A 57671-nucleotide genomic window follows, 5' to 3' on the forward strand; every position below is an offset into this window, starting at 1 on the left:
TAAGTGTCCTGAAGGGTTGTTCGAGACTAGAACGTTGATAGGCAGGGTGTGTAAGCGTTGTGAGGCGTTGAGCTAACCTGTACTAATTGCCCGTGAGGCTTAACCATACAACACCCAAGGGGTTTTGATGGACTCAATAAAGAACATTGAATGTAGTGTAGAACGAAACAGCTTTCCGAATTAAAGAATTTTCTCGATGACAATAGCATTGTGGACCCACCTGATTCCTTGCCGAACTCAGAAGTGAAACGCAATAGCGCCGATGGTAGTGTGGGGCTTCCCCATGTGAGAGTAGGACATCATCGGGATTTGATTTTTTTTTCACTTTTTTAAAAAGTGAAGACAAAAGCAGGAACCACGTTGAAAGACGTGTTTACCGCTGCGGAGCGGTAGTTCAGTTGGTTAGAATACCGGCCTGTCACGCCGGGGGTCGCGGGTTCGAGTCCCGTCCGCTCCGCCACTTATATTAGCCCGATGCGAAAGCGTCGGGCTTTTTAGTTTCTGGTAGTTCATCCCTTGCAGGGATGTCGAGTCCCGGTCGTGCGCGACCCCGGCCACTCCGCCACTTATCAAGAAGCCTCGTCGAAAGACGGGGCTTTTTTGCGTCTGGAACCTGCAGAGTCGACTGTGAGTTTTGGGGTATTGGTTCGCGGGCGCTTCGCTCCGTGGTACGCGGGACGAGGAAGGGCAGTACTCTCATCCTGAGAAAGGTATTTGCTGTAATCACGCTTAAGTTTCTGTGCAAAAAAGAGTTGCAGGTGTACAGAATGATCTGAAACCCTTCTTACAGAACCACAGAACCACAGAACCACAGAACCACAGAACCACAGAACCACAGAACCACAGAACCACAGAACCACAGAACCACAGAACCACAGAACCACAGAACCACAGAACCACAGAACCACAGAACCACAGAATCGCTCACGTCCCTCGCAGCAAAGCGCCCTCGTACCTTTTCCCTCGACATCTCTCACCCTCTGTTATAATCTGGCCATATAGACGTCTAAAAACTTTAGGGAGAAAGTGAGATGCCGATTAAAGTGCCTGATCAATTGCCGGCTCTGGATGTGTTACGGAATGAGAACATCTTTGTGATGTCTGAGAGTCGTGCGACGACTCAGGAGATACGGCCGCTGAAGGTACTGATCCTTAATCTGATGCCAAAGAAGATAGAAACTGAGACCCAGTTTCTGCGCTTGTTGTCTAACTCGCCGCTTCAGGTTGATATAGAGCTGCTGCGTATTGATAACCGGCCAAGTAAGAACACGCCAACCGAACACCTGGACAACTTCTATCGTCAGTTTGAATCGGTGAAGAACCGTAACTTTGATGGTCTGATTATCACAGGTGCGCCGCTTGGCCTGGTGCAGTTTGAGGATGTGATCTACTGGGAACACCTGCAGACCATAATGAATTGGGCGAACAGGCACGTTACCTCAACCTTGTATGTTTGCTGGGCAGCTCAGGCCGGACTTAAGCTCCTGTATAACCTGCCAAAGCGCACCCGCAAAGAGAAGCTCTCCGGGGTTTATAACCATACTATCCATCATCCTTATCATCCGCTTCTGCGTGGATTTGACGATAGTTTTCTGGCTCCTCACTCCCGCTATGCAGACTTTTCGCCAGAGTACCTGGAAGAACACACTGACCTGGATATCCTGGCAACGTCAGATGTGGCCGGTGTTTACCTTGCAGCAACCAAAGATAAGCGGAATGTGTTTGTGACCGGCCATCCGGAATACGATTCGCATACCCTGCACAACGAATACACCCGGGACCTTGGGGAAGGGATGGAGCCGGCTATTCCGGTTAACTACTACCCCAATGACAATCCGGATAACCCACCGATCGCCAGCTGGCGCAGCCATGGCCATTTGCTGTTTGCCAACTGGCTGAACTATTGTGTTTACCAGCAGACGCCATATGACCTGGAGCACTTCTCTGAAGAGAACTTTACTGTCGATGACTGATACCAAAAGGGCTGCCACTGACAGCCCTTGTTTTTATACCAGTTCCATCAATTATCTGATCATCCTGGCTGGTCCAAATGTCCAGTAGCCGCGTCAAAAATCGTATCCCTGGTCCCCGCTAGGCATAAGATTTTTTCCTTGCTACTGAACATTTGTCCTGCGCTAATACTGAACACATAATTAATAGAACTGGTATTACTTTTCCGCCTGTTTGGCTTTTTCAATCATTGAGGTGATGGTTGAGCCCTGAACAAGGATTGAGAACACAACCACTGCGTAGGTCATCACCAGAATGATCTCTTTCACATCGATCAGTTTGTCCGGTACCACCAGGATGCCGGATGGGACTGAAAGCGCCATCGCCAGCGCGAGCCCGCCTCTCAATCCACCCCAGGTGAGTATTCTTACTGACCAGGGATTGTAACTGCGGCAGCGCTCAAAGCCGAGATAAGCCAGCTTAACACTGATATAGCGTACGCCAAGTACCAGCGGCACAGCAGTGGCCATCAGCAGCCAGTCTTCAGAGTGGAACTTAAACAGCAGCATCGACATACCGATCAGCAGGAACAGAACACCATTGAGAAACTCATCGACCAGCTCCCAGAAATGGTCCAGGTGTTCTTCACTCTCTCTGGAAAAGCCGACAAAGCGGGTCCAGTTACCGATCATAATTCCGGATACGACCATCGCCAGTGGGCCGGATACATGGATGACATCAGCAAACACATAGCCTGCGGTAGGGACACCAATGGTCAGCAGCAATTCCATAGAGTGGTCATTGGTTGCACTGATCAGGTAATGGAAAAGCAGCCCCAGCAGCAGGCCATAGACGATACCTCCGACGGCTTCCTGCAAAAACAGCAGGCTGACTCCGCTGAAAGTCGGCGCTTCTCCGCCAAATGCCAGTGAGTAGAGAGTAACGAAGATTACCAGGCCAAAACCATCGTTAAACAGTGACTCTCCCTCTATCTGGATAGAAATTTGTTCGGGTGCGTTTAGTTTTTTCACGATCGCCAGCACTGCAATGGGGTCGGTCGGTGAGATCAGCGCGCCAAACAGCAGGCAGTAGACAAAATCCAGCGGGATGCCGATCAGCTTACAGATACCATATAAACCAGCCCCGATAAGGAAAGTGGAGACCAGGGTTGCACCCAGTGCCAGAATGGTGATTTCCCATTTCTGAGCTTTCATATTGGGCAGCTTTATTCCCAGCCCACCAGCGAAGAGCAGAAATCCCAGCACGCCTTTGAGCAGGAAGGATTCAAAATTGATAGCAGCCATGGTTTCAACGGCAATATCTGTAAGATAAAACCAGTCATTCTGACCGGCAATAATGATCAGCAGTGACAGCAGCAGTGCGCCTGCCGTGATGGCAATAGTGGTTTGCATTCCAACCAGCTTACTGTTGATAAAAGCGATCAACATCGCGGCGGCGGAAAGAAAACAGAGAGTGTAATAAACCGACATACTTTCCCATTTGTAACAAAATGTGAATTTACCGGATTTTGTATTGGCTGACGTTAAATAGCAATTGCTTTTTGAGATAAAAAAGATAGCGTGGAGTAACCTGTCATTAACAAGCTGGCTTGTTTTAGACGTCTGGATTTCTATAAGGCGTATGGTAGGATGGAGTGATAAATCAAGGAAAGAGGCTGTAGTGTGGCTGGAAGCAAGTTAAGAGAACAAATTGAAGCGCAATTGGCACAACGGATTTTGCTGATCGACGGTGGTATGGGCACCATGATCCAGGGCTATAAGCTGGAGGAGAAAGACTACCGTGGTGAGCGCTTTGCCGACTGGCATTGTGATCTGAAAGGGAACAACGATCTTTTGGTGCTGACGCAGCCGGATCTGATCAAAGAGATCCATGGTCAGTACCTGGAAGCCGGGGCTGATATCCTCGAAACCAATACCTTTAACGCTACGACTATCGCGATGGCCGACTATGATATGGAGTCGCTCAGCGAAGAGATTAACTTTGAAGCAGCACGCCTGGCGCGACTTGCTGCAGACGAGTGGAGTACTCCAGAGCGCCCGCGCTATGTGGCGGGTGTTCTCGGCCCTACCAACCGGACCTGTTCTATTTCACCGGATGTAAATGATCCGGGATTTCGTAATGTCAGCTTTGATGATCTGGTCGAAGCTTATTCTGAATCCACCCGGGCGCTTATCAAAGGTGGCTCGGATCTGATCCTGATCGAAACCATTTTCGATACCCTTAACGCCAAAGCGTGTGCTTTTGCGGTTGAGTCGGTGTTTGAAGAGCTGGGTACTGAGCTGCCGGTAATGATCTCCGGTACCATCACCGATGCTTCCGGACGTACCCTTTCCGGTCAAACCACAGAAGCTTTCTATAATGCGCTTCGTCACGTAAACCCGGTTTCATTCGGCCTTAACTGTGCTCTGGGCCCGGATGAACTGCGTCAGTACGTCGAAGAGCTGTCGCGTATTAGTGAGTGTCATGTATCAGCTCACCCGAACGCTGGTCTGCCGAATGCCTTTGGTGAATATGATCTTTCACCAGAAGATATGGCTGTACATATCAGGGAGTGGGCAAAAGCCGGCTTCCTTAACATGGTTGGCGGCTGTTGTGGTACCACGCCCGACCATATTCGTCAGATGGCGAATGCGGTGGAAGGAGTGAAGCCCCGTGCCTTGCCTGAGCTTAAGGTCGCCTGTCGCCTGTCCGGCCTGGAGCCACTGACCATAGAGAAAGAGACGCTGTTTATTAACGTCGGTGAACGGACCAACGTAACGGGTTCGGCGCGATTTAAACGTCTGATCAAAGAAGAATTGTACGATGAAGCGCTGGAAGTCGCGCGTCAGCAGGTAGAAAACGGTGCACAGATCATTGATATCAATATGGATGAAGGCATGCTCGATGCTGAGGCATGCATGGTGCGTTTTCTTAACCTGTGCGCCTCTGAGCCGGAGATCTCCAAAGTACCGGTGATGGTCGACTCTTCCAAGTGGGAAGTGATCGAAGCTGGCCTGAAGTGTATTCAGGGCAAGGGTATTGTTAACTCTATCTCGCTGAAAGAGGGTAAAGAGAAGTTTGTTCAGCAGGCGAAGCTGATCCGCCGCTACGGTGCGGCCGTGATTGTGATGGCGTTTGATGAAGTTGGCCAGGCGGAAACCCGTGAGCGTAAGCTTGAAATCTGCAGCAAGGCTTACCGCATCCTGGTCGATGAAGTCGGCTTCCCGCCGGAAGATATTATCTTTGACCCGAACATCTTTGCAGTCGCGACCGGTATCGATGAGCACAATAACTACGCGGTCGACTTTATCGAAGCGGTGGCCGATATTAAGCGCGACCTGCCACATGCCATGATTTCTGGTGGCGTTTCTAATGTTTCTTTCTCTTTCCGTGGCAATAACTACGTTCGCGAAGCGATACACGCGGTGTTCCTCTACCACTGTTTTAAAAATGGTATGGATATGGGGATCGTTAACGCCGGTCAGCTTGAAATTTATGACAACGTTCCTGAGAAGCTGCGTGATGCCGTGGAAGATGTGGTACTTAACCGCCGTGATGATGCAACCGAGCGGTTGCTGGATATTGCGGAAGAGTACCGGGCAAATGCGGTCGGTAAGCAGGATGATGCCTCAGCATTATCGTGGCGCAGCTGGCCGGTTGCCAAGCGCCTTGAGCATGCTCTGGTGAAAGGGATTACCGAATTCATCGTAGAAGATACCGAAGAAGCAAGGGTGAACGCTTCCAGGCCGCTGGAAGTGATCGAAGGACCACTGATGGACGGCATGAACGTGGTCGGTGACCTGTTTGGTGAAGGTAAGATGTTCCTGCCTCAGGTCGTGAAATCGGCGCGGGTAATGAAGCAGGCTGTTGCTCACCTGGAACCTTATATTAATGCACAGAAGCAATCCGGGTCCTCCAACGGAAAGATCCTGCTGGCGACCGTAAAAGGTGACGTGCACGATATCGGTAAGAACATCGTCGGCGTGGTACTGCAGTGTAATAACTTTGAAATTATCGACCTGGGCGTGATGGTGCCCTGCGAGCAGATCCTGAAAGTCGCCAAAGAAGAGAATGTCGATATCATCGGTCTGTCCGGACTTATCACCCCGTCGCTGGATGAGATGGTACACGTCGCTAAAGAGATGGAGCGCCAGGGCTTTGAGTTGCCTCTGCTGATCGGTGGGGCAACGACGTCGAAAGCGCATACTGCGGTGAAGATCGAGCAGAACTATCACAAGCCGGTGGTTTATGTGAACAACGCTTCACGGGCGGTTGGTGTGTGTACCTCACTGCTGTCTGATGAGCTGCGCCCGGCCTTTGTGGAGAAGCTGGACCTCGACTACGAACGGGTGCGTGATCAGCACAACCGCAAGAAGCCGCGCACGGCACCGGTAACCCTGGAGAAAGCCCGGGCAAACAGAGCAGCGATTGACTGGCAGGAGTATACCCCTCCGGTTCCGGCCAAACCTGGAGTGCATGTATTCGATGATTTTGATGTTGCGACCCTGCGTAACTATATTGACTGGACACCGTTCTTTATGACCTGGTCGCTGGTAGGCAAGTTCCCGGCGATCCTGGAGCACGAAGAGGTCGGGGAAGAAGCGAAACGCCTCTATCAGGACGCTTGTGAGTGGCTGGACAGAATTGAGAGCGAAGGCCTGATGAAGGCCCGTGGTATGTGTGCCCTGTTCCCGGCGGCCAGCGTGGGTGATGATATTGAGGTCTACAGCGATGAGTCCCGCACAGAGGTGGCGCATGTGCTGCGCAACCTCCGTCAGCAAACCGAGAAGCCGAAAGGTTACAACTACTGCCTGGCCGACTATATCGCGCCAAAAGAGAGCGGCAAGCCTGACTGGATCGGAGCCTTTGCCGTGACCGGTGGTGTTGGCGAGCGGGAACTGGCGGATGAGTTTAAAGCCAGAGGCGATGACTACAACGCGATCATGATCCAGGCGGTCGCAGACCGGCTGGCAGAAGCTTTTGCTGAGTACCTGCACGAAAAAGTCCGCCGTGAGATCTGGGGCTACTCTCCGCAGGAGAATCTCTCTAACGATGATCTTATCCGGGAGAAATACCAGGGCATCCGCCCGGCACCAGGTTACCCGGCCTGCCCGGAACACACCGAAAAAGGTACTCTGTGGGAGATGCTGAACGTTGAACAAACCATAGGTATGTCACTCACTTCCAGCTACGCTATGTGGCCTGGCGCATCGGTTTCCGGCTGGTACTTCTCGCACCCGGACTCCCGCTACTTCGCCATCGCCCAAATCCAGCCGGATCAGGTTGAAGACTATGCGAGCCGTAAAGGCTGGACACTGGAAGAAGCAGAGAAGTGGTTAGGGCCGAATATAAACTAAGGTCGCGGTGAAGGTATAGTGCCAAAAAAGGAAAGGAGCGGGTTTAAACAGCCGGCTCCTTTTTTTGATCTTGATGGTGTGTGGTTCGCGGTCCTGGGGTTGCGGGTTTTGTTTTGCAGATCGTGATATAACCCGGTAGCTTTCTCACCGAGCACCGAGCACCGAGCACCGAGCACCGAGCACCGAGCACCGAGCACCGAGCACCGAGCACCGGGAGCCTGTTTCTGGCTCTGCCAGTCCTCGTCCCCCGTATCACGAAACCTCGTTACCAGTTTTTTACTCAAACAACTCCGCATGCAGCGCCTGGACCGCGCTTCTTGCCACTGATTCATGTACCAGGAAGCACAGGTTGTGTGGGCTGGCACCGTAACAGATCATGCGCAGGTTGACGTCTTCCAGGGTGCTGAATACCTGTTTGGCGTAGCCTTTGCTGTCACTCATATTGTTACCGATAAGCGCCACCAGGCTCAGGCCGTGCTCTACTTCTACTGAGCACATGGCTTCAAGCTCTTCCCGTGCGGCCTGCGGAAGCTGTGGTGGCCCGCCAGCGGTGTTGGTTTGATCCAGGGTCAGGGAGACACTTACTTCAGAGGTAGTGATCAGATCCACCGATACTTTGTGTTTCGCCAGGATCTTGAAAGCTTCCGCCAGGAAGCCGTATGCCTGGAACATGTTCAGGCTGCGCAGGGTAACCATGGTCTGATTGCCGCGCAGTGCAAGTGCCCGGAACAGAGGCGCTGTTTCTGCCTGCTGGCGGATCCAGGTGCCGCCTTTTTCCGGTGCTTTTGATGAACCGACGAAGACCGGGATCTGATGGCGCAGGGCTGGCATCAGGGTTGAAGGGTGAAGGATTTTGGCGCCAAAGTTTGCCATCTCAGAGGCTTCACTGAAGCTGATCTCAGGGATCGGTGAGGCTTTTGGTGCAATACGCGGGTCTGTAGTGTAGATCCCTGGTACATCGGTCCAGATCTCCAGCCCCTGAGCTTCGACCGCTTCTGCGATTAGTGCAGCGCTGTAGTCACTGCCACCACGGCCAAGGGTTGTGGTGCAGCCCTCTGCATCGCTGCCGATAAAGCCCTGAGTGATCACTACCTGCTGCTGACACAGAGGAACCAGTTTTTCTTTGGCCAGAGCGGCAATCTCGTCCAGCTGAGGTTCAGCAGCACCATGGTTGGCATCCGTACGCAGTACATCACGGATATCGAAGCGGACCGCATCGACCCCACGTTCGCGCATCAGCTGAGTCAGTATGTGAGTAGACATCAGTTCACCGCAGGCTACCAGGTGGTCGGTGAGTTTATCGCTGGTCTGGATGGCGGCAGCTTCTGCAGTGGTGGCCACGGTATCCAGCACCTGTTTTACCAGAGCGGCTGTTTCTTCTGCATTATTAAGCTGGGTGAGTATCCGGTTATGGATCTCTGCCAGTTGTGACAGCAGTTCAACGCGTCTCGCGGAGTCAGCGGTGCCATTGGCCAGTTCAACCAGAATATTGGTCACGCCGGAGCAGGCACTGCTCACGACCAGGCGGGTGCCGGGGTTGGCTTCAATAATAGCCGAACATCGGCTCATGGCTTCGAAATCAGCGACGCTGGTGCCGCCAAATTTTGCAACGGTGAAAGTGCTCACGGTGGGATCTCCCAAATTTCCTGAAATTATTTACAAGTGATCAATACTGGATCACTCAACATCCGATGTTGAAGAGAGAAAGCGGGCGGAGGAATGTTACTTACATTTTTATTGTGAGAAGTGCTCCGCCGTGGCGACAGTTGCCAGGATTCAGCCTGGGCAACCGACAGAGAAGTGTCACGTCACTGCTCTGTCTCGGCGCTGCTCCCCATCAGCAGCCAGTCTGGGTTCGTGAAACCACTGGCGGCCTGCCTGGGCAGCGCTCCTCTTCTGCATATTTTTCATTGAACGTTTTTCCGCCGGTAATGTCAATCCGATTTGCTGTAGTAAATTTACCATTGTTAAAAAAAGATCAGAGGGACCCGACTTCAGTCGCATTGCTGCGGTAAACTATTCAGGTTAACCTGAAACATTCTGATAACAACAACGAAAAGGCTCTCCATGACTATTTCCAGCTTTAATCCTCCGCATCGTACCCTTATGGGACCCGGGCCATCGGATATTTATCCTCATGTTTTGCAGGCGCTCAGCCGTCCCACTATCGGTCATCTCGATCCTCTGTTTATTCAGATGATGGATGAACTCAAGCAGCTGCTTAAATACGCATTCCAGACTGAGAACGAGTTTACAATCGCAGTATCAGCCCCGGGCAGTGCCGGGATGGAAGCCTGCTTTGTTAACCTGGTCGAACCGGGTGACAAAGTGATTGTCTGCCGCAATGGCGTTTTTGGCGAACGGATGCGGGAAAATGTAGTTCGCTGTGGTGGCGAAGTCGTACTGGTGGATGACGAATGGGGCGCACCGGTAAGCGCTGATAAAGTCGCGCAGGCATTTGAGCTGCACCCGGATGCGAAGCTGCTGGCGTTTGTTCATGCTGAAACTTCAACCGGTGCCCTGTCGGATGCAAAAAAGCTGGCCGGGCTTGCCAGGCAGTATGGTGCGCTGACCATCGTTGATACGGTGACATCGCTGGGCGGTGTCCCGGTTCTGGTGGATGAGTGGGGGCTGGATGCTGTTTACTCCGGCAGTCAGAAGTGCCTTTCCTGCGTGCCTGGTCTGGCGCCGCTGACTTTTTCTGCTAAAGCGGTTGAGAAGATAAAGCAACGGAAAACGCCGGTGCAAAGCTGGTTCCTCGACCAGAGCCTGGTACTGGGCTACTGGAGCGGGGAAGGGAAACGCAGCTATCACCATACTGCGCCGGTCAACAGCCTGTATGCCCTGCATGAAGCACTGCTGCAACTGAAAACCGAAGGGTTGGAGCAGGCCTGGCAGCGTCATTCTCAAATGCATCAGCAGCTGAAAACCGGCCTGGAAGCGATGGGCTTTCGTTTTGTGGTGGATGAAGCATATCGCCTGCCTCAGCTCAATGCGGTCTATGTGCCGGAAGGCATTGATGAAGCGGCGGTGCGCAGTCATCTGCTCAATACTTACAACCTGGAAGTTGGCGCTGGTCTGGGAGCTCTGGCTGGTAAAGCCTGGCGTATAGGCCTGATGGGGTATGGTGCAAGGGCAGAAAACGTGGCCCTGTGCCTGAAGGCTCTGCAGGATTCACTGAACTGAAGCTAAAAAAGGAGAGCAATCTTGCTCTCCTTTCGGTTATTTGGCCTTAGCACCGGAAACGGCCTGTGAAGTGGCCGCCGAAGGCGGTTGATAGTGCACTTTACTGAAATCTTTCTGCGGAAACAGAAACTTTGCTTCCGCCCGGATTTGTTCCGCTTTTTGTTCCATGCCTACTCCCTGATAAGCCAGAATCAGGTTGGTATAAAATGCCGGACGCGGCTTTTGCGGAATGATCTCCAGAGACCAGTCGATATATGGCTGGATTAGCTTTTTATCCTGAGTGTACAGACCAATCGTCAGGTAAGTGCTGTAAACACTCCAGTCAAACCTGTCTTTCCATACTACCGGGTTGGTGACTTTTTCCAGCAGTTCAGGCTGGCGCGGCTGGGAACGCTCGAACTGCGTCAGGATATAGTTGGTATGCAGCGCGCTCAGCATATAAAAGCTGGTAACGATCGGCACAATCAGGCTGGTGGAGGCGAGCAAAACAGATGAAATCCGCGACAGCTTACCCTGACGATATTTGGCAGTACGCTGATCCAGCCAGTAGAGCAGAATAATAAAACTGACCCAGTGTATCGCAGAGTGATAGAAAGGGTACTCAAGCTGAGAGTGCACCACCAGTGGTGTCAGCAGCGCCAGCATGGCCACACGGGTACCTTTACGTGCTCCGGATATTTTATACAGAATAAACAGCGCGGTCAGCACCAGGGCGAAAACCGGCAGCAGGCCACCTTCAACGCCCCATATCATCAGCTCGTTGTGGGGGTGGTCCAGAGCCGGAAGCCCCGGATGGTAGTCAGGGTTGAGCTGGTGCTGTCTGGCAGTATAGAGCATGTAGGCAGACTCAAAATGACCATAACCATAACCGGTGACCGGCTTTTCAATGATCATATCGATTGCTTGTGGAAAGTGAAACTCACGGGCACTTTCCAGGGAGGTTTTCTGCTCCAGCAGGTGTCCGGCATCTCCATTCTGGCTGAGTGCGGGCAGATAAAGGCCGATAAGAATACCTGCCGTAAGGCTTACAGCCCAGGCGCCAAAACGACGTTTGGTGGTAAAGCGCCACAGGTAAGGCACTATCAGGGCCACCCCAAGTACAGCGCCCAGCCAGCCGGTACGGGACGCCAGTACAATCAGCAGCGGAACAGTCATTAATGGCGTGCATACCAGCAGCCCAAGCTGACTGATCTGTCTGCGGTATTTGTTTGGCTGACGGGCCAGCAGGTAGGCGGAGAGGACCAGGCCGGTGGCCAGAAAACTGGCCATGACATTCGGTTGCTGGAAGATCCCGTAAGGCCGGTTGGAGACTGTGTCATAACCAAGTGGATTGCCCGGCTCGAGCAGCAGGTACTGCACCCAGCCAAACAACGCCTCAATGATCACGCCAAGCAGAATAAACCACAGCAGGCGCTGCTTCTGCTTATTGCTGAACGGAAACTGCTGCAGCAGCACAAACAGGGCAAAGCCGGCCCACAGGCCGGTGATGCGGCCAATCGCCTGACCGACGATGGCGTCTGGCAGCAAAATCGGAGCGGTAAGAACAGCACAGCACAGCAGTAAAACAATGGTCAGCTTGGAGTAACGCAGGCGGCGGGTTCGGGATACCTGATAACAGCCCACGGCGACTGCAATACTGATGGTGATCCAGCTTGCGTCGTTAAACGACAGCGCCAGTCCGGAGCCGCCCGGGTTGGGCATAAAGAAATGCATTGTCACCAGAAAGGTGGCGGCCAGTGCGGCAAGAAACCGGCGGTTAAGCGGAGTCCGGGGTTTTCCGGACTCCAGCGACGTTCCGCTTACAAGCAGGGTTGCCATGAAAAAGTTACCTGTACTGAGAAACTAACTCCCCAGATAGTAACACTTTTTATCCCAGCATTGGTTTCAGGAATCGGGCGGTGTGAGAGCCTTCGACTTCTGCCACCTCTTCAGGGGTACCTTCAGCAATGATTTCACCGCCTCCCTGGCCGCCCTCCGGTCCCAGGTCCACGATCCAGTCCGCTGTTTTAATCACATCGAGGTTGTGTTCGATAACGACGACAGTATTGCCGTGATCGCGCAGACGATGCAGGACATTCAGCAGCTGCTGAATATCATGGAAATGCAGGCCGGTAGTTGGCTCATCCAGAATGTACAGGGTTTTGCCGGTATCACGTTTGGACAGCTCACGGGCCAGTTTTACCCGCTGCGCTTCACCGCCGGAAAGGGTGGTTGCTGCCTGGCCCAGCCGGATATAGGAGAGGCCAACATCCATCAGGGTCTGAAGTTTACGGGCGATAACCGGTACCGGGTCAAAAAACTCACGGGCGTCTTCAACCGTCATCTCCAGAACTTCATCGATGCTCTTGCCCTTATAGCGCACTTCCAGGGTTTCCCGGTTGTAGCGCTTGCCTTTACATACATCACACGGTACATACACATCCGGCAGGAAGTGCATTTCTACTTTGATTACCCCGTCACCCTGACAGGCTTCACAGCGTCCGCCACGCACGTTAAAGCTGAATCGGCCTGGTTTGTAACCGCGTGAGCGGGATTCCTGGGTACCGGCAAACAGTTCGCGGATCGGGGTAAAGATCCCGGTATAGGTCGCCGGGTTGGAACGCGGGGTACGGCCGATAGGACTCTGGTCTATATCGATGACCTTGTCAAAATGTTCCAGACCTTTGATCTTCTTAAACGGTGCCGGAGTAGCAACTGTTGCGCCATTGAGCCGGGTCTGGGCGATCTTGTAGAAAGTATCATTGATCAGGGTCGACTTGCCCGAGCCTGATACACCGGTAATACAGGTAAACAGGCCTACCGGAATCGACAGGTCTACCTGTTTCAGGTTGTTGCCTGAAGCGCCGCTGAGCTCAACCACTTTTTTGCGGTCACGCGGGGTACGCTGCTGTGGAATCGCGATGCACTGTTTACCGCTCAGGTACTGACCGGTCAGGGATTCAGGGGTGTCGAGAATGGTCTGCATATCACCCTGTGCCACCACCTCACCGCCGTGTACACCGGCGCCCGGGCCGATATCGATAATATGATCGGCGCAGCGAATGGCGTCTTCATCATGCTCAACCACCAAAACGGTATTGCCCAGATCCCGCAGGTGGGTCAGGGTCTTGAGCAGCCGCTCGTTATCGCGCTGGTGCAGGCCGATGGAAGGCTCGTCGAGTACATACATTACCCCGACCAGGCCGGCACCGATCTGGCTGGCCAGACGGATCCGCTGGGCTTCACCCCCGGAGAGGGTTTCAGCGCTGCGCGACAGGTTGAGATAGTTCAGGCCGACATTAACCAGAAAGTGCAGCCGGTCATTGATCTCTTTGAGCACTTTCTCTGCGATTTGGGCTTTCTGGCCGCTTAGTTCAAGCTGACTGAAGAACTCCATTGCGCCGCTGATGCTCATTTCTACGATTTCCGGCAGGGCGACATCCTGGATAAATACGTTGCGTGCTTCGGTGCGCAACCGGGTACCGCCACAGCCTGAACAGGATTTGGTAGAGATATATTTGGCCAGTTCTTCACGTACCGCGTTGGATTCTGTATCCCGGTAGCGTCTTTCGAGGGTGTTCAGGATCCCTTCAAACGGATGGCGTTTGATCCGGCTGTCGCCGCGGTCATTGATATAGACGAACTCGACTTCGGTGCGTCCGGACCCTTTGAGAATGATCTCCCGTATTGGTTTGGAGAGAGATTTAAATGGCACATCCAGAGAAAAGTCGTAGTGTTTGGCCAGTGAGCTCAGCATCTGGAAGTAGTAGTAGTTCTTTTTATCCCAGCCGCGGATAGCGCCTTCTGCCAGACTCAGGCTGTCATCCAGGATCACCCGGTCAGGGTCAAAATATTGCTGAACGCCCAGGCCATCACAGGTATGACAGGCACCGGCCGGGTTGTTAAAGGAGAACAGGCGTGGTTCCAGTTCCTGCATGCTGTAGCCACAGTGCGGGCAGGCAAAGTTGGCAGAAAAGACCAGCTCTTCGCCTTCCGGTTTATCCATGTCAGACACGACGGCAATGCCACCGGAGAGTTCAAGCGTAGTCTCAAACGATTCTGCCAGGCGTTGCTGCAGGTCCGGGCGGACTTTAAAGCGGTCAACCACGACTTCGATGGTGTGCTTTTTATGCAGCTCCAGCGTTGGTGGATCGGACAGGTCACAGGTCTCTCCATCGATACGGGCGCGGATAAAGCCCTGTGCAGCCAGGTTGGCCAGGGTCTTGACGTGTTCGCCTTTGCGCTCTTTTACGATAGGTGCCAGCAGCATCATTTTGCTGCCTTCGGGCAGTTCCAGCACTTTGTCCACCATCTGGCTGATGGTTTGGGCGGCCAGCGGCACTTTGTGCTCCGGACAACGCGGCTCACCGACACGGGCATAGAGCAGACGCAGGTAGTCGTACACTTCGGTAATGGTACCCACAGTCGAACGTGGGTTATGCGAAGTCGATTTCTGCTCGATAGAGATGGCCGGTGACAGGCCCTCGATATGGTCAACGTCCGGTTTTTCCATCAGTGACAGAAACTGGCGTGCATAAGCCGACAGGGATTCAACATAACGGCGCTGCCCTTCCGCATACAGGGTATCAAAAGCCAGCGAGGATTTACCTGAGCCGGAAAGACCGGTGATCACGATAAGTTTATCGCGTGGGATCGTCAGGTTGATGTTTTTGAGGTTATGGGTGCGGGCGCCGCGTACGTCAATACTGTCCATATCTTCAGCTCAGTGGAGGATGATGGGCATCAGTATTACACAGCTTAGCAATTGTGCAAATAAATTACTGGATAAAAAAACAGTAAAGCGGCAACAAAGGTTGCCGCTGACAGGAAGGGATCAGTCTTCTTTTTGGGTCGAATGTTTGTCCAGTTCGACTTTTTGTTTGTCTTTCTGGTACAGGTTCTCGTAGCAGTAGTTGGTCGCTTCGATATAGCCCTCTACGCTGCCGCAGTCAAAGCGCTTGCCTTTGAATTTGTACGCCAGTACGCAGCCGGCTTTTGCCTGCTTGAGCAGGGCGTCGGTGATCTGGATTTCACCGCCTTTGCCAGGTTCGGTTTGCTCGATCAGTTCGAAAATGTCCGGTGTCAGGATGTAACGGCCAATGATAGCCAGATTGCTTGGCGCAGTGCCTGGTTCTGGTTTCTCAACCATGTTATCTACACGGAACAGGTCGTCTTTGATCATCTCACCAGAAATCACGCCGTATTTATGGGTCTCATCTTCCGGTACTTCCTGCACAGCAACAATAGAACAGCGGAACTGCTTGTACAGCGCTACCATCTGGCCCAGTACGCCCTGGTCTTCGTTAACACACAGGTCATCAGCCAGTACCACGGCAAACGGGTTGTCACCAACCAGTTCACGGCCGGTCAGGATGGCGTGGCCCAGGCCTTTCATCTCACGCTGACGGATGTAGGTGAAGTGTGCCGATTCAATCAGGTTACGCACATCGGTCAGCAGTTCTTCTTTATTGGTGCCGCTGATCTGGTGTTCCAGTTCGTAGTTTTTGTCAAAGTGGTCCATGATCGAGTGCTTGCCGCGGCCGGTTACGATGCACATGCCGTCCATTCCTGCTTCAATCGCTTCCTCTACCCCGTATTCGATCAGGGGTTTGTTCACCACCGGCATCATCTCTTTGGGCATGGACTTGGTAGCGGGAAGAAAACGGGTTCCGTAACCGGCGGCCGGGAAAAGGCACTTTTTGATCATTATAAATTCCTGTTTAATCAACTGAGTCTGGCCAGACTTTATCATTTTGTCATGGCAGAACAAATCATTGGGCTGAAAAATGATGGCTGAATTCCGTAATAAAGCGTTCCAGTTCACTTTCCGGCAGATGGTTGATACCGGCTGCTGCCTTTCGTCCGCCCCCGGTTTCAAACCGGGTTGCAAGGGTATCGGCGCCAAAGCGATTATCCAGCGGTGCCCGGATGCTGACCTGCCAGCCCTCTGTATTGAGCGGTGTCAGTACCGCATGAGCCAGGGCCGGGGCCTGATTGGCAAGCTGGTTGGCAAGTACGCCGGTTACCCGGCGGGCCCAGGTTTCCCGCGGGAGAATAAACACCCGTCCGGTTTTGTTTTGCCAGTGACAGGCAAGGGCTTTGGATTGTGCCATGTCCTGCTGGTAGCGGGTTTTGAGCCGGTCAAACAGCTCAGATTGCTGGTGGATAAAATCCAGCGCTGAGCGGAAGCCTGCCAGTTTTTGGTACAGCTCTGCCGGGTGGAGCAGAAGGTCCCCTTCGCTCAGGCCGTAGCTGTTGTAATTCAGATACGTTCCAAGCTGATAGAGTTTGTCCCGGTCTGGTGTGGATAGTCCCTGCTGTTTACACAGAGTATCGGCTACCTGAATCAGGTTATCTCCATAGGCTCCGGTTATCGCCCACTCCCTGAACCTTCCGTTAAGGTGCCGGTCGATGATCAGCGCGGTGCAGGTGTTGGCGGCCGGATTGATCTGTGCCTGAAGGCCCGGATGCTGAGGGATATCGCCTGGCTGGTGATGGTCGGCATAGAACACCTGGCAGCCGGTTTCGAGCATTCTGATAAGAGACGACTGGTTTTTCGCCATGGATATATCGAGTACGGTCAGCTGGTCTCCGTTTTCCGGATGGATCTTTTCAAGCAGTTTAATATCGCGTTTGATTCCGGTGATAAGCTTTGCTTTTCGTGGTTTGTTCAGCCGCAGCTGGTGTAGTGCGGTAATGCCGTCAGCATCTCCGTTAAAAATGTCGTAAGCAGCCATAAATCATCCCTGAAGCTGTATGGACGGATTACGTTAGCACAGAAGCCCGGGTTTCGGTATCAGGCTATATAAACCGGTGGGATAAGCAGGGTGGGCCCGAAGTGTCCGGGGGATCACAGCGGGCCCTGACTGGTAATTCGGATTAACGCAGGTAGTGGTTTGCCCACGCCATCGCCTGCAGGCGGTTTTTCACTTCCAGTTTGCGGAAGATGTTATACAAGTGGCTTTTGATGGTGTTTTCGCTCAGAAACAGGTCATCGGCGATCTGGTTATTGGAAGCGCCGGTACGCAGGCTTTGCAATACGTCGATTTCTCTGCGGGTCAGGCCAAGGTTATGAGTTGGCCGGTAGAGGGAAAGCTGCTCCTGGTAATGGTCGATCATCTGGGTCATCACTTCGCGTTTCAGCCAGTTGTGGCCCTGATTGATGGCCATGATCGCTTCAGCCAGTGAGGCTACTGGCTCATCTGAGCGGAATGTACCGCGCAGTTTTGGCCACTGGAGGATCTCGCTCAATGGCAGATGCCCGTGCTGATTGAGGAAGACCACACTCGGCAGGCGGGGAAGCAGCAACAGTTGCTGATTGATATAGCCAAGTCGTGACAGATACTTGGTATCAACCAGCAGGATGATGTCATCTCCTTCAAGCTGAAACAGGTCAAACAGCTGATAATCGAGCACTTTAACTTCGGCTCTTAAGTGAGCGGTAAGGTTCTCAGCCAGGGCCCGGCTTTGCAGCTCGCCATCGCTGAGATAGTAATAACGGGTAATTACTGAGTTTTCCATTCCATTCCCTGAGAGTCAGTGATTAATCTGGATGGAATGATATTCGGTATATATGATTGATATAAATACTAATATGCAATTTGCTGTTTATTGCCGGAGACTTTGCGGCGGGCTTCGAAAACCGGCAGGTAACTGATATTTTTGCAGGCGGTAACTTTGCGAGCGCGGGCGTGATAAAGGATATGGCTGTTGCTATCGGTGGGAGGGGGAAGGAAGATGCTTCTCGGTTCTCGGTTCTCGGTTCTCGGTTCTCGGTTCTCGGTTCTCGGTTCTCGGTTCTCGGTTCTCGGTTCCCGGAGTTCTCGGTGAGCTGTTCTGCCTTTGACCGATTTGTGCTGACCGGCAAACGTGGTATCCTAGACCGCTTGGAAATTTTAGCCTAATCCCATTAATACGGAGCGAAACATGGCAAGCCGTGGAATTAACAAAGTTATTTTAGTCGGTAACCTGGGCAATGACCCGGAAATTCGTTACATGCCAAACGGCGGTGCCGTAGCGAATATTACAATCGCAACTTCTGAAAGCTGGCGCGACAAAGCGACCGGTGAACAACGTGAGAAAACTGAATGGCACCGTGTGGTACTGTTTGGAAAACTGGCCGAAGTAGCGGGCGAGTACCTGCGTAAAGGCTCTCAGGTTTACATTGAAGGTCAGCTGCAGACACGTAAGTGGCAGGATCAGTCAGGTCAGGACCGCTACTCAACAGAAGTTGTGGTACAGGGCTTTAATGGCGTGATGCAAATGCTTGGCGGCCGTCAGCAGGGCCAGGGCGCTCCGATGCAGGGCGGTATGGGTCAGCAGCAACAGCAGGGTGGCTGGGGGCAGCCACAGCAGCCGGTTCAGCAGGCTCCTCAGCAGCAACAGCAGGCGGCTCCACAGGCAGCGCCGCAACCAGCTCAGCCTCAGTACAATGAGCCACCAATGGATTTTGACGACGATATTCCGTTTTAATCGTCGCACAGTTCGTTATTTTTACACTAAGGCCGCGAATTTTCGCGGCTTTTGTTTATCTTTTGCAATGAAAAACTTGTTTAGAAGCCAGAGCCTTATCAGAATAGATATTGTTCAGTTTCTCACTAATTGCCTGAAAGGATTCTGCTCTTGGCCCGGTATACCCCAACGCTCAAACTGAGTACCCGATTGGTAGCATTTGTTACCATGATCGTTGTCGTGGCGATGTTTATCCTGTTTGTCGGAACCACGTTTTCTTTCAAGCGTATTGGTCAGGAGTATGTGCACCACTACGTGGAAGGGGTGGTGGAGATCATTGATGAAGAGCTTAACGACCCTGACGCGGCTCGTTCGATGGCTGGCTGGCTGCCAAAAATGCTCAAAGCCAGTGATATTCTGCAGATGGAGATTCGCTCAGAATCCGGCGTTCTTTATCAGTTTAAAGACACCAGCAGTACAGTGGATCCGACCCGGGTCTCCACCCTCGGGTTTCCTTTGCCAGGTCATCCTGAGTATACCGTCGAATTTAAAATGGTTCCCCTCTACCTCACCGCCAGTTACTCACTGACTGCTATGTCCTCTATCACCCTGGCGGTCGGGGTAATTGTATTCTTTCTGATGCAGGGGCTGAAGTGGCTCAAATTACAGTTATATGGCTCCGAGCTTCTGGAAGAGCGGGGGCGAATGATCCTCGCTGGCCGGGCTCAGGAGTATAAAACCGGTGATGAAAGAGAGTGGCCTTACACCGCGAGTGAGGCACTTGACCGGCTGATCGATGAGCTCAACGATGCCCGCCAGGAGCGAAGCCGGTTTGATACCTTTATCCGCACCCACACTTTTCTTGACCAGTTGACCGGTGCTGCTAACCGGGTGCTGTTTGATTCAAAACTCGAAGCGGCTCTGCATGAAGGCGGGGCGTCCGGAGGAGTACTGCTGCTCAGGATTAATGACTGGGATGCTGCCGGTGAACAGCACACGAAAGAAGAGTGCGACCAGTTCATCGTCGAAGTTGGGCGGATCATCTCCAATATTGTGCAGAAGTACCCGGATGTCATCTTTGCCCGCTACTATGCGGCCGAGTTTGCAGTGCTTATCCCTCATCAGAGCGCCAAAGATATTGCCATGGTAGCCACCCAGTGCATCCGTCAGCTGGAGAAGCTGACCACACTGGCTGCGCTGGACCCGGATAACTGGTGCCATATCGGCATTACCATGTATCAGGAAGGGGAGCGCCGGGGCTATATTCTGGAAGAGATAGAAAACGCGGTTCGTTCGGCTCAACTGGAGCAGCACAACGCGTGGAGCCGGTATAAAAAGCAGAGTCTCAATTATGAGACGCGTGGTACGGTACGCTGGCGAACCCTGTTTGATAAATCGATCAAACCAGATAAACTGCATATATACCAACAGCCATGCTATATAACTGAGAACAATCAGAATAAACAGCTACATATGGAACTGTTTGCCCGGCTGCCGGATGATCAGACCGGAACCGTGATTAAAGCTTCCCGTTTCAGTGCCGCGCTGGAGCAGGTCGGTTATGAGACTCAGCTCGACAGGGCGGTGGTCACAAAAATACTCAGTTGGCTGAGGGCTGATACTCAACAAGTATGTTATTCTGTCAACCTTAATGTATTGCCATTTAAGCAAAAAGCGTATGTTCGCTGGTTCCGGGATGAGCTGCTTCAGCTGCCCGCCGTCACCCGGCGTCAGCTCAGTTTTGAGTTTGTAGAAGGTCAGCTGGTGAAGCACCTGGACTTTATCCGCCCGGTGATCCGGATGATTTCGGGGCTGGGGTGCCCGGTGATTGTGCAGCAGGCCGGACGAACTATCACCAGTACCCACTATATTAAGGATCTCGGTATCGATTATCTCAAGCTGCACCGCAGCCTGAGTAAACGTATTGATCAGAGGCAGGAAAATCAGCTGTTTATTCGCAGCCTGATTGGTGCATGTATTGATAGTCCGACTAAAGTTATAGCAGTGGGTGTTGAAAGAGAAGCCGAGTGGCAGACTCTGATACAACTAGGGGTGGATGGTGGCCAGGGGCGTCTGTTTGATAAAGAAACCCAGTTGCTGCCGCTTGTCACCGCAAAGAAAGTGACCGCTGGGCGCCGCAACCGCTGGCGGGCCAGGAAGTAAGTGAGATTATTACCATATGAAGAGCTTTGCCTCGTTGATTGACAAACTGCGTCATCGTAAAGGCAGTGCCGGACAGATCAGTGTCGCGGTGCTCGAAGATGCCGTATACCTTGCCAAAGGCAAAGAAAACAGCCGGTTTGAAATCGAGTCTGCCGGCTGGCTTCAGACGCTGACCGATGCGCTGACGGAACATGCTCAGCCGGGCGATCAGTTGATCGTGACGCTCAGCGCACACCATTATCAGACTTTCCAGCTGGAAAAGCCCGAGTTGCCACGTGAAGAGTGGCCGGTGGGGCTGCCATTCCTGCTCAAAGACCTGGTTTCTGAACGGGTGACGGATATCGTGGCAGACGCGATACCGCTGCCGGGCGGGAACCGCATTCAGGCCTATGTACTCAGCAAAAGAGTCCTGGCTCCCATTCTGGCTCTGTGCGAAAAGCTTCAGCTCTCCCTGTCTCACATCCTGCCGGAAGACGAACTATGGGGTCAGAGCCTGGCGGACATGCCAGACTTTCTTTTACTCCATCAGAGCACCAAAAGCAGTTTTAAAATCAGTGCATTTGTTGGTCACCAGGCCTGCTTTAACCGGACCATTCGCGGCGTATCAGCTCCGCTGACCGGGGAGATGGGCAGCAGCCTGCTTATTGATGGCCTGGCGCTGGAACTGCAGCGCTCGGTGGATTATCTCTCTTCCCAGGTGAAACAGGCTCAGTTCCACAAGCTGCATTTGTGTTGTGATGACGAAGATGATGCCGAGCTGGTACAGGCACTGGAAGAGCGTCTGAGCGTTAAAGTGCAGCCCCTTCAGGAACATAAAATCCAGTCCGGCCTGTTGCTCAGCACCCGCGCTGCACAGCACACCGACATTGGCATTAACCTCTATCCGGCTCACCTCAAGCCAAAAAAGGAGCTGTTTACCCTGCAGTCTGTCGTTGCAGGCTGGGGGGCGGTGGCGATCGTGATGGGGCTGGCCTATGGCTTTATCAGTTATCAGAACTCAGAGCGTCAGGCGCAGATCAGTCAGCTCAGCCAGCAGGCGGGGCAGATCAATCAGCAGTTGCAGCAATTACAGGCACTGGCGCAGCAGCACACACCGTCACCATCCAAACTGAATGCGGCAGAGCGGCTGGAGGCAGAAATCAATGCCAAGCAGGCATCCCTTGTGGCGGTAGGTCAGTTTAAACAGGCCAAACAGGCCGGTTATTCCGGGATCATGAGCGCGCTGGCGCGCCTTGGGCGTAATGACATCTCCCTGTCGAGTATTACCCTGAGCCCGAATGTACTCAATGTTACCGGGCTGGCCAGGGAGCCGAACTCCGTTCCTAACTGGATTAAACAGTTCCGCAATGAGCTGGATCTGGTCGGGCGTCGTTTCGAAGCGCTGAAGATAGGCCGTAACGAGGATGATGTCATCACCTTTGAGCTGGTTACCAAACGCGGGGGAAGTAAATAATGGAATGGTTTGACTCCCTGAGCGAAAAATTTTCCGCGCTCACCGGGCGGGAAAAATGGCTGATCCTGATCGGTGGGATGGTGGGTGTGATCATGTTAATGATGACCTTTTTGCTCGATCCGGCGCTGGCTAAAAAGCAGCAACAAATTAGTGAAAAACAGAGCATTGAGCAGAGTATCCAGCGGGCAAATAATGAAATTATCCGCGTCACGCAGCAACTGAAAACCGATCCGGACAAAGAGATCGATCTTCGCCTTGCTGATCTGCAAAAGCAGAGCGCTCTGCTCGACAGCCAGTTTGAAGAGATAGTGAAGAATCTGGTGACTCCTGATCAGATGGCCGGATTGCTTGAGCAGGTGCTGCTCGACAGCAAGGGCCTTAAGCTTCACTCGCTGGAATCCCTGCCGGCTGAGCCGGTTACTACCTCCCGGGGGGAGGGATACGCTGGTTACTATATTCATCCGGTAAGAATTCATCTTTCTGGTCAGTACTTTGCAATTCAGGCGTATTTATCCAAACTTGAAAGTATGCCGGTACGTTATTTCTGGCGCAGTTTTCAGTATCAGGTAAGTGAGTATCCACTCGCAGATTTGACCCTTGAAGTCTATACCCTGGGAACCGGACAGGAGTTTATTGGTGGGTAGATTAATTGTTGTAGTAGTGGCGACTGTGTTCAGTTTTTCTGTGAATGCCGCCCAGGACCCGACGGCACCGCTCGGCTGGACGGCACCGAAAAAAGCAACCGGGCAGACCCGGCCGAAAAAGCGTTTTCGCCTGCCCAGTCTGCAGTCCATCGTTTGTGAAAATGGCGCCGATTGTGTCGCGGTACTGGATAACAAAGTCGTTGCGCCGGGCGAAAAAGTAAACGGGTTTGTTGCCAGCCAGGTAACACCAGAGTTTGTCATCGTTAAACAGGGCGCCAGGCAGTGGCGTCTGGAGCTGTTTAGCAAAGAAGTGAAATATTGAGCCAGGGCTTATAACGAGATATGCGTAAACTAGTAGTGGGAATTCTTATCGCGTCGCTGATGGGTTGTGCCATGGGGCACCGGAACCCTGAAGAGGTAAAGCAGGCGCTGAATGAGGCCGTGAATGAAGCTAACAGCCGTGCCCTTGATGAGTTGCCGGCGTCGGTGGAAGACGATCTGATGCCTCAGCTGGACGGTCAGCCGATGATTTCGGGCGGGCCATTGAAACGCTTTCGTGTTCAGGCCAATGGCGTGGAAGCGCGAACCTTCTTTGCCAGTCTGGTCAAAGGCACGGAATACAGCGCGGCTATCCACCCGAATGTGCAGGGGCGTATCACGGTCAATCTGAGTGATGTGACCCTGGACGAAGTGCTGGACGTGGTGCGTGATATGTACGGCTTTGACGTAGTGAAAAGCGGCAAGGTGATTCAGATCTACCCGGCGGGTCTGCGTACCGAGACGATTGCGATTGATTACCTGCAGTTTAAACGCCTTGGCCGATCGCTGACATCGATTACCACTGGCTCAATTACCAGCAAGGATAACAGCGGCTCAGGTACTGCTTCTTCCAGCAGCAGTTCTTCATCATCCAGCAGTTCAAACTCTTCATCGGGCCGCAGCAGCAAGTCGACCAGTACCACTGGCGGTATTGAGATTGAAACCAGCAGTGAGAGTGATTTCTGGCCTCAGCTTGAAAAAGCAGTGGGTGCCCTGATCGGCAACGGAAATGGCCGCAGCGTGGTGGTTTCTCCGCAGGCCAGTGTACTGACAGTTCGTGCCTACCCGGATGAAATCCGTGAGATCAAGCAGTTCCTGGGGATCTCTCAGGAGCGCATGCAGCGCCAGGTGATCCTGGAAGCGAAGATCCTTGAAGTAACCCTCAGCGATGGTTACCAGCAGGGGATCAACTGGGCCAACCTGAGTCAGACTATTGGTGGTACCACCATTTCAACCAGCCGCGGAACGGTGAACAAGGTTGATGGTTCAATTGTTCCGGTTGCCCTGCCGGGACTGGATACCATTGGTGGTCTGCTTGGTGGCCAGACAAACCTGACGATTTCTGACGGTCACTTTGATGCCGTGCTGAGTTTTATGTCGACTCAGGGTGACCTGAATGTGCTTTCCAGCCCGCGCGTAACGGCGGCGAACAATCAGAAAGCGGTGATTAAGGTTGGTCAGGACGAGTACTTCGTAACGGATATCTCAAGCGTGGTGGGCAGTGGTAATGAAGCCAACGTGGCCCCCGATGTGGAGCTGACACCGTTTTTCTCTGGTATTTCGCTGGACGTAACGCCTCAGATCGATGACTCCGGTTTCGTGTTGCTGCACGTTCACCCTGCGGTGATCGATGTTCAGACCCAGAACAAGCAGTTCAAGCTGGGCACGACTGAAATTGATGTGCCACTGGCAAAAAGCTCGATCCGGGAGTCCGATTCGGTGATCCGTGCCCGTACTGGTGACGTGGTGGTGATCGGTGGTCTGATGAAGTCCAATCATGTAGATAACGTCTCAAAAGTGCCGCTGCTTGGGGATATTCCGGGTCTTGGCCACCTGTTCCGTAACGTGACCAAACTGACCCAGAAGACCGAGCTGGTTATCCTGCTCAAGCCTACTGTAGTGGGTGTGAATACCTGGCAGGGTGAGCTGGAGCGCTCACGCGATCTGCTGAATGAGTGGTTCCCGGAAGAGTAATTTATGTATCTGGAGTTTTACGGTTTTTCACAGGCCCCGTTTGCCCTGACGCCAAACACCGAGCTGTTTCAGGGGCTGCCACCGCACTACGAGGCAATTCAGACCGTGCTGTCTGCAATTGATATGGGTGAGGGGGTGATTAAGGTCTCCGGTGAAGTCGGCACGGGAAAAACCATGGTGTGCCGGATGCTGATCAATCAGCTGGCAGAGGAAGTCGCACTGGTTTATTTGCCCAATCCCCAGCTGAACCCGGAAGAGCTTCGCCTGGCCGTCGCCCGGGAGCTGGAAATCGATCTGGCGGAGTCTGGTAACGTGGTGGACGAAATCCATACCCGCCTGCTGGAACTGCATAAACAGGGACGCAGGGTGGTGGTGTTGGCGGATGAAGCCCAGGCGCTGAGTAACGACTCACTCGAAGCGATTCGCCTGTTTGGTAATCTCGAAACTGAGCATGCAAAGCTGATGCAAATTGTGCTGCTTGGTCAGCCTGAGCTCGATGCCCGCCTGGAGCAGAATCACCTGCGCCAGCTGAGACAACGCATTACCTTTAATGCGTCACTGCGGGCCCTGACCCAGGCGGAGACATTTGCATATATCGACCACAGGGTCAGCGTCAGTGGCGGTAACGCCAGGTTGTTTGAAGAGAAAGTGAAAAAGGCTGTCTGGCGGGCTTCGAAAGGAGTGCCGAGACTGATAAATCAGGTCTGTCACAAAGCACTTATTTTGGCGAGCACAGAACAGGCTACACATATCGGCAACGTACACGTGTTTGAAGCGATTAACGATACCCTTGATACCGTCAAACCGAAATTTAAAACACCAGTCCTGTGGGGATGGGGATTGTCATGAGCGTAATGAATAAAGCCCTGTCCGGAATGACAGAGAAAAAAAACGGTACGCAAACGCCGCTGGAAAAGGTGGAGGTTGCACCGGTATCCACGGGCAGCGGCAAGCTGGTCTGGATCGGTGTGGGCGTACTGCTGAGCCTGGGCGTGGGTGCCTGGGCTATCACCGGCGAAGAGCCTGAGCAGAAAGTCGCTCAGGTGTCGCAGCCTGTGGTGACAGAATCAGTACAGGTAGAAGAAACTGTTGTTGTGGCCCCGGCAGAGGCGGCTGAAGAGATCGCGCCAACCCGGCAAAGTGCTACTCAGTCTGTGGCGCAGATCTATCAGCCAGAGCCCGCTCAGGCTGCTGCAACTGAAAAGGCACTGCAGCCAAAGCCAGCTGCGAAAACGCCAGCCCCGGCGGCGGCTCCAAAAGTGGTGAAACAGAAGCCGCCTGAACAAAAGCGCGTGGTACCGGTACAAACGGCTCCGGCTCCAAAAGTGGCAAAAGCAGAGCAGGTGAAAGCCAAAGCGGCTCCGGCACCAAAACCCAAAGCCCCTAAGCCTCCGGCGCAGTCTGAGCAGGTCGAACAGGGCTCGATGGCCGTGCAGCAGGTCGAACTGACCCATGAACAACTGGCGGCCAAGGCTGCAGCCCGGGCGCAAAAAGCCCTTGATGCCAGCGATCTTGGCCGGGCGATCAGTGAATATAAGAACGCCCTCAAATATACCCCGCATGATGAAGTGATCCGCAAAAAGCTGGCAGCGCTCTATTACGGGCGGGGGGATGTCCGCCGCGCCGTGGATACCCTGAATAAAGGCGTCGAGCTTGACCCGGACAGTCAGTCGCTGCGCCTGGCGCTGGTGAACGTGCTGGTCAAAGAGAACCTGCCGGCAGTAGCGCTCGGTGTGGTTGAACCTCTGCCACCACAGCCGGGGACAGATTACCTTGCTGCGCGGGCAGGCCTGGCCCAGAAAGTTAAAAATTCAGAACTGGCACTGGAGAGCTACCAACTGCTGGCTGAACTCGATGAAAGCAACGCCAAATGGTGGCTGGGACTTGGCATTGAGCAGGAGCGGGCCAAACAGCTTGAGCAGGCCAAGGCTTCGTATACCAAAGCCCTGAACCGGGTCGGTCTGTCGAGCAAGACCCATACCTTTATCCGCAGTCGTCTGACGATAATTCAGCAACAGCAGGAGGCTCAGGCCAATGCAAATTAAACTCCGCAAAAGGCTTGGTGACCTGCTGGTTGAAGAAGGCATCATTACCGAGCAGCAGGTTGAGGAGGCGCTCTCCCATCAGAAGCAGACCGGAAGAAAACTGGGTGACACCCTGATTCAGTTGGGCTTTCTGACTGAGAGTCAGATGCTGAACTTCCTGTCTCAGCAGCTGAACCTGCCGTTGATCGACCTTAACCGCGCCACAATTGACGTAGAAGCGGTGCAGATCCTGCCGGAAGTTCACGCCCGTCGTCTTCGCGCGCTGGTGGTTGGCCGTCAGGGGGATGTGCTGCGGGTTGCGATGAGTGATCCGGCGGACCTGTTTGCCCAGGAATCCCTGCTGAGCCAGCTTCAGCAGTATCAGATTGATTTTGTTATCGCACCTGAGCGCCAGCTGGTAGATGGTTTCGACCGTTACTACCGCCGCACCAAAGAGATCGCCTCTTTTGCTGAGCAGCTGCAGGCTGAACACCAGACGTCAGAAGGGTTCGATTTCTCCTTTGGCGATGAAGATGACAGCGATGAAGTCACCGTCGTAAAACTTATCAACTCACTGTTTGAAGATGCGATTCAGGTAGGGGCTTCTGATATTCATATCGAGCCGGATGCGAACGTACTGCGCCTGCGCCAGCGGGTAGATGGCGTTCTGCACGAAACCCTGCTTAACGAAGTCAATATTGCCTCTGCACTGGTACTGCGTCTTAAGTTGATGGCGAATCTGGATATTTCAGAGAAACGTCTTCCGCAGGATGGCCGGTTTAACATCCGTGCCAAAGGTCAGTCGGTCGATATCCGTATGTCGACCATGCCGGTGCAGCACGGTGAGTCTGTGGTGATGCGTCTGCTTAACCAGACGGCCGGGGTTCGCAAGCTGGAAGAGTCCGGCCTGCCGGAAGATTTGCTGCTGCGTCTGCGCAAGCAGCTTCGCCGTCCGCACGGTATGATCCTGGTAACCGGCCCAACCGGTTCAGGTAAAACCACTACCCTTTATGGCGCTTTGTCCGAGCTTAATGAGCCGGGCAAAAAGATCATTACCGCTGAAGACCCGGTGGAATACCGTCTTGAGCGGGTGAATCAGGTTCAGGTGAACCCGAAAATCGACCTTGATTTCTCTACCGTGCTGCGTACCTTCCTGCGTCAGGACCCGGATATTATCCTGGTGGGTGAGATGCGTGACCATGAAACGGTTGAAATTGGCCTGCGGGCCGCACTGACAGGTCACCTGGTACTGACCACCCTGCATACCAACGATGCGGTCGACAGTGCGCTGAGGATGATGGATATGGGCGCGCCAGGCTATCTGGTGGCGAGTGCGGTGCGCGCTGTGCTGGCTCAGCGTCTGATCAGAAAAATCTGTCCGGATTGTGCCACACACGATGAGGTGGAAGAGTCCCGTCATCAGTGGCTGATTTCCCGCTTTCCGAACCAGGAACACGCGACCTTCTTCAAAGGCCGTGGGTGTCAAAACTGTAACCTGACTGGTTATCGTGGGCGTATTGGTGTCTTTGAGCTGCTGGAGCTTGAACAGCACATGATGGACGCCCTGCGTGCCGGAGATGCCGTTGAGTTTGCCCGTCAGGCGAGACAGTCCCCGGGCTATAAGCCTCTGCTGGCCTCAGCAATGGAGCTGGCCCTGAAAGGTATCGTCAGTCTGGATGAGGTGATGCATCTGGGCGAAGGGGATACTTCGGGTTCGGCTGAGCCGATCTATCTTCAGGGGTAATCAATGGCGACGTTTCGATACCAGGGACGCAACCTGGAAGGCAACAAAGTCAGTGGTCAGGTGGATGCACCAACGGAAGAACTGGCCGCAGAGGCACTGATCAATAAAGGCGTGCTGCCAACTTCGATCACGCCAGGAAAAACGGCCAGCGCTGCCGGAGCGGACTTCAGCTCCCTGTTTTCTCCGGCCATCCCGCTGGAAGTGCTGGTGATCTTCTGTCGTCAGCTCTATAGCCTGACCAAGGCCGGGGTACCTCTGCTGCGTTCGATTAAAGGCCTGGTGCAGAACTGTGCTAATAAGCAGCTTAAGCATGCGCTGGAGGAGGTGGGCCATGAGCTGACCAACGGTCGCAGCCTGTCCGCTTCCATGCAGCTGCATCCGCGGGTGTTCAGTCCGCTGTTTGTCTCCATGATCCATGTCGGGGAGAACACCGGTCGCCTGGATGAAGCCCTGTTGCAGCTATCGAACTATTACGAGCAGGAGCTGGAAACCCGTAAGCGGATCAAGACCGCAATGCGTTACCCGACGTTTGTCATTGTTTTTATCACCGCAGCGATGTTTGTGCTCAACATCAAGGTGATACCGCAGTTTGCCAGTATGTTTTCACGGTTTGGTGTTGACCTGCCGCTGCCGACCAGGATCCTCATTACAACCTCGAACTTCTTTGTTGAGTACTGGAGCTGGATGCTGGCAGCCATGGTTGCAGCGCTGTTTGCTTTCCGCGCCTGGCTCAGTACTGCTGACGGACGCGAAGCCTGGGATAAGTTTCGCCTGCGGGTACCGATTGTCGGTGACATCGTCAACCGGGCGCAGCTGTCGCGTTTTTCGCGTACGTTTGCCCTGATGCTTCGCTCGGGCGTGCCGCTCAATCAGTCGCTGGCTCTGTCCGGTGAAGCGCTGGGGAACCGTTTCCTGGAACTTCGGGTACTGGAAATGAAAGCGGCAATCGAGGCGGGCAGTACGGTATCGGCCACCGCGATTCAGAGCGGGATATTTACCCCATTGGTGATCCAGATGATCTCTGTGGGGGAAGAGACCGGTCGGATTGATGAGTTGTTGCTCGAAGTCTCTGACTTTTATGACCGGGAAGTGGATTATGACCTGAAAACCCTGACCGCCAGAATCGAGCCACTGCTGCTGCTGATTGTGGCTGGCATGGTATTGTTGCTGGCGCTGGGTATATTCCTGCCGATGTGGGGCATGCTGGATGTGATCAAGGGGTAAGCATGGCGCAGGTATGGAATCCCAGATTGATACTGTGGATGTTTCTGATCTCCATTTTGATTGCAGTATTCGGGTTCCACTGGAGCCGGGTGGAGAAGGAAGCAGAGCACACCGCATTCAGTGTAGTGGTCAATCAGATTAACCAGAGGGCCAACCGCTACCGGCAGCTGTGGCTGGTAGAGAAACAGCCGGCCTCAATGGAGATTGAAGGCCAGGTGGTGCAGTTTGATAAAAACGGTTGGGTAACACCGCTAAGGGGAAACACCGTGGATTGCAGCTGGTGGTTTGAGACCCTGTTTCCCAATGTAAACCGGGGTTATGTGACATCACCGGAAGTGACTCTGATTTCAGATTCGGGTCAATACGTGTGCCGTTATCAGTTCAGCCATCACTATCAGATTGAGCTGGCACTGACCGACAGAAATTTGTCAATTTCTGTCGGAAAACTGGCGGATGCATGGTGATCTAAATAGGAACCAGGACACGCATACGATATAATACGGCGTTAAATGCGTCGCAAACTTTTTTTTCTTGCATAGGTAAAATCAATGAAAAAACAGAGTGGTTTTTCATTAGTTGAATTAGTAGTAGTTATCGTGATTCTGGGCCTGCTGGCTGCCGCCGCACTGCCCAAGTTTCTGAATGTCACGGATGAGGCAAAAAAGGCCAGTATTGAAGGGGTTGCTGGTGGTTATGCGACTGGCGTACTTTCAGCCCGCGCCCAGTGGGAAGCCAAAGGCCGTCCGGGTAACGGTGTCGGTAACAGCAAGCAGCACTGGATCGAATACGACGGTGTGGACTTCTGGCTGACCCGCTCATTTAACAGCGATGGAACAGACAGCGGCTACCGTGACGGTTATCCGATAGCACTGAAAAAAACAGATGAAACATCCGCACCAGCAGCACTGACTTCACAGGCATGTGTGGATCTGATGGAAAATCTGCTGCAAAACCCACCGAAAGTCGATGAGGTTACATCCACTTCCGGAGATTTGAAATACACTGCACAGGCAAATAATGCTGAAAGCACCTGCACTTACGTTCAGCAGGAAGGCAGTGACCACAAATTTATTTATGAAATCAAAACTGGTCGTGTGACCGTGGAATTGCAGTAACTCCTTTGGTTATTGCGTTTTAATTAAACACAGAGAGATGTAACGATGAAAAAGCAAAGCGGTTTCACCCTGATTGAACTGGTGGTGGTAATTGTAATTCTGGGTATTCTTGCGGTTACGGCAGCGCCTAAGTTCCTTAACCTGCAGGGTGATGCCCGAAATGCAGCACTGAACGGACTGAAAGGTGCGGTAAGTGGTGGTGCGGGTATCGTTTATGGTAAAGCGGCTATTGCTGGTAAGGAAAACAGCAGCACTAAAGTGGCAGTAAGCGCAGGAACTGGCACTGTGGATACCATTCATGGTTATCCTACAGCTGCTGAAAACGGCATTGTAGCGACCATCGCAAACTTTAGTGATGACTGGGCGATTGTTTCTGGTTCTGCTGGCTCGGATAGCGCAGGTGCTGAAATTCTCCTGACATTTAAAGACTACAGCGGACAAGCAAAAGGCAGTATTCCTTCAAAATGTTATCTGACTTATACAGCTGCGACCTCTGCTGCAGCTGCATCAGCAAAAGTTGAAGATAGTGCCTGTAAGTAACTAATTCCAAGGGTTTGAAATGAAAAAACAGTCGGGCTTTACTCTTATTGAGCTGGTGGTTGTCATCGTGATTTTGGGTATTTTAGCTGTGACTGCTGCGCCAAAGTTTCTGAATCTGCAAAATGATGCAAGAAATGCAGCTCTGAACGGGCTGAAAGGTGCAGTTGTTGGCGCTTCAAACATTGTATATGGGAAGGCTGCAGTGAAAGGGCTTGAAGGTTTTGACCGTGGCACTTCCTCTGCGGTCAGCTCCGGAAGCACGACTATTTATACGGCATATGGCTACCCGAGAAAAGATTCTCTCGCAGATGCTATGCAGCTGGATTTGAACAGTGAATGGCAGGTAGTTACTGAGGTGGAAGATGCACCGGGTGACTATTATGTGGCATTTACATTTAAAGGTACCTCCGTTAGCGGTGCGCTTGGCTCCTGTTATGTTGCTTATGCTGAACCAGTGAGTGAGGGAGAAGATCCTAACTACGTTATTTCAAACTGTAATTAATATCCAGAGCCTCATCAGAGGCTCTGTTTAATCCTGTTACCAAATCAGCAGGATTAAACAGAGCTTCCCATCATTTAATTTTGTCTTTGGTGTATAACCTATGACCTATAGATCAAAAGGTTTTACCCTTATTGAACTTATTGTCGTTCTGTTGCTTATCGCAATAGTCGCTTCTTATGCTGCTTCACGTTACGGCGGCCCCGGTCAGTTTTCTTCTTATGCTGCCAGAGAGCAGGCAATTACCATTATTCGCCAGATCCAGCTTGGTCGTATGCAGACCAATATTGAGAACCCTGATTATGCAGGCAAGCACCGTCGTTACCGTTTGCTGGTAAAAAGCAACTGTATCTCTTCAGGAATGGGGTGCAGCGAAAATCGCAGTGACAGCGTTGTGATCTCCGGCCCTGGTTTTACATTTTCTCCGGAAATGACGATAGAGTTTGATTTGTTAGGAGTTCCAAAGTGTATATCGGGGGCTGGTTGTGCTGGTTGTGCTGGTTTAACTGATCTTCATGCGATCCCTGAAATCATTCTGAATAACGGTTCTGAGAAATTAAAAGTGTGCATTAACAGGGAGGGCTTTGTGAATGACTGCCTATAAAGCACGTGGCTTTACCCTGATTGAGAGTATCGTTGCCATCGTCGTTCTCGGCATTTCCATGACTGTACTGGTAACAGTGCTTTATCCACGCATAGAAAACTCAGCCAGTGCTCATTATCAGGTACGTGCATCTGCACTGGCTCAGAGTGTTATGTCCGAGATTTTGTCGCGCGCTTTTGATCAGAATAGTGACTTCAATGGTGGTATTTCTAGATGCAGTGAGGGGAGCTCTCCCACCCAGTGTACACAAACCGATAAATTTGGTCCGGATGACCCTGATGGCGATGGTGTTTTTGAAACACCTGAACAGTTCAATGATGTCGATGACTATATGGGTTGTTGGTATACAGACAGTACCAAAAGTGAATGCATTGCGACGGAAGCGGGAAAGCTTGAAGACCTGTTACTGGATGTGGATTTGGATGATACTTACTATAACTTCAGGGTTGAAGTTAAAATGGAGTACGATACCAGTGCTGGTCTTCAGGGGGCAACGGGTCAGGTGTTTAAGAAGATCACCCTGACCGTCTATCCGGGAAAATATGGCAGTTACCGCTTTGTGGCATATAAAGGAAACTACTGATGCGAAAGGCTGGCTTTACATTAATTGAAATGGTGGTCACCATTTTGGTGGTGTCAGTAATGTTTCTGGCTATTGCTGGTTTTCTTGAGCTGGGGACCAAAGGGTATGCCGATTCGGTCCAGCGCCAGGCTCTGCAGAACCAGGCCCGCTTTGCTATTGAGAAAATGTCACGCGAAATACGTCATGCGATTCCTAATAGTTTCAAGGATGAAGGGGGCTGTCTGTTTTTTTATCCGATTAAGTACTCGGGCTTTTATGTTGAGCGTCCGCTCAGTGCTGCGATTCAGTTTGTGTTAGGTAATGATAGTTCGCCAAATACGCTGGGAAGCAACGATTATCTGGTGATCAATCCTTCCCGTTATGAGGACCTGGATAAGGCCTCAACATCTTCAATTGACGTATCCTCTCTTGCTGAAGACACCTCTGTGTCATCAGCGTCTCCGGTATTCACTGTTTCCGCTGCGTTGCCGAGTCAATCCGTAGGACGACGGCATTATATCTATGACCCGGATAAGCAGATCCAATACTGCATTACCGGGAGTGAGCTGACTAAGCAGGTCGGTACGTCTGCAGCGGTAAAAATTGCAGAAAATGTAAGGCTGGGTGGATTTGATTATGTACAGGCCTCGCTGGTCCGTGGTGGCCTGGTGCATATTGAGCTGAGCTTTGAGCAGGACGGTGAGCGAAGTGATTACAAACATGACGTACAGGTGCTGAATGTTCCGTAGAAGAAAGCAGTCTGGCAGTGTGCTGATTATTGCCATCTTTGTGATAGTGGTTATGGGGATGCTTGGCCTGACCCTGACACGCCTGGAGTGGTCAAATCAGGATACCCTGACCCGGGAAGTGCTGGGAACCCAGGCCTGGTTTTTGGCTCACTCTGGAAATGAGTGGGGACTTACATATTTGTTTCCGTTGAACTCTGGTGTGAGCCCATCTGATCAGTGCGACTTATTGAAGAGAATCAGTGATGATGAAGATAGTCCTGCAGCTCAGTCTGCTGCAGTTTCTCTTCTGGGGGCTACAGAAAATCGATGCCACAAGCTTCGTATTGATTGTACGATTATCAATGGCGGTCAAGACCTGACGTTTTTCAAAGTAACCTCTACCGCGACCTGTGGTCAGGTTAATGGAGAGTTTGAAGTCCAGCGCGAGCAGGAAGTGTGGGCGAGAGGAATTGAGTAATATGTATGTCCGTTTGTTATTGCTTGGCCTGAGTTTGATCAGCGGTAGTGTCTATGCTGGTTTTTCTGCGGAAACCTGTACGAACAGTTCGCTGACATCTAAGTCAGACTTTTCTGTAGTGGCTTCAATTGGCGGCAATATGCCAAGGGAGACGATATGGGCGAATAAGCCCAGCCATGGGTCATGGCGGATGCCTGTCTGGAGTAATGATGACTGGAGTGGCGTTTGGTACACCGATCGGCCGATCATTGAGGATAGCCTGACGAATGATGTCCCGGAAATCTATCCGGAGCGACGGCATTATATTTGGTTATCTTACAAGGCATTTCACGGTGGAAGAGTAAATAAAACTGGCTGGTTGACCTATTACATCTGGCGAAATGACCGCTGGAAAGAAGTCGATGGTAAATACGCTGATTTCCGGGAGCTAAGAGATATCCACCTTCATATCAAGGGTGAAGGCAGTGCCGATGTAAAATGTTCCGATGACGATGATAAGCCGGATCCACCGGTTCCACCGGAGCCGGATCACGATTCCAAATTTGAGTTTGGTGTTGTCAAATGCAGTGATATGACTTCAGGCAGTTCCTGCAGCATTTCATTTTCTGAGAACTTCTCGGTTGAGCCATTGGTTTTCATTATGCCGACGATTGATACGTCGGCTCCCGATAAAGACCGGCCCTCAACTCTTCGTCTGACCAGTGTCAGTAAAACCGGAGCGGTGTTTAAGCAGGTGTTCTCAGAGCCTTCAGGCATCGCAAAGAAGCCTATTTCAGAAGTCAGCTACTTTGCTATGGAGCCGGGAAAGGCCGTGATTGACGGCGAGACGGTTCAGGCTGGTTCGGTGGAGATTAATAACGCGGTCAGTAAATACAAGCGGGACAACTGGAAGGAAGTTGACTTTAAACACGAATACGATGATGTGAAGCCCGTTGTTCTGACAGAAATTCAGACAGCCAATAACGGTATCGGCACATGGTTCACAACCGCAGTTGAGGATGTGGATGATGATGATTTTGTTATTGCGCTGGAGCGTTCACACCTTCCTGTCGGCAGTTATAAAAAAGAGAAGGTTGCTTACCTGGCTGCGCCTCCCCTGACAGCGGTGGCAAACGGAAAGCGGATCCAGTTTGGCTACGACATTGCTACAAAGAGAACCTCCCGAGATGACGCAAAACCGCTGGCAGTAGAGTGTGCGGCAGAGCGCTCCATGGATTACAGTTTTAAAGGCATTGTTGCCAATAAACAGCAGCGAAGCGGTGGTGATGGTGGCTGGCTGAGGCGGTGTAAGCTCGGAAATGGCAAAGTTAGCTTTGTGGTTGATGAGAATGCCTCGGTGCGGGCTCATACCTCAGAAAAAGTCGGCTATGTGGCATTTGATGATACAGATAATAATTTTGATTTGGAGACCATCTGTCGTTATTTCCCTGAGCCGGCTCAGAGCTGGAACGTTTCTTCTGAGACGGAGTACGCACCTGGTAATAAAAGTCTGCTGAAGGTGGACGGTAACACTGCAAGGATGATTGGCTGGTCACATGATTATGTCAGCGAGTTCAGTTTTATATCGTCGAAGCCGGATCAAAAAATGGATACCCTGTTGAGAACAGGTTTCGATACGCACTCTCAGGACTGGCAGGTGTATTCAAATCCGATTTGTTCTCCGCATGGCTGTGAAACTGGCAACGATGATGGTCAGCTTTCCAGAAGGAAAATCAAAGAGCCGGAACCAGTATCAGATGAGTTCAACGGTACTGTTAATCTGAAGATCACCGATAACAGCAATGATCACTACTATAAAGATGTGTGTAACGCCAGTTCGGACGTTTGTTCATACCGGGAGATGGGCGCTAATAAAGCAGAGATCTACCTGCACAAAGATCTTGCATCGCTTGATATCAGTTCTAATGCCGGTATCCAGCAAATGACGGTAATTCCTGCTTCGGGTTTGTCGGTGAAAAGCTTCAGGATGGGCAGTAAAGTTAACCTGTATCTCAGGTCTGGTGTCCGGTTGCGTGTCGGAGAGCTGACAGGCGTTTCAAGTGATCTGGCGATGACCTTTGAACCTCATGTCAGGATCGATGTATCCCGCAGCATGACCCTGAATAATCCTGTGGATTTCAGCTTTGTCTCAGGTGCCAAAGATGTGATGATTTATGGTCCCAAGGCTGATATTGCTGTCCACAGCACCCATAATGAAACCTTCTATGGGTTCTTTTTAGGCAAACGGGTGAGCTTTCAGAATCCGCTGAATGTCATTGGCAGTGTTACGGCTTACACACTGGAGTTGCCGAACGCCACCCACATATCAAAACCGGATTACGTATGTTCGGTTCCGCCGAAGAGTGACTATACGATTCATGCAGAGACTCTCAACAGTATTGCCCTGAGTTGTGAAGCTTCTGTGGTGAAGTTTCAGATTAAGGATTCAGAAGGGAACAACTCAGGCGGTTATACCGGAAATATTACCATTACGCACCCCGACTCGTTGAATGTGTCTGTTGTACCAGGTAAAGGTACGGGCAGCGGAAAGGTTTATCAGGCAAACAGTAGTGGTGAGCTGTGGTTTGCGGTTGATAATAATGGGGTAGGTGATGTGAGTGTCACCGCTTCAATTGTATCTGAGAGCAGCCCGAATACAGCAAGCTCTGATACCAAATTTGTGGCGTACAAGTTTGCTATGGCAGATTCCCCACTTGGCATCATCGCTGGCAAAGAGCAGAGCTTTACCATCCAGCCAATGCAGTGTGAGAAGGTTGGAGGTGACCTGGTGCCGGTTGTTGACTCTGGCTATAGCGGTTCTCAAAAACTGACCATGTCGGCGCTGGATTATAAGGTGCCATCGAGTCCGTCTGTCAGGGCCGAACTGAAACTCAAAGACGCCAAAGACAACCTGGTTAGTGTGGCATCGGGCAAAAGCATAACGCTGAACTTTACCGGCGACAACAATGTCGCTGCTTCTGCTGCACTTTACCCGGAAGCGGGCAGCGTGGCGTACCAGCTCTCCCAAACTCAGTGTGTGGAAGAGGATGGAAAACAGAAGTGTAAAACTTATTACGGGGCGCAGCAGGTTGATGCCAGGCCGTGGACCCTGGCGATTTGTGAGGCGAAAAGCCATGCAATGGATGGTACAGATAAGCAAGGCAGTGCGTTTGTGGCTGCCGGTGACTCTTTCGATATCCGGTTAAAGCCGGTTGTCTGGAGCAGTAACCTTGATGCTGCAGCGCAGCAGGGTAAGTATAAGGAGTTCTGTTCACTGGCTGTAACCAAAAACTTTTTTGATACCGGAGCCGAAAGTTCTCAGGTCAGCCTCAGTGCAGAGCTGCCTGACGGCTATCAGGGGAAGCTGTCGGGAGCAGATAGCGCCAAAAAACATACGGACGGGAAGACGGATGGCCTGTTCAAATTTGACGGGCTCAGTTTCTCCGATGTGGGTTATATAACACTAAAAGCTGAAGCCACGGGTTATGGCTCAGTTCTGAACGGGATTGACAGTGGTAAACGTCAGGCCGGGCGTTTCTATCCTAAACATATCAGTATTACTGAAAACAGCTGGAACTATGCTCCGGGACATTCAGGTTTTGCGTATCTCGACCAGCCTGTAAGCGTTGATTTTATTGCCCAGGCTCAAAACAGCAAGGGTGAGCCAACAGTGAACTACTCAAAGCTGAAGGATACTTACCTGGTGACTCTGGCTCCATTTGCCGCCAGTGGTGATGGTGCGCAGGACTGGGGAAGCAGGATGGTAGCGGGCTGGACAGCCAACAAATGGGATAAAGCAGAGCTTAAAGGTAAGGAGCAGCCATTTACGTTGTTGCGTTTGATTGAAACAGTAACCCCAAAAACAACCCGTATCGATGGACCTTTTTCAGGGGCGAATCTGATGACGGGCCTTAAGATCTCTGCATCAAGCGATCCTACCGTGATAGAGAAAGAAGACTCAGTGACAGCCAAAGGTCAGAAGTTCCCGACTCCGCTTACAGCCCTCTACGGCCGGGTCATTCTCGAAGACCTCGGTGGCAGCACCGGTCAGGAACTGGCAGTCCCTCTGAGAACTGAGTTCTGGGACGGGGATTCATTTGTCACTAACACCGATGACAGTGGCACCCGGTTTAACGGCGTGGGTTACTGTCGCCTTGGCCTGTGGCCGGATGACACTTCTCTGGCGTCTTTCCGGGCTGGCGAGCATACAGTAGGCAGTGGTCAGTCGAATGCCCTGGTGGCCGTTCAGGGAAGCACCGACCGGGAGCAGGTTCGTCTCTGGCTTCGTACTGCTTCCGGTGAGCCGGATGGTGCAAAAGAGTGTAGTGGTGCAAACACGGGTCAACCCTGGCTCAACTTCAACTGGCGCGGCCAGGGCGATGAGATCCCATCAGCAGTACTGACATTTGGATCCTACCGCGGAAATGATCGGGTGATCTTCCGCGGAGAAAGGGGGATGACCGGGCGCTGATCCCTGATGAAAACCGCTGAATTTGGCATCCCCGTCAGGATTGTGAAAGAAAAAGCGGGATTCAGCCCATGTTTAACCGCCAATGCCTTGCTGATAACGCAAGGCATTGGTACATTTAGTGCAATTTTGTCTCTTCTAATGCTCTCAGGATGAACGAAGAATATGTTTAAAAAACTTCGTGGCATGTTTTCAAACGATCTTTCTATCGATTTAGGTACAGCCAATACACTTATTTATGTAAAAGGTCAGGGCATTGTCCTTGATGAACCTTCAGTTGTTGCTATTCGCCAGGACCGCGCAGGCTCAGCCAAAAGCGTAGCGGCAGTCGGGCACGAAGCAAAGCAGATGCTGGGCCGTACGCCGGGCAACATCTCTGCTATTCGTCCGATGAAAGACGGCGTGATCGCCGACTTCTACGTGACTGAAAAAATGCTGCAGCACTTCATCAAGCAGGTGCATGACAACAGCGTGCTTAAACCAAGCCCACGTGTGCTGGTATGTGTACCTTGTGGTTCAACTCAGGTTGAGCGCCGTGCGATTCGTGAATCTGCACTGGGTGCAGGCGCGCGTGAAGTGTACCTGATTGACGAGCCAATGGCGGCAGCGATCGGTGCTGGTCTGCGCGTATCTGAGCCTACCGGTTCTATGGTGGTCGATATCGGTGGTGGTACGACTGAAGTTGCGGTTATCTCACTGAACGGTGTGGTTTACTCTTCTTCTGTACGTATCGGTGGTGACCGTTTTGATGAAGCGATCATCAATTACGTGCGCCGTAACTACGGCAGCCTGATCGGTGAAGCAACCGCTGAGAAGATCAAGCACGAAATCGGCTCGGCTTACCCGGGTGATGAAGTGACAGAGATCGAAGTCCGCGGCCGCAACCTGGCAGAAGGTGTGCCACGCAGCTTTACCCTGAACTCAAACGAGATCCTGGAAGCGCTTCAGGAGCCGCTGACCGGTATCGTGTCTGCTGTGATGGTTGCACTGGAACAGTGTCCGCCGGAGCTGGCGTCAGATATCTCTGAAAACGGCATGGTTCTGACCGGTGGTGGTGCACTGCTGAAAGATCTGGATCGTCTGCTGACCGAAGAAACGGGTATTCCGGTAGTGGTTGCTGATGAGCCTCTGACCTGTGTGGCCCGTGGTGGCGGTAAGGCGCTGGAAATGATCGACATGCACGGTGGCGATCTCTTCTCTGAAGAATAAGGCTGGTTAACCAGCTATGAAGCCGATATTTGGCAGGGGACCATCCCTGCAATTGCGCCTCTTTTTTGCGGTCGTACTATCAGCCAGTCTTATGCTGGCTGATAGTCGTTTAGACGCATTCGCAGGTGCACGTTACTTCTTAAACAGCCTGGTGGCGCCGATCCAGTATATGGCGAACCTGCCACGCTCCATGTTTGACGGCGTTTATGAGCGCTTCAACACCCGTGAAACTCTGCTTAATTCAAGCCAGACTCTCAAACGCGAAGTTCTGCGTCTGAAAAGCGAACTGATCCTGCTCGATCAGTACCGTGAAGAGAATCAGCGCCTGCGTAAGCTGCTTGGTTCCCCTTTTGTCCGTGATGAGAAAAAGGTGGTGACCGAAGTGATGGCGGTGGACTCATCGCCGTATCGTCATCAGGTGGTGATCGATAAAGGAGCGATAGACGGGGTGTATGAAGGCCAGCCGGTGATCAACGAAAAAGGTATCGTTGGTCAGGTGACTTTTGTTGCGGCCCACAATGCACGGGTACTGCTGATCACTGACTCCACCAGCTCCATTCCGGTGCAGGTAGTGCGAAACGACATCCGGGTGATTGCTTCCGGTAACGGCAGTATTGACCGGATGCATCTGGAGCATATTCCAACCAGCACTGAAATCGAAGAGGGTGACCTGTTGGTGACCTCAGGCCTTGGCGGGCTTTATCCTGAAGGCTACCCGGTAGCGTATGTTTCTGAAGTCGGCCGCGATGACCGGCGTGAGTTTGCGTCGATTGAGGCAGAGCCTGTAGTGGACTTTGACCGCCTGCGTTACCTGCTGCTGGTGTGGCCTGGTGAGGCAAATAAAGCTCAGAACAGTGAGGATGCTGCCAATGGCCAATAGTGTATTTCGTGGCCGTATGGTCATCTGGGTAACCTTTCTGATCGCGCTGGTATTTCAGGCCATTCCATGGCCGGGAATGCTGGAGATTTTCCGTCCTGCATGGCTGCTACTGGTGGTGTTCTACTGGGTGCTGGCATTGCCACACCGGGTGAACGTGGGCACGGCGCTGGTACTTGGCCTGCTGTGGGACCTGTTGCTCGGTTCAACCCTTGGTGTGCGCGGGATGATGATGTCTGTCGTCGTTTACCTGGTTGCGCTTAACTTCCTGGTGCTGCGCAATATGGCGCTGTGGCAACAGGCGGTGATCATTGCCTGTCTGACAGGGCTTGCAGAGATCCTGGAGTTCTTTGGTGAGTTCCTGATTCAGGATGTGGAGTTTAACCCACAGTCGCTGTGGGCGATGCTGGTGAACTGCATTCTGTGGCCGTGGATGTTCCTGCTGCTCCGCAGGGTGCGACGCCACTGGCATATTCGCTGACCAATTGAGGATAAAGCTTATGGCTGAGAATCAGCAACCGCTATTATTAGCATCAGGCTCCCCGCGCCGCAGAGAGTTACTCAGCCTGCTCGGGATGCCTTTTTCCATCGTCACGCCGGATATTGAAGAGCGGCGCGAAGCCTCAGAAACACCGGCTGAGTATGTTCAGCGCCTGTCATTGCAAAAGGCGCAGGCAGGCCTGACCATGTCAGATAAGCCGGATGCTGTGGTGATTGGCTCCGATACCATAGTTGTGGCCGGCGGTGAGGTGCTTGAGAAGCCTCAGGATCAGGCGCATTTCAGTGCGATGATGCAGAAACTCTCCGGGCGCGAGCACAGCGTAATGACCGCGGTCACCGTATGCAGCGCTGCTCAGTCACATACTGTACTGGTGGAAACCCGGGTCTGGTTTAAGTCATTATCAGCCGCAGAAATTGAGGCGTACTGGCAAAGTGGCGAGCCACAGGATAAAGCTGGTGGGTATGGAATTCAGGGAATTGGCGGACGATTTGTCGCGCGAATTGATGGCAGTTACCACGCCGTGGTCGGACTGCCGCTTATGGAAACCGACCAGCTACTGAAACAGCATTTTTATCAGAATTAGCAGAGGCACAGCATGAGTGCAGAGTTATTGATTAACGTTACCCCGAGTGAAACACGGGTGGCGATGATAGTTGGTGGCGTTCTTCAGGAAGTCCATATCGAACGTGAATCCCGCCGCGGGATCGTAGGTAATATTTACAAAGGTCGCGTCAGCCGGGTGTTGCCGGGTATGCAGGCGGCTTTTGTTGATATTGGCCTGGATAAAGCGGCATTTTTGCACGCGTCCGACATCGTTCCGCACACCGAATGTGTGGCGGAAAACGAGAAGAAACAGTTTCAGGTTCGTGACATTTCAGAACTGGTTCGTCAGGGCCAGGACATTGTGGTGCAGGTGGTGAAAGATCCGCTTGGTACCAAAGGCGCGCGCCTGACCACCGACATCACTCTGCCTTCGCGTTACCTGGTGTTCATGCCGGGGGCCAGTCATGTAGGCGTTTCTCAGCGCATCGAGAGCGAGAAAGAGCGCGAACGCCTGAAAGGTGTTGTGGCGGATTACTGTGATGAAAACGGTGGCTTCATTATCCGCACCGCAGCGGAAGGAGCCTGTGAGCAGGAACTGGCGCAGGATGCAGCTTTCCTCAAGCGCCTGTGGACCAAAGTGATGGAGCGCCGCAGCAAGTACAAAACCCGCTCAACACTGTACGGTGAGCTTGGCCTTGCACAGCGTATCCTGCGTGATTTCGTCGGCACCGAGCTTGACCGCATTCAGGTGGACTCGCGCCTGGTGTTTGAAAATCTGGCAGAGTTTACTTCTGAGTTCGTCCCTGAGCTGACTGAGAAGCTGTTCCTGTATGAAGGTGATAAGCCGATTTTCGACATGTACGATACCGAGAACGAAATACAACGTTCGCTGGAGCGAAAAGTCGGCCTGAAATCCGGTGGCTACCTGATCATTGATCAGACCGAAGCCATGACCACCATCGACATCAATACCGGCGCCTTTGTTGGCCGCCGTAACCTGGAAGAGACCATCTTCAACACTAACGTTGAAGCGACCCAGGCTATTGCCCGTCAACTGCGTCTGCGTAACCTTGGCGGTATCATCATTATCGACTTTATCGACATGACCTCAGAAGAGCACCGTAAGCGTGTGCTGACTTCACTGGAAATGGCGCTGGCGCAGGACCGGGTAAAAACCAACATCAATGGCTTTACCCAGCTGGGCCTGGTAGAGATGACCCGCAAAAGAACCCGCGAAAGTATTGAACATGTTCTCTGTTCTGAGTGTCCAACTTGTGAAGGACGTGGACGGGTGAAAACGGTTGAGTCAGTGTGCTTTGAGATCCTGCGAGAAGTCACCAGGGTTAACCGTGCGTATGACGCCGATAATTTTGTGGTGTACGCCTCTCCTGCCGTGGCGGAAGCCCTGGAAGGTGATGAATCTCATGCCCTGGCGGAACTGGAAGTCTTTATCGGTAAGCAGGTTAAGATCCAGCCCGAACCCCTCTACGTCCAGGAGCAGTTTGACGTAGTTATGATGTAATGGAGTCATAGTGACATCCTGGACCACTCGCCTTTGGCGTTTTATTCTGGCTTTATTATTACTGGTGATGGTGACCCTTGCGGTCGCCGTTACTGCTTTGCGCGTCACCCTGCCAAAACTGAATCAGTACCAGACTGAGATTGAGGGCTGGGTAAACGACTCGACCGGGATGACCTTCGAAATCGAGGGCGTCAGCGGTTACTGGCTCAATACTCATCCTTTTGTTTCCCTGCACGGCCTGAAAGCTGTACTGCCCAATCAGGATCATGCCCGCATTGAACTGGGACAGGTCGATGTTGAAATGGACCTGCTTCAGAGCCTGCTTACCCTGACTCCAACGGTATCCAACCTGAAGATCAAAGGGTTGGATCTCGATATCAGTGGCGTGAAATGGCAGCGAAGTGAAGACAATACCCCTCAGGTCGCGAACCGCAGCAGTGCTGCAACCCTGGATGAGGTGCGCTACCTGCTGCTTCATCAGCTTGCCGATTTCTCCCTGGCTGACTCCTCCCTGACGTTTCAGACCTTTACCGGTGAGGTAAAAACGGTTGTTATTGAGCAGCTTAAATGGCGCAACGACAATCATCACCACCGTGGTGAGGGGCAGATCAGTGTCGCAGATAACCCGCTCAACAGCCTTAAAGTTCAGGCTGATTTTACAACCAATCAGCAGTTTGATCTGGCCCGTCTCAGCGGTGAATTCTTTGTCTCGGCCAGCAATCTTCAGCTGGCGCAGTGGCTGACACCAGAGCTTCACCGCCAGACCGGCATTGAGTATGGTCAGCTGAGCTTTCAGTCCTGGCTCACTTTTGAGCAGGGCAAGCCCCGCGATGCCTATGTTGAGCTGCAGCCGTCCGAGCTGAGCTGGGGGAATAAGGATAACCACCTGCTGACGCTCGAAGAGGGTATTCTGGTACTCAAACCTCAGGCGCAGGGATGGCAGCTTAATGCTCATGGCCTGAGACTGAGAACCGACAGTACACCGTGGCCGGAGCTGGACTGGGTTCTGAACTGGCAGCCGCAGGGCTGGAAACTGAACGCATCCCAGCTCCAGGCTGATACTGTTATTCCGTTTGGTCACATGGCACCGCAGGCGCGGGAGCTGACGCACTGGCTGGAGGATGTTAAGGCCGGTGCACTGCTGGAAGATGTCCGTGTTTCCATGGGTGATAGTCTGGAAACGCTGCGCTATTCTGCGCAGTTGTCAGACGGACAGATGCTGCAGTGGGAGCTGCTGCCGGAAGTGCACAAACTCAGTGCTTCCCTGTCCGGAACCTCAGAACAACTGCGTCTGAAAGCGCAGCTGGTGGACGATACCCTGCCGTATGGCGATGTCTTCCAGGCGCCGCTGAACATCAAACAGGGTGAAACTGACCTGGTGGTGGACTTTGGTGAGCAGGGTGTCTCTCTGTGGGCGGATAAAGTCACCGTAGCGACTCCGGATCTTCAGGCTCTTGGGGCGTTTAAGCTCGATTTCCCGGCAGAGGGTAATGCCTTCCTGTCGTTTTACCTCGAAGCCGATGCGTTCAACGCCGCTGAGACCTGGCGCTACCTGCCAACCCTGGCGCTGGGCCAGGAGCTGACCGATTATCTTTCGACTGCGATCCAGGGCGGCAACGCCAAAACCGCGCGCCTGATCTGGTATGGCGAGCTTGACCGTTTCCCGTACACCAACAACGACGGTATGTTCCAGGCGGACGTGAAACTGAACAAGACCCGATTCAGCTTCGATACCGCCTGGCCTCCGCTGACCGATATGCAGCTGGACCTGCTGTTTGAAAACGACGCCATGTACCTCGATTCCCGCAGTGCAAAACTGATGGGAGTGAAGGCCCGGCGGGTTACCGGCCGTATACCGGAGCTGGCCGAAGACGGACATATCGAAATTGAAGCCAAAGCCAAAGGCGATGGTCTTGCAGTGCGGGACTACATGATGGCCACGCCATTGGTGGATTCGGTCGGTGCTGCGCTGACGGCGGTTGAAGTTCATGGTGAGGTCACCTCTGAGTTTCAGCTTAGTATCCCGTTTGATGGCAGCGATGCCCGTGCATGGGGATGGGCGGACTTAACCAACAATCATATCCACATTCAGACCCCGTCGATGACGTTGGATAAAGCCAGCGGCCGGATTGAGTTTGATGATGACAAGGTCAGCGCCAGACGAATTGAAGCGCATCTGCTCGACCAGCCGGTGATCCTCGGTTTTGATGGGGAAGAGCAGGGCAAAGACTATGTGGTGGGCATTCAGACCCGCGGAGACTGGAAAGTTGATCCTCTGAAGGCGTACCTGGGCGAGAGCTGGCTGAAGCGGGTTCAGGGGCACGCTCCGTGGACCATGGGTGTTGATCTTCAGCTCAATGACGTCGGGTTTAACTATCAGATTGATGTTCAGGCCGACCTGCTGTCTCTTGCCAGTCAGTATCCCGCTCCGCTGGCTAAAGCTGCCGGAAAAGCGGGCAAAGCGCGTATGCAGGCTTCCGGTAACCAGGAAGTGGTCTCAGGACGGCTGCAATTGCCCGGGGTGAAATACCAGGCGGAAATTAGTTTGCTGGGTGACAAGCCGGAATTTGAAGCGACCAACCTTATCGTAGGCAAAGGGGCTTTCCGGGCCAGTCCGGTTGTGGGGCACAGAGCTACTGTGCGCAGTCAGTCTTTTAACCTCGATGACTGGCTGGAGCTGTTCCTGGGCTCGGTTAAAGGCCCGCAGCCGCTGGTGAGTGAGCTGGAAATGCCGTCACTGCCGGTACCGACCCGGATTGATGTCGAGACTCCTCAGCTGGTGCTGGGTGGTCTGGACTGGCATGACGTGGATTTTCAGGCTCGCAAAAAGAACCTGGCCTGGCGGATGATGCTGGAAAGTGCTGAAGCCAGCGGTCAGGCGAGTTACCTGGCCCCTTATGACCTCACCATCGCTTTTGACCGTCTGCAGGTGTATGTGCCGGCGCTGGAAGGCTCGGACAAAGTTGAAAACAGCCTGAATCTGATGGAAAAAGCGGCAAAAGACCCGCAGCCGGAGATTTCTGAGCTGGATCGCAGCCTGCACCAGGCCCTGCCAAACCTGACTCTGGCCATCGATGATTTCTGGTTCCAGGGGTACAAAGTCGGCAAAGTGAATATCGATTTTCAGCGTACCGGAGACCGGCTGGAGTGGCGTAAAGTCTCGTTGCGCAGTGGTACCAACCGTTTTGACGGCAGTGGCTGGTGGAAGCTCGATGGTAACGACAGCCGCTCTCACTTTGAGTTTTCTGCCTCTGGCGATAACAACACAGACCTGATGGAGCGCTTTGGTATTTCGTCCGGGATCCAGCAGGCCCCGTTTAACATGAGTTCAGACATGGACTGGCAGGGTTCGCCATGGAGTCCCAGGGTGGAAACCCTGAGCGGCAGCATGAAGACCGAGCTGGGACCAGGCGTAGTCTCGGATGTCAGCGGCGCAGCGCGCCTGCTGGGTCTCTTCAGCCTGGACTCAATCATCCGCAAAATGCAGCTCGATTTTACCGGTGTGTTTGATAAAGGGATGGCGTTTAACAAGATCTCCGGCAGTGGTGAGATCCGCAATGGTATCTTCGTCACCAATGACATTGAAATGGACGCGGTGGCCGGCCAGCTCAACATGAGCGGTATGGCGGATCTGGTGAATCAGCAGGTCGATGCGGAAGTGGAGTTTACCCCGGATCTGACTTCGGGCATTCCGATTCTGTCTGCGTTTGCCGCTACACCTCAGACCGCGATTTATGTGTTTGCGATCACTACTGCACTCTCTCCGGTGATCGACGTGATCACTCAGGTTCGCTACGAAGTGAAAGGTCCGCTGGATGCGCCGGAAGTGAACGAGCTGTCGCGCAGTAAAGGGAAATACACCATACCTGAAGAGCTGCAGAAAAAAGGCTCAGATAAAAACTGACCACCGAGGTGAACATGGCAAGGATTGGCCTGATACAGATGACATCCGGCGCAGATGCCAATGCCTGCCTGGCTGAGATAAGCCGTCAGGCGCGCAGGCTGGCGGAAGCCGGGTGTGACCTTATCTGTACTCCGGAAAATGCGCTCTGCTTCGGCGGCCGGAAAGAGTATCACCGGGTTGCCGAGACTTTTAAACAGGGTCCGCTGCAGTCTGCAATGGCTGGGCTGGCCCGTGAGCTGGGTTGTCTGCTGCACCTTGGCAGTTTTCCTCTTCGCACAGAAAGCGGCATGACGACCAGCAGCCTGGTCTGGAACGGTCTGGGTGAGTGTCTGGGCCGTTATGACAAGCTTCACCTGTTTGATGTGGAAGTCAGTGATGCTCATGGTCAATACCGTGAGTCAGACTGCTTTATTCGCGGGGAACAGCCATCGCTGATCCCCGTGCCATTTGCTACACTGGGTCTGAGTATTTGTTACGACCTGAGATTTCCGGAATTATTTCAAACCCTTGCCCGGGGTGGGGCCAGTTTGTTGCTGGTGCCGGCTGCGTTTACTGCGGTAACGGGCAGAGCCCACTGGGAAATCCTCCTCCGGGCACGGGCTATTGAAACCCAGTGCTGGGTGGTGGCCATCGGCCAGACCGGGACGCATCCCTGTGGCCGGGAAACCTGGGGGCACTCTATGGTGGTTTCACCATGGGGAGAAGTCTGCCTTGATATGGGGCAGCAAACGGGGAGCGCCTGGGCAGATATCGATCTTAACCAGGTCAAAGAGTTACAGAAAAGAATGCCGCTGCAAAGCCATCGCCGCTTTGAATGCCAACTATTAAAATGAGCAGATTGAATGACAATAAATAAAGTAGAACAGGAATTACTTGCTCCGACAGGCCTGACCGAAAACCACCTGAGCGACGTGCTGGCGATGATGACCAGCCGTGAGATTGATTATGCTGACCTCTATTTTCAGTCCAGCTGGCATGAGTCGCTGGTGCTGGAAGACTCGATCATCAAAGATGGCTCTTTCAATATCGACCGGGGTGTGGGTGTGCGTGCGGTTACCGGGGAGAAAACCGGTTTTGCTTATTCCGACCAAATCGAGCTCGACAGCCTGAAGCAGAGCGCAATCGCCGCCCGCGGCATCGCCAGAAAAGGCCAGAACGGCCAGGTGAAAACATTCGCCCGCTCCGATAACCAGGTGGTGTACAGCGACGCTAATCCGCTTCAGAGCCTGGAAAAACAGCAGAAAATTGACCTGCTGAAAGAGCTCGATGCTTATATCCGTACCAAAGAGCCACTGGCGGAAGAAGTTTCTGTCAGCCTGAGTGGTGTGTACGAGCAGATGCTGGTGGCAGCAACCGATGGTACCTATGCCGGCGATATCCGTCCGCTGGTGCGCCTGTCTGTCAGCGTACTGGTGAAAAAGGGTGACCGCCGTGAGCGTGGCAGCGCCGGTGGTGGTGGTCGCTATGGTTATCAGTTCTTCCTTGAAAGCATTGAAGGTCGTCAGCGTGCCTATCAGTTTGCTGATGAAGCGATCCGTCAGGCGCTGGTTAACCTGGAGGCCGATGCGGCCCCGGCCGGTATGATGCCGGTGGTACTGGGCGCAGGCTGGCCGGGCGTACTGCTGCACGAAGCGGTGGGGCACGGTCTGGAAGGGGACTTTAACCGTAAAGGATCGTCGGTGTTTGCCGGTAAGATCGGTGAGAAAGTGACGTCTGAGCTGTGCACCATCGTCGATGATGGCACGCTCAAAGATCTTCGTGGCTCGCTGAACGTGGATGACGAAGGCGTACCTGGCAGCTACAACACTCTGATCGAAAACGGGGTGCTTAAAGGCTACATGCAGGACAAGCAAAACGCAGCCTTAATGGGCGTAGCTCCGACCGGTAACGGCCGCCGCGAATCTTATGCGCACCTGCCAATGCCACGTATGACCAACACTTACATGCTGCCAGGTCAGCACAGCCAGCAGGAAATTATCTCTACGGTGAAAAAAGGCCTGTTCGCACCAAACTTCGGTGGTGGTCAGGTAGACATCACCTCCGGTAAGTTCGTGTTCTCCACTTCAGAAGCGTATCTGATCGAAGATGGCAAGATCACCCGTCCGGTCAAAGGTGCCACCCTGATCGGTTCCGGCATTGAAGCGATGCAGCAGGTATCTATGGTCGGTAACGACCTGGAGATCGACCGTGGTGTCGGTGTATGTGGCAAAGCCGGACAGAGTGTCCCGGTCGGCGTAGGTCAGCCAACCCTGAAGCTGGATGCGATTACTGTGGGTGGGACGGAATAATTAAAAAAAGCTGCTATTCGCAGCTTTTTTTAGGCCCTGGGCTCGGGGTACTGGGCCCTGGGGGAGAGTGTTGTCAGCTCTTAATACAGACTTGAAGTCCGGGCCATGTTTCAGGAACCAGACCCTGAGTCTGGATTTCAGAACCAGGAACCTGGAAACTAACGCCCAGAGCCCAGAGCCCAGAGCCCAGAGCCCAGAGCCTTTAAATCTCTTCTTCTTCACTCAGCGCTTTCAGCGTCTGGAATATTTCCCGGTACGCTTTAGGCGGCTTGTTGTCTTTCTTCTCTTTTTTCGCCTGACGGGCCAGCTGGCGCAGGCGCTGACGGTCGGCTGACGGGAAGCGCTCCAGTACGTCTGCAATGGCACTGTCGCCTTCCTCTACGACGCGGTCACGCAGGGCTTCCAGCTTGTGCAGCTCAGCAGTTGCCTGTGAGTGCTTGTTGCGCACTTTGTCCAGTGCTGCCTGGATTGGTTCCGGGTCGATGTTGCGCATCAGTTTACCGATGTACTGAAGCTGGCGGCGTTTGGCTTCGTTTTTAAAGCGCTGCGCATCGTGGATCGCTGCACGCAACTCGTCTTCCAGAGGAAACTTCTCCAGTACGGCAGGTTTCAGTGTTACCAGCTCTTCACCAAGCTTTTGCAGATCTTCCATGTCGTTCTTCATCTCGGTTTTACTTACCCAGATGATCTCTTCTTCCTCTTCCCATGGGGCTTTTTGGTTTTTACGGGCCATTTTGTTCGCCTATTAAAATCTGAATGTCGGTTTGTCGCGTATTTTAGCAAGAATTATGGGGTGAATGCGAAAACCTTGTTATCCTATTCAAATAATAATGAATGTTGAAGAATTTACCTATGGACGTAAAACAGAAAATCGCCACCCAGCGTGCTGAGCTGGAATCTGTGGTGGCGAAAGCCCTGGAAATGGCAACACAATCTGCGGACGCTGCTGAAGTAGCCATTACCAAGAGCACCGGTATCAGCGTTTCCACCCGGATGAAAGAGGTGGAGAACGTTGAGTTTAACAGTGATGGTGCTCTGGGGATTACCGTTTACCGCGGACAGCGTAAGGGCAGTGCGTCCACTTCGGATTTAAGTGAAAACGCCATCCGTCAGACCGTTCTGGCGGCACTGGATATCGCTAACTACACCTCTGAAGACCCGTGTGCCGGCCCGGCACCAAAAGAACTGATGGTCAAAGATATTCCGGATCTGGACTTGTTCCACCCGGATGAGCCGGAGCCGGATAAAGCCGCTGAGCTGGCAATTGCTGCCGAGCAGGCAGCGCTGGCGTACAGCGACAGGATCAAGCAGAGTGATGGTGCCAGTTACGACAGCCATTACGGCGTGAAAGTGTACGGTAACTCTCACGGTCTGGTGGCCAGTTATCCGTCCAGCCGTCACAGCCTGAGCTGTTGTGTGATCGGTGAAGGTGCCGATGGTGGCATGGAGCGTGACTACAGCTACACCGTTTCCCGCCGCACCCAGGACCTGTGGACACCGGAAAAAGTCGGTCTGCTGGCCGCAGAGAAGACGGTCAGCCGCCTGGACGCACAGCGCGTTCCGACCGCTAAAGTGCCGGTGATGTTTGCTGCGGATGTGGCAACCGGCCTGATTGGTCACCTGGTGATGGCGATCAGCGGCGGGAATCTGTATCGTAAATCTTCTTTCCTGCTGGACAAGCTCGGTGAGCAGATCCTGCCGGAGTGGTTCAACATCAGCGAGAAACCCCACGTACTGCGTGGCCTGGCTTCCTGTCCATTTGACAGTGAAGGCGTAGTGACCCGTGATCGTGAAATCATCACTGACGGCGTACTCTCGACTTATCTCCTGACCAGCTACGCAGCCCGTAAGATGAAGATGGCCCCGACTGGTCATGCTGGTGGCATCCATAACTGGTATGTGGATTCAACCGGCCAGGACTTTGATGCCATGCTGAAAACCATGGGTACCGGTCTTCTGGTGACTGAGCTGATGGGTCAGGGGGTAAACACGGTGACCGGTGATTACTCGCGCGGAGCAGCTGGTTTCTGGGTAGAGAATGGAGAGATCAAATATCCGGTATCTGAGGTAACTATCGCGGGTAACCTGAAAGAGATGTTTAATCAGATCATCGCAGTCGGCAGCGATGTCGAAACCCGCTCTCAGATCCAGACCGGTTCGATTTTGATTGAGTCGATGAAGGTGGCGGGGGAATAGTCTCTGCTACTTGTTCTGGTCGTCATAACAAAAAAGCTGCGTGATGCAGCTTTTTTTGGGGTCCTGGGGCGCTTCGCTTTGAGGTCCTGGGTCTCGCTTTAATTATTGTGGGTAAAACGAAGATTTTAGCTTGACGGTAAGAACGGGATAGTTGAACCTGCTTGCAGCACCCAGCACCCAGCACCCAGCACCCAGCACCCAGCACCCAGCACCCAGCACCCAGCACCCAGCACCCAGCACCCAGCACCCAGCACCCAGCACCCAGCACCCAGCACCCAGCACCCAGCACCCAGCGCCCAGCACCCAGCACCTTTAGTTTATCGCGATAGTCGCCAGCCCCAGGAATACCATCAGGCCGACCACATCAGTGACTGTGGTCAGGGCCATGCCGCCGGCCAGTGCCGGGTCGATGTTCATTCGTTTGAGCAGGATCGGGATACTTACCCCGGCGACGCCTGCCACAAACAGGTTGGTCATCATCGCGGCAGAGATAATGCCGCCCAGCATCCAGCTGCCTTTCCATACCACTACTATGCCGCCGATGATCAGCGCCCACAGCAGACCGTTTAAGAAGCCGATGGCGGCTTCTTTGAGCAGCAGTTCGCGTTTGTTACTGTCACCGATATGGCCAAGGGCAATACCACGGATCACCAGCGCAACGGTTTGGTTACCGGCAACCCCGCCCATGGAAGGCACTATGGTCATCAGAACCGCAATCGCGGCCATCTGATCCAAGGTGGCTTCAAACATGTTGGATACCGATGCGGCAGCCAGTGCTGCGAGCACGTTAGCGCCAAGCCAGATACTGCGCTTACGGGCCGATTTGAGCACAGGGGCAAAGGTATCTTCTTCGTCGTCCAGACCCGCCATACTCATCATCGAGTGCTCGGCGTCTTCACGGATAACGTCGACCACGTCATCGATGGTGATACGCCCGACAAGGCGGTTCTCTTCATCGACCACAGGAGCCGAAACCCAGTTACGGCGTTCAAACAGGTTGGCAACGTCACGGTCACTGGCATTGACGCTGATCGCTTCGTCCGGGTCTTCCATAATATCGGCAATGGCTTCGTCCGGCTGAGAGGTCAGAAGGGTAGTCAGGTGCAGGTAACCCTGAAGGTGACTCTCCTCGTTAACTACATACAGGGCATCGGTTGCTTCCGGCAGTTCGCCTTTCATCCGCAGGTAGCGCAGTACCACGTCCACATCCACATCGCTGCGGATGGTGATCACGTCGGTGTTCATCAGACTGCCGGCGGTGTCTTCCTGATAGGAAAGGGCGGTTTCTACCCGCTCACGGTCGGCGGAGTCCATCTGAGACAGGACCTGCCCGGACAGCTCTTCTGGCAGGCTTCGCAGAACGTAGGCGACATCATCTGTCTCAAGGCCTTCGGTGGCCTCTGCGAGGCGCTCCGGTCCCATTTTGGCGACCAGGTTATCTTTTACGTCCTCGGACAGTTCGTCGAGGATTTCACCGTAGTCTTCAGGGTCGGTTAGCTGCCACAGCACATCACGGCTGCGGCGGGGAGATGCTTCCAGAAGGTGGGCGATATCTTCCGGCTCCATATCCTGGAGCATACGGCGTACGTGAACAAAGCGGCCGCTGTCGAGTGCGTCACTGACTTCCTGAAGGGTTTGGTGAGTTTGGTCTATATCCAGCTGCTCAGCCATTCTCGCCCCCATTTCTGATTACAATATGTTGAATAGTATCTTAATTTCTGGCTCAGAGTAATACGAACGTATGACGTTTTTACTCGTCTTCATCAAAGCGCTGCTCGATAAGATCGCATACCGCCTGCAGGGCCTGCTCAGCCTCGCTGCCATCGGCTGAGATAGTGACGCTCTGGCCCTGGGAGGACTCGAGCATCAGCAATCCCATTACGCTGTCTGCGCCAACAGACTGTTCTTCATTGCTGACGGTTACTTCAGCATCAAAACTTTGCGCCAGTTCGACCAGTTTGACTGCAGCACGGGCATGAAGGCCGAGCCGGTTTTGAATAAAAACGGTTTTACTGCACTGCATCAGTCACTCCGGAGATTTTTCTCAAGGCTGGCGTGGCGGATTTGCACCTGGTTGCCCTGCTGCTCAAAGTATTCTCCCAGCTGCTGGGCGATGTACACGCTGCGGTGTTTACCGCCGGTACAGCCGATAGCGACCGTCAGGTAGCTGCGGTTGTTCTGCTCCAGCATCGGCTTCCAGTGCTCAATAAAAGACTGGATCTGCTGCTTCAGTTCAGCCACTTCTTTGTGGGCCTGCAGGAAACGCTGTACCGGGGCATCCAGGCCGGTCAGCGGGCGCAGGTCCGGGTCCCAGTGTGGGTTGGGCAGAAAGCGCACGTCAAACAGGTAGTCGGCGTTGGCCGGCATACCGTACTTGAAGCCAAAGGATTCAAAGATCATCACCAGCTGTTTGTTCTCCCGCCCTTCAATGCGGCGGCGGACCATTTCACTCAGCTCATGCAGCGACTGGTTGGTACTGTCGAGCACCAGGTCGGCCTGCTCTTTGAGGTCCAGCAGCAGGCTCTTTTCCTGCTGTATCGCCTGCTCGAGGGTGAGCTTCTCACTGCCGTTGAGTGACAGCGGGTGAATACGCCGGGTTTCGCTGTAGCGCTTGAGCAGGGTTTCCTCACTGGCATCGAGAAACAGCACATTGACGTCAAAGTGCTGTTTGAGCTTATTCAGCTCCTGGGTGACCAGAGACGGGTCCTGCGGCAGGTTGCGGATGTCGATACTGACCGCCACATTCTGCCGGCTCTGTTGAACGCTCTGGACAAAGTGACTGAGCAGGTCAACCGGAAGGTTATCGACACAGTAGTAGCCGAGGTCTTCCAGTACGCGCAGGGCAACACTTTTGCCTGCACCAGACTGGCCGCTTATCACAATCAGCCGCAGTTTTTGCGAAGCCATCAGGGATTACTCTTTATTGGGTGATGATGTCGTAAAGCTCCTGATCAGAGCGAGCATTACGCAGTTGTTTGAGGGTCTGTTTGTCGTTCAGACGCCCGGCCATGGCAGACAGAGTCTTGAGGTGGGTTTTACACTGAGCATCCGGCACCAGCAGGGCAAACAGCAGGTCTACCGGGCGGTTATCAATGGCATCAAATTCAATCGGCTCCTGACACTGGATCAGTACCGCAACAGCCTGCTCTGAGTCGAACATACGGCCATGGGGAATGGCGATTCCATTTCCGATACCCGTACTGCCCATCTTCTCGCGGCTCAGCATACATTCAAATAGTTCGGTCTGATTCAGACCCGCGTGCTCGGCGGCGATCTCGCTGATGATCTCCAGAGCCCGTTTTTTACTGGTGCACTGAACTGCACTTTTCGTGCAGTCCAGTGAAAGTACTTCGCTTAATTGCATGGTTAATGGCTACTTAGCTTTTCTTTGTGCTTATTAAGTTGGCGCACAAGCTTATCGACCAGACTGTCGATCGCTGCGTACATGCTCTCATCGGTGGACGTCGCATGAATATCGCCCTGATTTACGTGGAGCGTAGCTTCTGCGATCTGGTCGAGTTTTTCAACTCTTAAAACGACCTGAACGTTGTTTATATGGTCAAAAAACCTTTCGAGTTTCTGAAATTTGGATTGAACGTAGTCTTGCATTGAGTCGGTTAGATCAACGTGATGTCCCTGGATATTGATTTGCATAGACTTTCCTTCTTTCTGGGCCTTTATAGCAGGCGTTTACGCTGACTGGATGGGGCAATGCCCAGGGATTCGCGGTATTTCGCGATGGTGCGGCGTGCTACCTGAATTCCCTGATCAGCCAGCAGTGTGGCAATCTTACTGTCACTCAGTGGTTTAGCGCTGTTTTCAGCGGCGACCAGCTTTTTGATCAAAGCGCGGATTGCCGTTGATGAACATTCTCCGCCGTTGTCAGTGCTGACATGGCTGGAGAAGAAGTATTTCAGCTCGAAGATGCCCCGTGGTGTGTGCATGTATTTTTGTGTCGTGACACGGGATATGGTGGACTCGTGCATATCCACGGCCAGAGCAATATCGTTAAGCACCATAGGCTTCATCGCTTCTTCTCCATACTCGAAGAAATCGTGCTGATGTTCAACAATACAGCGTGCAACTTTGAGCAGCGTCTCGTTTCTGCTTTCGAGACTTTTGATTAGCCATTTTGCCTCTTGCAAATTGCTGCGGATAAACTGGCTGTCCGCGCTGTTGCCTTTACCAAGAGAAGCATAGTGCTGATTTACTTTGAGTTTTGGAACGCTGTCAGGATTGATGGCCACTTTCCACTGACCATGGTCCTTAAATACAGAGACATCCGGAATGACGTACTCGATCTCTTCGGAGGTGACGTTACTGCCCGGGCGTGGATCCAACTGCTGGATAAGCTGCAGGACCTCTTTCAGCTGAGGTTCTTTTAGTTTGGTCTCTTTGCTGATCAGCTTGTAGTCGCGGTTACCCAGCTGCTCGATGTGGTTTTCAAGCAGGGAGCGGGCTTCGCTCAGCCATGGCGTCTCATCGGGGAACTGAACCAGCTGCAGCAGCAGGCATTCCTGAAGGTTGCGGGAGGCGACGCCCAGCGGGTCAAACTGCTGAATGCGCTTGAGTACCGCTTCTACTTCGTCAAGTTCCACTTCTTCAAGCCCAAGGCTTTCCAGGATCTCTTCGGCGCTGATGGTCAGGTAGCCGTGATTATCGATGGCATCGATGACCGCCAGCGCGATGGTGCGGTCGGTATCGCTGAACGGGGTCAGGTCGAGTTGCCACATCAGGTAATCCTGCAGGCTTTCGGTGGTTTCCCCCTGATAGACCGGCAGGTCATCATCCAGTGCGATGCCGGTATTACCGGTGTTGGCGCTGTAGACTTCATCCCAGGTGGTATCGATTTCAAGGTCGGAGCTGATCTCTGATTTTTCGATCAGTTCCAGGCTGTCCTGGGGATCCGGCTCAGAGGTGGGCTCTTCTGCCGTAACTTCTTTTTCTGCCGCTTCGCTCTGTTCACCTTCACTGCCTGGTGCGCCTTCCTCCTGCCCTTCCTCGACGTCAAGGAGAGGGTTGGATTCGAGTGCTTCCTGGATTTCTTGTTGTAAATCAAGCGTAGAAAGCTGCAGCAGACGGATAGCCTGTTGCAACTGAGGGGTCATCGCTAACTGCTGACCAAGCTTGAGCTGGAGTGAAGGTTTCATGGAGTCCTTTATTATTTCTCTTGTTATCAGCGCAGCGCGCCGGTTTACTCACAGTATGCCTGTAATTTAATCATAGACGGAATTGTTCACCCAGATAAACCCGTTTTACCTGTTCGTTATTGAGAACCTGTTCCGGTGTGCCTTCTGCGATCAGATGACCCTGGCTTACGATGTAAGCGCGCTCACATACATCGAGGGTTTCACGCACGTTGTGGTCGGTGATCAGTACCCCAAGGCCACGGTCACGCAGGTGCTGAATGATTTTTTTGATGTCGATGACCGAGATAGGGTCAACCCCGGCGAACGGTTCATCCAGCAG

At 52.9% G+C, this 57671-nt stretch carries 48 protein-coding genes, 1 tRNA gene, 2 rRNA genes and 1 riboswitch (1 of these 52 running past the window's edge); of the genes, 35 read left to right on the top strand and 16 right to left on the bottom strand.

Annotation, left to right across the window (positions count from 1 at the left end; translation table 11 throughout):
• From ACVB80_RS13755 to metA, 4 genes are all read left to right on the top strand, one after another.
• Positions 1 to 107: ribosomal RNA gene (locus ACVB80_RS13755) — 23S ribosomal RNA — on the top strand; the annotation flags it as partial.
• 85 nt (positions 108 to 192) lie between these two features.
• A 5S ribosomal RNA gene (gene rrf, locus ACVB80_RS13760) occupies positions 193 to 308 on the top strand.
• A 75-nt stretch (positions 309 to 383) separates the two neighbouring features.
• A tRNA-Asp gene (locus ACVB80_RS13765) sits at positions 384 to 460 on the top strand.
• 571 nt (positions 461 to 1031) lie between these two features.
• Positions 1032 to 1973, top strand: coding sequence for a homoserine O-succinyltransferase MetA (metA, locus tag ACVB80_RS13770; RefSeq protein WP_481081863.1), 942 nt, complete (start codon positions 1032 to 1034; stop codon positions 1971 to 1973).
• A gap of 195 nt (positions 1974 to 2168) precedes the next feature.
• Here the strand turns inward: metA and ACVB80_RS13775 are convergent, their stop codons facing one another.
• A complete protein-coding gene (locus ACVB80_RS13775; protein WP_481081864.1) occupies positions 2169 to 3440 on the bottom strand; it encodes a cation:proton antiporter in 1272 nt (423 codons plus the stop codon).
• Between the two features lie 192 nt (positions 3441 to 3632).
• On the opposite strand from ACVB80_RS13775, the gene metH reads away from it, so the two are divergent.
• On the top strand, positions 3633 to 7307 hold the full coding sequence (metH, locus tag ACVB80_RS13780) for a methionine synthase (RefSeq protein ID WP_481081865.1): 3675 nt from the start codon (positions 3633 to 3635) through the stop codon (positions 7305 to 7307).
• Positions 7308 to 7583: 276 nt separating this feature from the next.
• On the opposite strand, the gene lysC is transcribed toward metH, so the two are convergent.
• Positions 7584 to 8933 carry a lysine-sensitive aspartokinase 3 gene (gene lysC / locus ACVB80_RS13785; protein WP_481081866.1) on the bottom strand — a complete coding sequence of 450 codons (1350 nt, stop codon included), beginning with the start codon at positions 8931 to 8933 and terminating at the stop codon, positions 7584 to 7586.
• 110 nt (positions 8934 to 9043) lie between these two features.
• Positions 9044 to 9211: riboswitch (Lysine riboswitch) on the bottom strand.
• Positions 9212 to 9374: 163 nt separating this feature from the next.
• Here lysC and ACVB80_RS13790 point away from each other — a divergent pair.
• Entirely contained in the window at positions 9375 to 10493 is a 1119-nt protein-coding gene (locus ACVB80_RS13790; protein WP_481081867.1) for a pyridoxal-phosphate-dependent aminotransferase family protein, read from the top strand.
• A 36-nt stretch (positions 10494 to 10529) separates the two neighbouring features.
• On the opposite strand, the gene ACVB80_RS13795 is transcribed toward ACVB80_RS13790, so the two are convergent.
• The 5 genes from ACVB80_RS13795 to ACVB80_RS13815 form a co-directional block, all read right to left on the bottom strand.
• Positions 10530 to 12311, bottom strand: a complete 1782-nt coding sequence (locus ACVB80_RS13795; protein WP_481081868.1) for a PglL family O-oligosaccharyltransferase — start codon at positions 12309 to 12311, stop codon at positions 10530 to 10532.
• Positions 12312 to 12360: 49 nt separating this feature from the next.
• The gene (gene uvrA / locus ACVB80_RS13800; RefSeq protein ID WP_481081869.1) at positions 12361 to 15186 is read right to left on the bottom strand and encodes an excinuclease ABC subunit UvrA; all 2826 of its coding nucleotides are present in this window, start codon (positions 15184 to 15186) and stop codon (positions 12361 to 12363) included.
• 120 nt (positions 15187 to 15306) lie between these two features.
• Complete coding sequence (galU, locus tag ACVB80_RS13805) at positions 15307 to 16179, bottom strand: UTP--glucose-1-phosphate uridylyltransferase GalU (protein ID WP_481081870.1); 873 nt, start codon at positions 16177 to 16179, stop codon at positions 15307 to 15309.
• 64 nt (positions 16180 to 16243) lie between these two features.
• Positions 16244 to 17209 carry a DHH family phosphoesterase gene (locus ACVB80_RS13810; RefSeq protein WP_481081871.1) on the bottom strand — a complete coding sequence of 322 codons (966 nt, stop codon included), beginning with the start codon at positions 17207 to 17209 and terminating at the stop codon, positions 16244 to 16246.
• 142 nt (positions 17210 to 17351) lie between these two features.
• Complete coding sequence (locus ACVB80_RS13815; protein WP_481081872.1) at positions 17352 to 17993, bottom strand: LuxR C-terminal-related transcriptional regulator; 642 nt, start codon at positions 17991 to 17993, stop codon at positions 17352 to 17354.
• An 80-nt stretch (positions 17994 to 18073) separates the two neighbouring features.
• On the opposite strand from ACVB80_RS13815, the gene ACVB80_RS13820 reads away from it, so the two are divergent.
• The 19 genes from ACVB80_RS13820 (at position 18074) to ACVB80_RS13910 (ending at position 34714) form a co-directional block, all read left to right on the top strand.
• Positions 18074 to 18376 carry a hypothetical protein gene (locus ACVB80_RS13820; RefSeq protein ID WP_481081873.1) on the top strand — a complete coding sequence of 101 codons (303 nt, stop codon included), beginning with the start codon at positions 18074 to 18076 and terminating at the stop codon, positions 18374 to 18376.
• 22 nt (positions 18377 to 18398) lie between these two features.
• Positions 18399 to 18944 (top strand): single-stranded DNA-binding protein, encoded by a 546-nt coding sequence (locus ACVB80_RS13825; protein WP_481081874.1) that lies wholly within the window; start codon positions 18399 to 18401, stop codon positions 18942 to 18944.
• A gap of 150 nt (positions 18945 to 19094) precedes the next feature.
• Positions 19095 to 21086 carry an RNase E specificity factor CsrD gene (gene csrD / locus ACVB80_RS13830; protein ID WP_481081875.1) on the top strand — a complete coding sequence of 664 codons (1992 nt, stop codon included), beginning with the start codon at positions 19095 to 19097 and terminating at the stop codon, positions 21084 to 21086.
• Between the two features lie 34 nt (positions 21087 to 21120).
• A complete protein-coding gene (locus ACVB80_RS13835) occupies positions 21121 to 22539 on the top strand; it encodes an MSHA biogenesis protein MshI (RefSeq protein WP_481081876.1) in 1419 nt (472 codons plus the stop codon).
• Positions 22539 to 23183: a type 4a pilus biogenesis protein PilO gene (pilO, locus tag ACVB80_RS13840; protein ID WP_481081877.1), complete on the top strand. Its 645-nt coding sequence runs from the start codon at positions 22539 to 22541 to the stop codon at positions 23181 to 23183. The genes ACVB80_RS13835 and pilO overlap by 1 nt, the downstream gene beginning before the upstream one ends.
• Complete coding sequence (locus ACVB80_RS13845) at positions 23176 to 23505, top strand: MSHA biogenesis protein MshK (protein WP_481081878.1); 330 nt, start codon at positions 23176 to 23178, stop codon at positions 23503 to 23505. Before pilO ends, ACVB80_RS13845 begins: the two co-directional genes overlap by 8 nt.
• 20 nt (positions 23506 to 23525) lie before the next feature.
• Positions 23526 to 25196, top strand: a complete 1671-nt coding sequence (gene mshL, locus ACVB80_RS13850) for a pilus (MSHA type) biogenesis protein MshL (RefSeq protein ID WP_481081879.1) — start codon at positions 23526 to 23528, stop codon at positions 25194 to 25196.
• A 3-nt stretch (positions 25197 to 25199) separates the two neighbouring features.
• Complete coding sequence (locus tag ACVB80_RS13855) at positions 25200 to 26045, top strand: ExeA family protein (RefSeq protein ID WP_481081880.1); 846 nt, start codon at positions 25200 to 25202, stop codon at positions 26043 to 26045.
• Positions 26042 to 27241, top strand: coding sequence for a tetratricopeptide repeat protein (locus ACVB80_RS13860; protein WP_481081881.1), 1200 nt, complete (start codon positions 26042 to 26044; stop codon positions 27239 to 27241). The genes ACVB80_RS13855 and ACVB80_RS13860 overlap by 4 nt, the downstream gene beginning before the upstream one ends.
• Complete coding sequence (gene mshE, locus ACVB80_RS13865) at positions 27231 to 28964, top strand: MSHA fimbrial ATPase MshE (RefSeq protein ID WP_481081882.1); 1734 nt, start codon at positions 27231 to 27233, stop codon at positions 28962 to 28964. The genes ACVB80_RS13860 and mshE overlap by 11 nt, the downstream gene beginning before the upstream one ends.
• A gap of 3 nt (positions 28965 to 28967) precedes the next feature.
• Complete coding sequence (locus ACVB80_RS13870; protein ID WP_481081883.1) at positions 28968 to 30188, top strand: type II secretion system F family protein; 1221 nt, start codon at positions 28968 to 28970, stop codon at positions 30186 to 30188.
• A gap of 2 nt (positions 30189 to 30190) precedes the next feature.
• Positions 30191 to 30652, top strand: coding sequence for a hypothetical protein (locus ACVB80_RS13875; protein ID WP_481081884.1), 462 nt, complete (start codon positions 30191 to 30193; stop codon positions 30650 to 30652).
• Between the two features lie 84 nt (positions 30653 to 30736).
• Positions 30737 to 31303, top strand: a complete 567-nt coding sequence (locus ACVB80_RS13880; protein ID WP_481081885.1) for a prepilin-type N-terminal cleavage/methylation domain-containing protein — start codon at positions 30737 to 30739, stop codon at positions 31301 to 31303.
• A gap of 45 nt (positions 31304 to 31348) precedes the next feature.
• Positions 31349 to 31843: a prepilin-type N-terminal cleavage/methylation domain-containing protein gene (locus ACVB80_RS13885; RefSeq protein WP_481081886.1), complete on the top strand. Its 495-nt coding sequence runs from the start codon at positions 31349 to 31351 to the stop codon at positions 31841 to 31843.
• 19 nt (positions 31844 to 31862) lie between these two features.
• Entirely contained in the window at positions 31863 to 32345 is a 483-nt protein-coding gene (locus tag ACVB80_RS13890; protein WP_481081887.1) for a type II secretion system protein, read from the top strand.
• Between the two features lie 100 nt (positions 32346 to 32445).
• On the top strand, positions 32446 to 32946 hold the full coding sequence (locus tag ACVB80_RS13895) for a prepilin-type N-terminal cleavage/methylation domain-containing protein (RefSeq protein ID WP_481081888.1): 501 nt from the start codon (positions 32446 to 32448) through the stop codon (positions 32944 to 32946).
• Positions 32933 to 33529 (top strand): type IV pilus modification PilV family protein, encoded by a 597-nt coding sequence (locus tag ACVB80_RS13900; protein ID WP_481081889.1) that lies wholly within the window; start codon positions 32933 to 32935, stop codon positions 33527 to 33529. Before ACVB80_RS13895 ends, ACVB80_RS13900 begins: the two co-directional genes overlap by 14 nt.
• Positions 33529 to 34257, top strand: coding sequence for a PilW family protein (locus ACVB80_RS13905; RefSeq protein ID WP_481081890.1), 729 nt, complete (start codon positions 33529 to 33531; stop codon positions 34255 to 34257). Before ACVB80_RS13900 ends, ACVB80_RS13905 begins: the two co-directional genes overlap by 1 nt.
• Positions 34247 to 34714: a hypothetical protein gene (locus ACVB80_RS13910; RefSeq protein ID WP_481081891.1), complete on the top strand. Its 468-nt coding sequence runs from the start codon at positions 34247 to 34249 to the stop codon at positions 34712 to 34714. The genes ACVB80_RS13905 and ACVB80_RS13910 overlap by 11 nt, the downstream gene beginning before the upstream one ends.
• 51 nt (positions 34715 to 34765) lie before the next feature.
• Here ACVB80_RS13910 and ACVB80_RS13915 read toward each other — a convergent pair whose 3' ends face one another.
• Positions 34766 to 34963: a hypothetical protein gene (locus ACVB80_RS13915; protein ID WP_481081892.1), complete on the bottom strand. Its 198-nt coding sequence runs from the start codon at positions 34961 to 34963 to the stop codon at positions 34766 to 34768.
• A gap of 109 nt (positions 34964 to 35072) precedes the next feature.
• On the opposite strand from ACVB80_RS13915, the gene ACVB80_RS13920 reads away from it, so the two are divergent.
• From ACVB80_RS13920 to tldD, 9 genes are all read left to right on the top strand, one after another.
• The gene (locus ACVB80_RS13920) at positions 35073 to 39164 is read left to right on the top strand and encodes a DUF6701 domain-containing protein (protein ID WP_481081893.1); all 4092 of its coding nucleotides are present in this window, start codon (positions 35073 to 35075) and stop codon (positions 39162 to 39164) included.
• Positions 39165 to 39326: 162 nt separating this feature from the next.
• Positions 39327 to 40370, top strand: coding sequence for a rod shape-determining protein (locus tag ACVB80_RS13925; RefSeq protein ID WP_481081894.1), 1044 nt, complete (start codon positions 39327 to 39329; stop codon positions 40368 to 40370).
• 16 nt (positions 40371 to 40386) lie between these two features.
• Positions 40387 to 41250: a rod shape-determining protein MreC gene (gene mreC / locus ACVB80_RS13930; RefSeq protein WP_481081895.1), complete on the top strand. Its 864-nt coding sequence runs from the start codon at positions 40387 to 40389 to the stop codon at positions 41248 to 41250.
• Positions 41240 to 41728 (top strand): rod shape-determining protein MreD, encoded by a 489-nt coding sequence (gene mreD, locus ACVB80_RS13935; RefSeq protein ID WP_481081896.1) that lies wholly within the window; start codon positions 41240 to 41242, stop codon positions 41726 to 41728. Before mreC ends, mreD begins: the two co-directional genes overlap by 11 nt.
• 19 nt (positions 41729 to 41747) lie before the next feature.
• A complete protein-coding gene (locus tag ACVB80_RS13940; protein ID WP_481081897.1) occupies positions 41748 to 42332 on the top strand; it encodes a Maf family protein in 585 nt (194 codons plus the stop codon).
• 12 nt (positions 42333 to 42344) lie between these two features.
• Positions 42345 to 43814: a ribonuclease G gene (gene rng, locus ACVB80_RS13945; RefSeq protein WP_481081898.1), complete on the top strand. Its 1470-nt coding sequence runs from the start codon at positions 42345 to 42347 to the stop codon at positions 43812 to 43814.
• Positions 43815 to 43824: 10 nt separating this feature from the next.
• Positions 43825 to 47718 carry a YhdP family protein gene (locus ACVB80_RS13950; RefSeq protein ID WP_481081899.1) on the top strand — a complete coding sequence of 1298 codons (3894 nt, stop codon included), beginning with the start codon at positions 43825 to 43827 and terminating at the stop codon, positions 47716 to 47718.
• Between the two features lie 14 nt (positions 47719 to 47732).
• On the top strand, positions 47733 to 48551 hold the full coding sequence (locus ACVB80_RS13955) for a carbon-nitrogen hydrolase family protein (RefSeq protein ID WP_481081900.1): 819 nt from the start codon (positions 47733 to 47735) through the stop codon (positions 48549 to 48551).
• Positions 48552 to 48560: 9 nt separating this feature from the next.
• The gene (gene tldD, locus ACVB80_RS13960) at positions 48561 to 50006 is read left to right on the top strand and encodes a metalloprotease TldD (RefSeq protein ID WP_481081901.1); all 1446 of its coding nucleotides are present in this window, start codon (positions 48561 to 48563) and stop codon (positions 50004 to 50006) included.
• Between the two features lie 202 nt (positions 50007 to 50208).
• Here the strand turns inward: tldD and yjgA are convergent, their stop codons facing one another.
• Complete coding sequence (gene yjgA, locus ACVB80_RS13965; RefSeq protein ID WP_481081902.1) at positions 50209 to 50739, bottom strand: ribosome biogenesis factor YjgA; 531 nt, start codon at positions 50737 to 50739, stop codon at positions 50209 to 50211.
• A 119-nt stretch (positions 50740 to 50858) separates the two neighbouring features.
• Here yjgA and pmbA point away from each other — a divergent pair, with 119 nt between their 5' ends.
• Positions 50859 to 52202, top strand: coding sequence for a metalloprotease PmbA (gene pmbA / locus ACVB80_RS13970; protein WP_481082066.1), 1344 nt, complete (start codon positions 50859 to 50861; stop codon positions 52200 to 52202).
• 312 nt (positions 52203 to 52514) lie between these two features.
• Here the strand turns inward: pmbA and mgtE are convergent, their stop codons facing one another.
• The 7 genes from mgtE to lptB all read right to left on the bottom strand — a co-directional run.
• Positions 52515 to 53873 (bottom strand): magnesium transporter, encoded by a 1359-nt coding sequence (gene mgtE, locus ACVB80_RS13975; RefSeq protein ID WP_481081903.1) that lies wholly within the window; start codon positions 53871 to 53873, stop codon positions 52515 to 52517.
• Between the two features lie 79 nt (positions 53874 to 53952).
• Complete coding sequence (locus ACVB80_RS13980; protein WP_481082067.1) at positions 53953 to 54228, bottom strand: HPr family phosphocarrier protein; 276 nt, start codon at positions 54226 to 54228, stop codon at positions 53953 to 53955.
• The gene (gene rapZ / locus ACVB80_RS13985) at positions 54225 to 55094 is read right to left on the bottom strand and encodes an RNase adapter RapZ (RefSeq protein ID WP_481082068.1); all 870 of its coding nucleotides are present in this window, start codon (positions 55092 to 55094) and stop codon (positions 54225 to 54227) included. Before rapZ ends, ACVB80_RS13980 begins: the two co-directional genes overlap by 4 nt.
• Positions 55095 to 55122: 28 nt before the next feature.
• Complete coding sequence (ptsN, locus tag ACVB80_RS13990; RefSeq protein ID WP_481081904.1) at positions 55123 to 55566, bottom strand: PTS IIA-like nitrogen regulatory protein PtsN; 444 nt, start codon at positions 55564 to 55566, stop codon at positions 55123 to 55125.
• A gap of 2 nt (positions 55567 to 55568) precedes the next feature.
• On the bottom strand, positions 55569 to 55856 hold the full coding sequence (gene hpf, locus ACVB80_RS13995) for a ribosome hibernation promoting factor (RefSeq protein ID WP_481081905.1): 288 nt from the start codon (positions 55854 to 55856) through the stop codon (positions 55569 to 55571).
• Between the two features lie 23 nt (positions 55857 to 55879).
• Positions 55880 to 57352 (bottom strand): RNA polymerase factor sigma-54, encoded by a 1473-nt coding sequence (locus ACVB80_RS14000; RefSeq protein ID WP_481081906.1) that lies wholly within the window; start codon positions 57350 to 57352, stop codon positions 55880 to 55882.
• A gap of 70 nt (positions 57353 to 57422) precedes the next feature.
• Positions 57423 to 57671, bottom strand: the 3' portion of a protein-coding gene (gene lptB / locus ACVB80_RS14005; protein WP_481081907.1) for an LPS export ABC transporter ATP-binding protein. It continues 477 nt past the right edge of the window; only the last 249 of its 726 coding nucleotides appear in the window; its start codon lies off the right edge, out of view; it ends in the stop codon at positions 57423 to 57425.

The organism is Vibrio sp. 9-16B-A1 (genome assembly GCF_056726165.1).

Bases quoted from the DNA above. Each gene is read 5' to 3' on its own strand.
- hpf (WP_481081905.1), bottom strand. From the start codon at position 55,856: ATGCAAATCAATATCCAGGGACATCACGTTGATCTAACCGACTCAATG.
- ACVB80_RS13875 (WP_481081884.1), top strand. From the start codon at position 30,191: ATGGCGCAGGTATGGAATCCCAGATTGATACTGTGGATGTTTCTGATC.
- ACVB80_RS13870 (WP_481081883.1), top strand. From the start codon at position 28,968: ATGGCGACGTTTCGATACCAGGGACGCAACCTGGAAGGCAACAAAGTC.
- mshE (WP_481081882.1), top strand. From the start codon at position 27,231: ATGCAAATTAAACTCCGCAAAAGGCTTGGTGACCTGCTGGTTGAAGAA.
- ACVB80_RS13885 (WP_481081886.1), top strand. From the start codon at position 31,349: ATGAAAAAGCAAAGCGGTTTCACCCTGATTGAACTGGTGGTGGTAATT.
- ACVB80_RS13900 (WP_481081889.1), top strand. From the start codon at position 32,933: ATGACTGCCTATAAAGCACGTGGCTTTACCCTGATTGAGAGTATCGTT.
- ACVB80_RS13825 (WP_481081874.1), top strand. From the start codon at position 18,399: ATGGCAAGCCGTGGAATTAACAAAGTTATTTTAGTCGGTAACCTGGGC.
- ptsN (WP_481081904.1), bottom strand. From the start codon at position 55,566: ATGCAATTAAGCGAAGTACTTTCACTGGACTGCACGAAAAGTGCAGTT.
- ACVB80_RS14000 (WP_481081906.1), bottom strand. From the start codon at position 57,352: ATGAAACCTTCACTCCAGCTCAAGCTTGGTCAGCAGTTAGCGATGACC.
- ACVB80_RS13880 (WP_481081885.1), top strand. From the start codon at position 30,737: ATGAAAAAACAGAGTGGTTTTTCATTAGTTGAATTAGTAGTAGTTATC.
- mreD (WP_481081896.1), top strand. From the start codon at position 41,240: ATGGCCAATAGTGTATTTCGTGGCCGTATGGTCATCTGGGTAACCTTT.
- ACVB80_RS13910 (WP_481081891.1), top strand. From the start codon at position 34,247: ATGTTCCGTAGAAGAAAGCAGTCTGGCAGTGTGCTGATTATTGCCATC.
- ACVB80_RS13915 (WP_481081892.1), bottom strand. From the start codon at position 34,963: ATGATCGGCCGATCGGTGTACCAAACGCCACTCCAGTCATCATTACTC.
- ACVB80_RS13890 (WP_481081887.1), top strand. From the start codon at position 31,863: ATGAAAAAACAGTCGGGCTTTACTCTTATTGAGCTGGTGGTTGTCATC.
- ACVB80_RS13955 (WP_481081900.1), top strand. From the start codon at position 47,733: ATGGCAAGGATTGGCCTGATACAGATGACATCCGGCGCAGATGCCAAT.
- ACVB80_RS13790 (WP_481081867.1), top strand. From the start codon at position 9,375: ATGACTATTTCCAGCTTTAATCCTCCGCATCGTACCCTTATGGGACCC.
- ACVB80_RS13925 (WP_481081894.1), top strand. From the start codon at position 39,327: ATGTTTAAAAAACTTCGTGGCATGTTTTCAAACGATCTTTCTATCGAT.
- mreC (WP_481081895.1), top strand. From the start codon at position 40,387: ATGAAGCCGATATTTGGCAGGGGACCATCCCTGCAATTGCGCCTCTTT.
- rng (WP_481081898.1), top strand. From the start codon at position 42,345: ATGAGTGCAGAGTTATTGATTAACGTTACCCCGAGTGAAACACGGGTG.
- ACVB80_RS13940 (WP_481081897.1), top strand. From the start codon at position 41,748: ATGGCTGAGAATCAGCAACCGCTATTATTAGCATCAGGCTCCCCGCGC.
- metA (WP_481081863.1), top strand. From the start codon at position 1,032: ATGCCGATTAAAGTGCCTGATCAATTGCCGGCTCTGGATGTGTTACGG.
- mgtE (WP_481081903.1), bottom strand. From the start codon at position 53,873: ATGGCTGAGCAGCTGGATATAGACCAAACTCACCAAACCCTTCAGGAA.
- tldD (WP_481081901.1), top strand. From the start codon at position 48,561: ATGACAATAAATAAAGTAGAACAGGAATTACTTGCTCCGACAGGCCTG.
- yjgA (WP_481081902.1), bottom strand. From the start codon at position 50,739: ATGGCCCGTAAAAACCAAAAAGCCCCATGGGAAGAGGAAGAAGAGATC.
- ACVB80_RS13815 (WP_481081872.1), bottom strand. From the start codon at position 17,993: ATGGAAAACTCAGTAATTACCCGTTATTACTATCTCAGCGATGGCGAG.
- ACVB80_RS13810 (WP_481081871.1), bottom strand. From the start codon at position 17,209: ATGGCTGCTTACGACATTTTTAACGGAGATGCTGACGGCATTACCGCA.
- ACVB80_RS13860 (WP_481081881.1), top strand. From the start codon at position 26,042: ATGAGCGTAATGAATAAAGCCCTGTCCGGAATGACAGAGAAAAAAAAC.
- ACVB80_RS13905 (WP_481081890.1), top strand. From the start codon at position 33,529: ATGCGAAAGGCTGGCTTTACATTAATTGAAATGGTGGTCACCATTTTG.
- ACVB80_RS13855 (WP_481081880.1), top strand. From the start codon at position 25,200: ATGTATCTGGAGTTTTACGGTTTTTCACAGGCCCCGTTTGCCCTGACG.
- pmbA (WP_481082066.1), top strand. From the start codon at position 50,859: ATGGACGTAAAACAGAAAATCGCCACCCAGCGTGCTGAGCTGGAATCT.
- ACVB80_RS13775 (WP_481081864.1), bottom strand. From the start codon at position 3,440: ATGTCGGTTTATTACACTCTCTGTTTTCTTTCCGCCGCCGCGATGTTG.
- galU (WP_481081870.1), bottom strand. From the start codon at position 16,179: ATGATCAAAAAGTGCCTTTTCCCGGCCGCCGGTTACGGAACCCGTTTT.
- uvrA (WP_481081869.1), bottom strand. From the start codon at position 15,186: ATGGACAGTATTGACGTACGCGGCGCCCGCACCCATAACCTCAAAAAC.
- mshL (WP_481081879.1), top strand. From the start codon at position 23,526: ATGCGTAAACTAGTAGTGGGAATTCTTATCGCGTCGCTGATGGGTTGT.
- ACVB80_RS13895 (WP_481081888.1), top strand. From the start codon at position 32,446: ATGACCTATAGATCAAAAGGTTTTACCCTTATTGAACTTATTGTCGTT.
- ACVB80_RS13795 (WP_481081868.1), bottom strand. From the start codon at position 12,311: ATGGCAACCCTGCTTGTAAGCGGAACGTCGCTGGAGTCCGGAAAACCC.
- pilO (WP_481081877.1), top strand. From the start codon at position 22,539: ATGGAATGGTTTGACTCCCTGAGCGAAAAATTTTCCGCGCTCACCGGG.